General features: G+C 73.5%; 59 protein-coding genes and 1 riboswitch (1 of these 60 running past the window's edge). Of the genes, 22 read left to right on the forward strand and 37 right to left on the reverse strand.

All coding sequences use genetic code 11. From position 1 onward, the window contains the following. Positions 1-1,153: glutamyl-tRNA reductase (locus AC1DYZ_RS17965; protein ID WP_477066481.1), on the reverse strand; the 1,153-nt coding region annotated here is incomplete at its 3' end. Positions 1,154-1,198: 45 nt separating this feature from the next. On the opposite strand from AC1DYZ_RS17965, the gene hemE reads away from it, so the two are divergent. The 6 genes from hemE (at position 1,199) to hemL (ending at position 7,911) form a co-directional block, all read left to right on the forward strand. Next, positions 1,199-2,263 carry a uroporphyrinogen decarboxylase gene (gene hemE / locus AC1DYZ_RS17970; protein ID WP_477066482.1) on the forward strand — a complete coding sequence of 355 codons (1,065 nt, stop codon included), beginning with the start codon at positions 1,199-1,201 and terminating at the stop codon, positions 2,261-2,263. Next, positions 2,263-3,609 carry a protoporphyrinogen/coproporphyrinogen oxidase gene (locus tag AC1DYZ_RS17975; protein ID WP_477066483.1) on the forward strand — a complete coding sequence of 449 codons (1,347 nt, stop codon included), beginning with the start codon at positions 2,263-2,265 and terminating at the stop codon, positions 3,607-3,609. Before hemE ends, AC1DYZ_RS17975 begins: the two co-directional genes overlap by 1 nt. 174 nt (positions 3,610-3,783) lie before the next feature. Next, entirely contained in the window at positions 3,784-4,755 is a 972-nt protein-coding gene (hemC, locus tag AC1DYZ_RS17980) for a hydroxymethylbilane synthase (RefSeq protein ID WP_477066484.1), read from the forward strand. Continuing rightward, positions 4,752-5,582, forward strand: coding sequence for a uroporphyrinogen-III synthase (locus AC1DYZ_RS17985; RefSeq protein ID WP_477066485.1), 831 nt, complete (start codon positions 4,752-4,754; stop codon positions 5,580-5,582). The genes hemC and AC1DYZ_RS17985 overlap by 4 nt, the downstream gene beginning before the upstream one ends. Then, the gene (hemB, locus tag AC1DYZ_RS17990) at positions 5,582-6,571 is read left to right on the forward strand and encodes a porphobilinogen synthase (RefSeq protein WP_477066486.1); all 990 of its coding nucleotides are present in this window, start codon (positions 5,582-5,584) and stop codon (positions 6,569-6,571) included. The genes AC1DYZ_RS17985 and hemB overlap by 1 nt, the downstream gene beginning before the upstream one ends. After that, on the forward strand, positions 6,568-7,911 hold the full coding sequence (gene hemL / locus AC1DYZ_RS17995; RefSeq protein ID WP_477066487.1) for a glutamate-1-semialdehyde 2,1-aminomutase: 1,344 nt from the start codon (positions 6,568-6,570) through the stop codon (positions 7,909-7,911). Before hemB ends, hemL begins: the two co-directional genes overlap by 4 nt. A gap of 3 nt (positions 7,912-7,914) precedes the next feature. Here hemL and AC1DYZ_RS18000 read toward each other — a convergent pair whose 3' ends face one another. Continuing rightward, positions 7,915-8,373 carry an RrF2 family transcriptional regulator gene (locus AC1DYZ_RS18000; protein WP_477066488.1) on the reverse strand — a complete coding sequence of 153 codons (459 nt, stop codon included), beginning with the start codon at positions 8,371-8,373 and terminating at the stop codon, positions 7,915-7,917. Positions 8,374-8,465: 92 nt separating this feature from the next. Between AC1DYZ_RS18000 and AC1DYZ_RS18005 the strand changes: the two genes are divergently transcribed. Genes AC1DYZ_RS18005 through AC1DYZ_RS18015 form a run of 3 tightly spaced genes read left to right on the forward strand, consistent with a single transcriptional unit; the run spans position 8,466 to position 11,325 of the window. Continuing rightward, positions 8,466-8,747 (forward strand): metal-sensitive transcriptional regulator, encoded by a 282-nt coding sequence (locus tag AC1DYZ_RS18005; RefSeq protein ID WP_146927746.1) that lies wholly within the window; start codon positions 8,466-8,468, stop codon positions 8,745-8,747. 14 nt (positions 8,748-8,761) lie between these two features. After that, on the forward strand, positions 8,762-8,995 hold the full coding sequence (locus tag AC1DYZ_RS18010; RefSeq protein ID WP_477066489.1) for a heavy-metal-associated domain-containing protein: 234 nt from the start codon (positions 8,762-8,764) through the stop codon (positions 8,993-8,995). Between the two features lie 32 nt (positions 8,996-9,027). Next, on the forward strand, positions 9,028-11,325 hold the full coding sequence (locus AC1DYZ_RS18015) for a heavy metal translocating P-type ATPase (protein ID WP_477066539.1): 2,298 nt from the start codon (positions 9,028-9,030) through the stop codon (positions 11,323-11,325). A 4-nt stretch (positions 11,326-11,329) separates the two neighbouring features. Here the strand turns inward: AC1DYZ_RS18015 and AC1DYZ_RS18020 are convergent, their stop codons facing one another. From AC1DYZ_RS18020 to AC1DYZ_RS18035, 4 genes are read right to left on the reverse strand one after another with little or no spacing between them, the layout of a single operon-like run. Further along, entirely contained in the window at positions 11,330-12,106 is a 777-nt protein-coding gene (locus AC1DYZ_RS18020; RefSeq protein WP_477066490.1) for an ABC transporter permease, read from the reverse strand. Further along, positions 12,103-13,011, reverse strand: a complete 909-nt coding sequence (locus AC1DYZ_RS18025; protein ID WP_477066491.1) for an ABC transporter ATP-binding protein — start codon at positions 13,009-13,011, stop codon at positions 12,103-12,105. The genes AC1DYZ_RS18020 and AC1DYZ_RS18025 overlap by 4 nt, the downstream gene beginning before the upstream one ends. Next, complete coding sequence (locus AC1DYZ_RS18030) at positions 13,008-13,310, reverse strand: transcriptional regulator (RefSeq protein WP_477066492.1); 303 nt, start codon at positions 13,308-13,310, stop codon at positions 13,008-13,010. Before AC1DYZ_RS18030 ends, AC1DYZ_RS18025 begins: the two co-directional genes overlap by 4 nt. Next, a complete protein-coding gene (locus AC1DYZ_RS18035) occupies positions 13,303-13,944 on the reverse strand; it encodes a hypothetical protein (protein ID WP_477066493.1) in 642 nt (213 codons plus the stop codon). Before AC1DYZ_RS18035 ends, AC1DYZ_RS18030 begins: the two co-directional genes overlap by 8 nt. A gap of 155 nt (positions 13,945-14,099) precedes the next feature. Here AC1DYZ_RS18035 and AC1DYZ_RS18040 point away from each other — a divergent pair, with 155 nt between their 5' ends. After that, positions 14,100-14,981 carry a CPBP family intramembrane glutamic endopeptidase gene (locus AC1DYZ_RS18040; RefSeq protein WP_477066494.1) on the forward strand — a complete coding sequence of 294 codons (882 nt, stop codon included), beginning with the start codon at positions 14,100-14,102 and terminating at the stop codon, positions 14,979-14,981. On the opposite strand, the gene AC1DYZ_RS18045 is transcribed toward AC1DYZ_RS18040, so the two are convergent. Next, on the reverse strand, positions 14,974-15,582 hold the full coding sequence (locus AC1DYZ_RS18045) for an HdeD family acid-resistance protein (protein WP_477066495.1): 609 nt from the start codon (positions 15,580-15,582) through the stop codon (positions 14,974-14,976). The genes AC1DYZ_RS18040 and AC1DYZ_RS18045 overlap by 8 nt on opposite strands. Before the next feature lie 203 nt (positions 15,583-15,785). Between AC1DYZ_RS18045 and AC1DYZ_RS18050 the strand changes: the two genes are divergently transcribed. Continuing rightward, positions 15,786-18,344 carry a flippase-like domain-containing protein gene (locus AC1DYZ_RS18050; protein WP_477066496.1) on the forward strand — a complete coding sequence of 853 codons (2,559 nt, stop codon included), beginning with the start codon at positions 15,786-15,788 and terminating at the stop codon, positions 18,342-18,344. Between the two features lie 63 nt (positions 18,345-18,407). Here AC1DYZ_RS18050 and AC1DYZ_RS18055 read toward each other — a convergent pair whose 3' ends face one another. From AC1DYZ_RS18055 to AC1DYZ_RS18065, 3 genes are all read right to left on the reverse strand, one after another. Beyond that, entirely contained in the window at positions 18,408-18,788 is a 381-nt protein-coding gene (locus tag AC1DYZ_RS18055) for a hypothetical protein (RefSeq protein WP_477066497.1), read from the reverse strand. Between the two features lie 159 nt (positions 18,789-18,947). Then, a complete protein-coding gene (locus AC1DYZ_RS18060; RefSeq protein WP_477066498.1) occupies positions 18,948-19,103 on the reverse strand; it encodes a hypothetical protein in 156 nt (51 codons plus the stop codon). Positions 19,104-19,119: 16 nt separating this feature from the next. Next, positions 19,120-19,194: riboswitch (cyclic di-GMP riboswitch) on the reverse strand. A gap of 122 nt (positions 19,195-19,316) precedes the next feature. Continuing rightward, positions 19,317-21,185 carry a cytochrome c biogenesis protein DipZ gene (locus tag AC1DYZ_RS18065; protein WP_477066499.1) on the reverse strand — a complete coding sequence of 623 codons (1,869 nt, stop codon included), beginning with the start codon at positions 21,183-21,185 and terminating at the stop codon, positions 19,317-19,319. Positions 21,186-21,320: 135 nt separating this feature from the next. Here AC1DYZ_RS18065 and AC1DYZ_RS18070 point away from each other — a divergent pair, with 135 nt between their 5' ends. Further along, positions 21,321-22,001 (forward strand): fasciclin domain-containing protein, encoded by a 681-nt coding sequence (locus tag AC1DYZ_RS18070; protein ID WP_477066500.1) that lies wholly within the window; start codon positions 21,321-21,323, stop codon positions 21,999-22,001. A 269-nt stretch (positions 22,002-22,270) separates the two neighbouring features. Here the strand turns inward: AC1DYZ_RS18070 and AC1DYZ_RS18075 are convergent, their stop codons facing one another. The 14 genes from AC1DYZ_RS18075 to AC1DYZ_RS18140 form a co-directional block, all read right to left on the reverse strand. Beyond that, positions 22,271-23,035, reverse strand: a complete 765-nt coding sequence (locus tag AC1DYZ_RS18075) for an anti-sigma factor (protein ID WP_477066501.1) — start codon at positions 23,033-23,035, stop codon at positions 22,271-22,273. Beyond that, positions 23,032-23,607, reverse strand: a complete 576-nt coding sequence (gene sigK, locus AC1DYZ_RS18080) for an ECF RNA polymerase sigma factor SigK (RefSeq protein ID WP_477066502.1) — start codon at positions 23,605-23,607, stop codon at positions 23,032-23,034. The genes AC1DYZ_RS18075 and sigK overlap by 4 nt, the downstream gene beginning before the upstream one ends. Positions 23,608-23,803: 196 nt before the next feature. Then, positions 23,804-23,992 (reverse strand): hypothetical protein, encoded by a 189-nt coding sequence (locus AC1DYZ_RS18085; RefSeq protein ID WP_477066503.1) that lies wholly within the window; start codon positions 23,990-23,992, stop codon positions 23,804-23,806. A 1-nt stretch (position 23,993) separates the two neighbouring features. Next, complete coding sequence (locus AC1DYZ_RS18090; protein WP_477066504.1) at positions 23,994-24,653, reverse strand: ArsR/SmtB family transcription factor; 660 nt, start codon at positions 24,651-24,653, stop codon at positions 23,994-23,996. Positions 24,654-24,773: 120 nt separating this feature from the next. Further along, on the reverse strand, positions 24,774-24,944 hold the full coding sequence (locus AC1DYZ_RS18095) for a CsbD family protein (protein ID WP_477066505.1): 171 nt from the start codon (positions 24,942-24,944) through the stop codon (positions 24,774-24,776). 38 nt (positions 24,945-24,982) lie between these two features. Further along, positions 24,983-25,429: an SRPBCC family protein gene (locus AC1DYZ_RS18100; protein ID WP_477066506.1), complete on the reverse strand. Its 447-nt coding sequence runs from the start codon at positions 25,427-25,429 to the stop codon at positions 24,983-24,985. Further along, positions 25,422-26,012: a DinB family protein gene (locus AC1DYZ_RS18105; RefSeq protein WP_477066507.1), complete on the reverse strand. Its 591-nt coding sequence runs from the start codon at positions 26,010-26,012 to the stop codon at positions 25,422-25,424. Before AC1DYZ_RS18105 ends, AC1DYZ_RS18100 begins: the two co-directional genes overlap by 8 nt. 37 nt (positions 26,013-26,049) lie before the next feature. Continuing rightward, positions 26,050-26,646, reverse strand: coding sequence for a 1-acyl-sn-glycerol-3-phosphate acyltransferase (locus AC1DYZ_RS18110; RefSeq protein ID WP_477066508.1), 597 nt, complete (start codon positions 26,644-26,646; stop codon positions 26,050-26,052). A gap of 28 nt (positions 26,647-26,674) precedes the next feature. Next, positions 26,675-28,942, reverse strand: a complete 2,268-nt coding sequence (locus AC1DYZ_RS18115) for a SpoIIE family protein phosphatase (RefSeq protein WP_477066509.1) — start codon at positions 28,940-28,942, stop codon at positions 26,675-26,677. A gap of 77 nt (positions 28,943-29,019) precedes the next feature. Next, the gene (locus AC1DYZ_RS18120) at positions 29,020-30,180 is read right to left on the reverse strand and encodes an NAD(P)/FAD-dependent oxidoreductase (protein WP_477066510.1); all 1,161 of its coding nucleotides are present in this window, start codon (positions 30,178-30,180) and stop codon (positions 29,020-29,022) included. Next, positions 30,177-31,220 carry a semialdehyde dehydrogenase gene (locus AC1DYZ_RS18125; RefSeq protein ID WP_477066511.1) on the reverse strand — a complete coding sequence of 348 codons (1,044 nt, stop codon included), beginning with the start codon at positions 31,218-31,220 and terminating at the stop codon, positions 30,177-30,179. Before AC1DYZ_RS18125 ends, AC1DYZ_RS18120 begins: the two co-directional genes overlap by 4 nt. A 69-nt stretch (positions 31,221-31,289) precedes the next feature. Continuing rightward, positions 31,290-32,147: an NAD-dependent epimerase/dehydratase family protein gene (locus AC1DYZ_RS18130; protein ID WP_477066512.1), complete on the reverse strand. Its 858-nt coding sequence runs from the start codon at positions 32,145-32,147 to the stop codon at positions 31,290-31,292. A gap of 10 nt (positions 32,148-32,157) precedes the next feature. Further along, positions 32,158-33,129 carry an aldo/keto reductase gene (locus AC1DYZ_RS18135; RefSeq protein ID WP_477066513.1) on the reverse strand — a complete coding sequence of 324 codons (972 nt, stop codon included), beginning with the start codon at positions 33,127-33,129 and terminating at the stop codon, positions 32,158-32,160. Between the two features lie 55 nt (positions 33,130-33,184). After that, complete coding sequence (locus AC1DYZ_RS18140) at positions 33,185-34,711, reverse strand: outer membrane protein assembly factor BamB family protein (protein ID WP_477066514.1); 1,527 nt, start codon at positions 34,709-34,711, stop codon at positions 33,185-33,187. Positions 34,712-34,754: 43 nt separating this feature from the next. On the opposite strand from AC1DYZ_RS18140, the gene AC1DYZ_RS18145 reads away from it, so the two are divergent. Next, on the forward strand, positions 34,755-35,261 hold the full coding sequence (locus AC1DYZ_RS18145) for an AAA family ATPase (RefSeq protein WP_477066515.1): 507 nt from the start codon (positions 34,755-34,757) through the stop codon (positions 35,259-35,261). An 11-nt stretch (positions 35,262-35,272) separates the two neighbouring features. Here the strand turns inward: AC1DYZ_RS18145 and AC1DYZ_RS18150 are convergent, their stop codons facing one another. The 7 genes from AC1DYZ_RS18150 to AC1DYZ_RS18180 all read right to left on the reverse strand — a co-directional run bounded on the left by AC1DYZ_RS18150 (position 35,273) and on the right by AC1DYZ_RS18180 (position 43,247). Then, on the reverse strand, positions 35,273-36,766 hold the full coding sequence (locus AC1DYZ_RS18150; protein ID WP_477066516.1) for an outer membrane protein assembly factor BamB family protein: 1,494 nt from the start codon (positions 36,764-36,766) through the stop codon (positions 35,273-35,275). A 38-nt stretch (positions 36,767-36,804) separates the two neighbouring features. Next, positions 36,805-37,755, reverse strand: a complete 951-nt coding sequence (locus AC1DYZ_RS18155; protein WP_477066517.1) for an LLM class flavin-dependent oxidoreductase — start codon at positions 37,753-37,755, stop codon at positions 36,805-36,807. Beyond that, positions 37,755-38,315 (reverse strand): sugar O-acetyltransferase, encoded by a 561-nt coding sequence (locus tag AC1DYZ_RS18160; RefSeq protein WP_477066518.1) that lies wholly within the window; start codon positions 38,313-38,315, stop codon positions 37,755-37,757. Before AC1DYZ_RS18160 ends, AC1DYZ_RS18155 begins: the two co-directional genes overlap by 1 nt. Continuing rightward, positions 38,312-40,294: a penicillin-binding transpeptidase domain-containing protein gene (locus AC1DYZ_RS18165; RefSeq protein WP_477066519.1), complete on the reverse strand. Its 1,983-nt coding sequence runs from the start codon at positions 40,292-40,294 to the stop codon at positions 38,312-38,314. Before AC1DYZ_RS18165 ends, AC1DYZ_RS18160 begins: the two co-directional genes overlap by 4 nt. 101 nt (positions 40,295-40,395) lie before the next feature. Beyond that, positions 40,396-41,712, reverse strand: a complete 1,317-nt coding sequence (locus AC1DYZ_RS18170; RefSeq protein WP_477066520.1) for an FAD-binding oxidoreductase — start codon at positions 41,710-41,712, stop codon at positions 40,396-40,398. A gap of 99 nt (positions 41,713-41,811) precedes the next feature. Further along, on the reverse strand, positions 41,812-42,330 hold the full coding sequence (locus AC1DYZ_RS18175; protein WP_477066521.1) for a TetR/AcrR family transcriptional regulator: 519 nt from the start codon (positions 42,328-42,330) through the stop codon (positions 41,812-41,814). Then, the gene (locus AC1DYZ_RS18180) at positions 42,330-43,247 is read right to left on the reverse strand and encodes an SDR family oxidoreductase (protein WP_477066522.1); all 918 of its coding nucleotides are present in this window, start codon (positions 43,245-43,247) and stop codon (positions 42,330-42,332) included. The genes AC1DYZ_RS18175 and AC1DYZ_RS18180 overlap by 1 nt, the downstream gene beginning before the upstream one ends. 106 nt (positions 43,248-43,353) lie before the next feature. Here AC1DYZ_RS18180 and AC1DYZ_RS18185 point away from each other — a divergent pair, with 106 nt between their 5' ends. From AC1DYZ_RS18185 to AC1DYZ_RS18205, 5 genes are all read left to right on the forward strand, one after another. Continuing rightward, positions 43,354-44,193 carry an aldo/keto reductase gene (locus tag AC1DYZ_RS18185; protein WP_477066523.1) on the forward strand — a complete coding sequence of 280 codons (840 nt, stop codon included), beginning with the start codon at positions 43,354-43,356 and terminating at the stop codon, positions 44,191-44,193. Positions 44,194-44,285: 92 nt separating this feature from the next. After that, positions 44,286-44,630, forward strand: a complete 345-nt coding sequence (locus AC1DYZ_RS18190) for a YciI family protein (RefSeq protein WP_477066524.1) — start codon at positions 44,286-44,288, stop codon at positions 44,628-44,630. A gap of 13 nt (positions 44,631-44,643) precedes the next feature. Beyond that, entirely contained in the window at positions 44,644-45,867 is a 1,224-nt protein-coding gene (locus AC1DYZ_RS18195) for an RNA polymerase sigma factor (RefSeq protein ID WP_477066525.1), read from the forward strand. Between the two features lie 48 nt (positions 45,868-45,915). Further along, positions 45,916-46,233, forward strand: coding sequence for an ArsR/SmtB family transcription factor (locus AC1DYZ_RS18200; protein WP_477066526.1), 318 nt, complete (start codon positions 45,916-45,918; stop codon positions 46,231-46,233). After that, positions 46,230-46,745: an SRPBCC family protein gene (locus AC1DYZ_RS18205; protein WP_477066527.1), complete on the forward strand. Its 516-nt coding sequence runs from the start codon at positions 46,230-46,232 to the stop codon at positions 46,743-46,745. The genes AC1DYZ_RS18200 and AC1DYZ_RS18205 overlap by 4 nt, the downstream gene beginning before the upstream one ends. Here AC1DYZ_RS18205 and AC1DYZ_RS18210 read toward each other — a convergent pair. Beyond that, complete coding sequence (locus AC1DYZ_RS18210; RefSeq protein WP_477066528.1) at positions 46,708-47,349, reverse strand: GNAT family N-acetyltransferase; 642 nt, start codon at positions 47,347-47,349, stop codon at positions 46,708-46,710. The two genes, AC1DYZ_RS18205 and AC1DYZ_RS18210, sit on opposite strands and share 38 nt — an antisense overlap. 28 nt (positions 47,350-47,377) lie before the next feature. On the opposite strand from AC1DYZ_RS18210, the gene AC1DYZ_RS18215 reads away from it, so the two are divergent. Further along, positions 47,378-47,752, forward strand: a complete 375-nt coding sequence (locus AC1DYZ_RS18215) for a DUF5655 domain-containing protein (RefSeq protein WP_477066529.1) — start codon at positions 47,378-47,380, stop codon at positions 47,750-47,752. Positions 47,753-47,754: 2 nt separating this feature from the next. Here the strand turns inward: AC1DYZ_RS18215 and AC1DYZ_RS18220 are convergent, their stop codons facing one another. Beyond that, positions 47,755-48,990, reverse strand: a complete 1,236-nt coding sequence (locus AC1DYZ_RS18220) for an RNA polymerase sigma factor (RefSeq protein WP_477066530.1) — start codon at positions 48,988-48,990, stop codon at positions 47,755-47,757. A gap of 15 nt (positions 48,991-49,005) precedes the next feature. Further along, positions 49,006-49,434 (reverse strand): YciI family protein, encoded by a 429-nt coding sequence (locus AC1DYZ_RS18225; protein ID WP_477066531.1) that lies wholly within the window; start codon positions 49,432-49,434, stop codon positions 49,006-49,008. A 134-nt stretch (positions 49,435-49,568) separates the two neighbouring features. Between AC1DYZ_RS18225 and AC1DYZ_RS18230 the strand changes: the two genes are divergently transcribed. Continuing rightward, positions 49,569-50,213 carry a class I SAM-dependent methyltransferase gene (locus AC1DYZ_RS18230; protein ID WP_477066532.1) on the forward strand — a complete coding sequence of 215 codons (645 nt, stop codon included), beginning with the start codon at positions 49,569-49,571 and terminating at the stop codon, positions 50,211-50,213. Positions 50,214-50,260: 47 nt separating this feature from the next. On the opposite strand, the gene AC1DYZ_RS18235 is transcribed toward AC1DYZ_RS18230, so the two are convergent. Beyond that, the gene (locus AC1DYZ_RS18235) at positions 50,261-52,141 is read right to left on the reverse strand and encodes an adenylyl cyclase (protein WP_477066533.1); all 1,881 of its coding nucleotides are present in this window, start codon (positions 52,139-52,141) and stop codon (positions 50,261-50,263) included. 178 nt (positions 52,142-52,319) lie between these two features. Continuing rightward, the gene (locus AC1DYZ_RS18240) at positions 52,320-52,850 is read right to left on the reverse strand and encodes a hypothetical protein (protein WP_477066534.1); all 531 of its coding nucleotides are present in this window, start codon (positions 52,848-52,850) and stop codon (positions 52,320-52,322) included. A gap of 210 nt (positions 52,851-53,060) precedes the next feature. Here AC1DYZ_RS18240 and AC1DYZ_RS18245 point away from each other — a divergent pair, with 210 nt between their 5' ends. Continuing rightward, positions 53,061-53,471 (forward strand): DUF6855 family protein, encoded by a 411-nt coding sequence (locus AC1DYZ_RS18245; RefSeq protein WP_477066535.1) that lies wholly within the window; start codon positions 53,061-53,063, stop codon positions 53,469-53,471. 387 nt (positions 53,472-53,858) lie between these two features. Beyond that, on the forward strand, positions 53,859-54,425 hold the full coding sequence (locus tag AC1DYZ_RS18250; RefSeq protein WP_477066536.1) for an SRPBCC family protein: 567 nt from the start codon (positions 53,859-53,861) through the stop codon (positions 54,423-54,425). A 100-nt stretch (positions 54,426-54,525) separates the two neighbouring features. Here the strand turns inward: AC1DYZ_RS18250 and AC1DYZ_RS18255 are convergent, their stop codons facing one another. Next, positions 54,526-54,650, reverse strand: the end of a protein-coding gene (locus tag AC1DYZ_RS18255) for a DUF3224 domain-containing protein (RefSeq protein WP_477066537.1). The gene runs 289 nt beyond the window's last position; 125 of the gene's 414 nt are visible here — the last part of the coding sequence; its start codon lies off the right edge, out of view; the stop codon is at positions 54,526-54,528.

The following is a 54,650-nucleotide window of genomic DNA, read 5'->3' on the forward strand; positions in this document are numbered from 1 at the left end:
CCGTCGGGGCGTGCAGCGCGGCCCGGGTGCGGCGGCGCAGGGCTCGCTCGGCGCGCTCGTCGCGTTCGGTCAGTGCGCTGAGGCTCGCCTCCAGGCCAYCCAGCACGCGGGTGCGCTCGGCGACGACCGCGGGGTTCCAGTCGCGCACCCGGCGGTCCGCCTCGTAGGCCTCGGCGGCGGCCGTGACGACGTCGTGGGCGGCCTGCACGGCGGCGTGCTCGGCGGGGGCGTGCTCGGCGACGGTGTGCAGGCTCACCAGGCGGACGCCCGGCAGCGAGCGCACGCCGGGGTCCACGTCGTGCCGCAGGGCGAGGTCCACCACGGTGAGCGAGGTGGACGACGACGCGCGGGCCGCGGCGAGGGCGTCGACCCCCAGGACCGCACCGGCGGCGCCGCTGCAGGCGACCACCAGGTCGACGTCGGACACCTCGGCGGCGAGGTCGGCCGAGGACGGGAGGGCGCGGACTCCGCGGGCCGCGGCGAACGCCCCCGCGCGGCCGGAGGCGGAGAACACCCGGATGTCGCCGGCGCCGCGGGCCTTGAGCGCGGCCAGCGAGGCACCTGCGTAGGAGCCCGTGCCGATGAGCACGCACCGGACGGACGGCCAGTCGGGCAGGTCCCGCTCGGCGATGTCGAGCGCGACGCCGACGACCGAGCGGCCGGTGGCGCCGAGTCCCGTGCGGCTCTCGACCAGGCGCGAGACGCGGGAAGCCGCCTGGAACAGCGACTCGAGGCCGGACGTCGTGGTGCGGTCGCGGCGGGCGGTGGTCAGCGCGCGGCGGACCTGCCCGGCGATCTCGCGCTCTCCGACGACCATCGAGTCGAGGCCGCTGGCCACGGCGAAGAGGTGCTCGGCGGCGTCGGTGCCGGTGCGGACGCGCAGGTGGTTCTCGACCTGGTCCGCGGTGTAGCCCGAGCGGCCCGCGACCGCCTCGGCGGCCGCGGCACGGGCGGAGGGTGCGCGCTCGGCGTCATCGACCTCGAGGTACAGCTCGAACCGGTTGCACGTCGCCAGGACGACGGCACCGGAGACGAACCTGTGCACCGTCGAGCCCACGAGCTCGGACGCGACGGCCTGCACGTCCGACGAGAGACGTTCGAGCACATCGAGGTCGAGGTCGTGGTGACTGGCGGCGAGGGACAGCAGCACCACGTCCCGAGTTAATCATCTCGACAATTGTCCGGCACAATCGAGCACGTGAACCTTCCTTCCTCGCACCCCCTCGCCGACGGTCGCACGACGAATTCTTCGCTGGTGCGCGCCTATTCCGGCGAGCGGCCCGAGCGGCGGCCGGTGTGGTTCATGCGACAGGCCGGTCGGTCGCTGCCGGAGTACCGCGCGGCGCGCGGCGGCACCGCGATGCTCGACGCGTGCCTGGACCCGGCGCTCGCCAGCGAGATCACCCTGCAGCCGGTGCGCCGGCACGACGTCGACGCGGCGATCTTCTTCTCGGACATCGTGGTGCCCCTCAAGCTCGCGGGCGTCGACGTGGAGATCAAGCCCGGTGTCGGCCCCGTCATGGGCTCCGCGGTCCGGACCGCCGACGACGTCGCCCGGCTGCGCGACCTGGGCCCGCTGACGACCGAGGCGCTGCGGCCCGTCTCCGACGGCGTGGCGCTCACGGTCGACGCGCTGGGCGGGACGCCGCTCATCGGCTTCGCCGGCGCCCCCTTCACGCTCGCCGCGTACCTGGTCGAGGGCGGCCCGTCGCGCGACCACCTGGCCGCCCGCACGCTCATGCACGCCGACCCGGCGACGTGGGCGGCGCTGACGCAGTGGGCCGCGGACGTCACGGGCGCGTTCCTGCGCGCGCAGGTGCTGGCCGGCGCGAGCGCGACGCAGCTCTTCGACTCCTGGGCGGGCTCGCTGGGCCTGTCCGACTACACCGCGCACGTCGCCCCGGCGTCGGCCCGCGCGCTGAGCCACGTCGCCGACCTGGACGTGCGCAAGGTGCACTTCGGCACCGGCACGAGCGAGCTGTTGGGCGCCATGCGCGACGTCGGCGCGGACGTCATCGGCGTCGACTACCGGCTGCCGCTCGACGAGGCGAACCGCCGGCTCGGCGGCACCACGCCGCTGCAGGGCAACATCGACCCGGCCCTGCTCGCCGCCCCCTGGCCGGTGCTGGAGGCGCACGTCCGCGACGTCGTCGCGCGGGGCTCTGTGGCCCCCGGGCACGTGGTGAACCTGGGCCACGGCGTGCCTCCCGAGACCGACCCGACCGTGCTGACGCGCGTGGCCGAGCTGGTGCACCAGATCTGATGACCGCCTGGGACGCGATCGTCGTCGGCGGCGGGATCGCGGGCCTGGTCGCCGCGCGCGAGCTCGCCCACGAGGGGCTGCGGACGCTGGTCCTCGAGGAGCGCGACGTCGCCGGCGGMGCGGTCGCCGRGCACACCGTCGCGGGCCTGCGGCTGGACGCGGGCGCGGAGTCGTTCGCCACCCGCGGCGGCACGGTCGCCGCGCTGCTCGACGAGCTCGCGCTCACCGACCGCGTCCGGACGCCGGAGCCGCGCGGCTCGTGGGTCCACCTCCCGCACGGCGACGGTCCCCTGCCGCGCACCGGGCTGCTCGGCATCCCCGCGCACCCCTGGGCCGCCGACGTCCGCCGCACGCTGGGCCTGGTCGGCGCCGCCCGCGCCRGCCTCGACCTGGTGCTGCCGCCGAGCTCGGAGCCCACCCTCGGCGCCCTGGTCCGGCGCCGGATGGGCGCCCGGGTGCTGGACCGGCTGGTGCGGCCCGTCGTCGGCGGCGTGCACGCGGCCGATCCCGACGACCTCGCGGTCGGCGCCGTCGCACCGGGGCTCGTCGACGCCCTCGGCCGCGAGCGCGGGTCTCTCGCCCGCGCGGTCCGCTCGCTGCGGGCCTCGGCGCCGGCGGGCTCGGCCGTGCAGGGCCTCGACGGCGGCATGCACGTGCTGGTGGACGCGCTGGTCGCCGATCTCGAGGCCCACGGCGGCGAGGTCCGCACGGGTGCCGAGGTCCGGGCCGTGGCCGGCACATCCGAGGGCTGGACGGTCGGCGACGACACCGCGCCGCGGCTGGTCCTCGCGACCCCGGCGGCGGTCGCCCTCCTGCGCCCCGAGGGCGTCGGGACCCCCGATCCCGGCGCAGCGGTCACGCTGGTGACGCTCGTCCTCGACTCCCCCGAGCTCAACGCCGCCCCCCGCGGCACCGGCGTGCTCGTCGCCGCGGAGGCCACCGACGTCGCGGCGAAGGCGCTCACCCACGGCACCGCGAAGTGGGGTTGGCTGGCCGATGCCGCCGGCCCCGGACGGCACGTCGTCCGGCTCTCGTACGGACGCGCGGGCGACCGCGACGAGGCAAGACGACCGGAGCGGGACGATCAGCTCGTCGCCGCGGCCCTCGCCGACGCGTCCGTGCTGCTGGGCACGCCGCTGCGCGCCGAGCAGGTGGCCGGGCACGCGGTCTCCCGCTGGTCGCAGGCGCTCCCGCGGCCGAGCGCGGCGCACCAGGCCGTCGTGCGGGCGGTCCGCGACGCGGTCAGCGAGCGCGACGGGCTCGCCGTGTGCGGGGCCTGGGTGGCCGGCAACGGGCTCGCGTCCGTGGTCCCCGACGCGCGCGCCGCCGCGCGCTCGCTGCTCTAGGCAATTCGCCACGCATTTTCTGACAACGCGTCGGCAAGCGGTGCAAGAATGTCGCACGTCACATTTCCGGGCTCACCCCGCGGAAATGATCTGACAAGTTGTCACGACCCGTCACGGTATTCTCCGTTTTTCTCGCACTTCGACATCCCCCCTGCGGAGAGGGACACTGACCGCATGCCTCAGCACGTGCGGGTCGGGACGCGCGCGAGCGCGCTCGCGCTCACGCAGACCGGCCACGTGGTCGATGCCCTCGCCACCCTCGGGGGCGGCGACCTGACCCTCGAGACCGTCCACGTCCGGACCGACGGCGACCGCCTCACGGGGTCGCTGCAGAGCCTGGGCGGCACGGGCGTCTTCGTCACGGCGCTGCGTGACGCCCTGCTCGACGGCCGGTGCGACGTCGCCGTCCACTCCCTCAAGGACCTGCCGACGGGCGACGCCGCCGGGCTGCGGCTCGGCGCGGTGCCGCCGCGCGAGGACCCCGCCGACGCCCTGTGCGCCCGCGACGGGCTGACCCTGGACAAGCTCCCGACCGGCGCCGTCGTGGGCACCGGCTCCCCGCGGCGCGCGGCCCAGCTGCTCGCCGCCCGCCCCGACCTGGTCGTCGTCGACATCCGCGGCAACGTCGACACCCGCCTGGGCCGCGTGGCCGGCGCCCGAAGCGGCACGGGGGACCTCGACGCCGTCGTGCTGGCCCGCGCCGGCCTCGCCCGGCTCGGGCGGCTCGACGCGGTGACCGACGTGTTCGAGCCCGAGGTCATGGCCCCCGCCGCGGGTCAGGGCGCGCTCGCGATCGAGGTCCGGGCCGACCTGGCGGACGACGAGCCGCTCGCGCGGGCCCTCGCGGCGCTCGACCACCGGCCCACCCGGCTCGCCGTGCTGGCCGAGCGCGCCCTGCTCGAGCGCCTCGAGGCGGGGTGCKCGGCGCCGATCGGCGCGTGGGCGGCCCTCGCGGACGACGGCCGCACGCTGCGGCTCGACGCGGTGGTCGCCCGGCCGGACGGCGGCGCGACCGTGCGCCGGGGTCTCACCACCAACTTGAGCGGCAACAGCACCGACGACGCCCGCCAGCTCGGCGCCGAGCTGGCCGAGGTGCTGCTCGGGGCCGGGGCCGCGGACCTGGCCGGCCTGGGGGCCGACCGATGAGCACGGCGCCGACGCTCCCCCTGACGGGGTGGCGCGTGCTGGTCCCGCGACCCGCGGCCGGGCACAGCGCCGCCGTCGTCGCGCTGGCCGCGGCGGGTGCGGAGGCCGTCGTCGTACCCCTGATCGAGACCGTCCCGCCCGAGGACCCCACCGAGCTGGACGACGCCCTGCTCGCGCTCGAGTCCGGCTGGTACGGCTGGCTCGTCGTCACCAGCGCCGCGGCCGTGCCGGTGCTGGTCGACCGCGCGCAGGAGAGCGCCGGAAGCCTGGGCCAGCTGCTCGCCGACGGGGGCGTGCTCGTGGCCGCCGTCGGTCCCGGGACCGCGCGCGCCCTGCGCGAGGCGGGCGTCGAGCCGTCGCTGATCCCGCGGGGCTCGTCGACGTCCCGCGCGCTGGTCGACGCGTGGCCCGCGCCCTCCGCGCCGGCGCGCGTGCTGTTCCCCCGCGGCGACCTGGCCGCGCCCACGATCACCGACGGCCTGCGCGCCTGCGGGTGGGACGTCACCGACGTCGTCGCCTACCGGACCGTGCCGGCCGCGCCGCCGCCCGCGGACATCCGCGAGGGCTGGGCCGACGGCACCATCCACGCCGCGCTGCTCACGTCCGCCAGCACGGTCCGCGAGCTGGCGGCCCGGCTGGGTCCGCCGCCGGCGAGCACGCTGATGATCGGCATCGGCCCGTCGACCGCCGCCGAGGCCGCCCGCCTGGGCCTGCCGCTGGCCGGCATCGCCACCGAGCAGACGATGCTCGGCATGGTCGACGCGCTGACCCGAGCGGTCGCCACCGTGCTGCCGGCTCCGATCCCCAGCCCCGAGGAGGAGCTCTGATGACCGACGCCCGTCGGATCCGCCCGCGCCGCCTGCGCTCCACGCCCGCGCTGCGCCGCCTCACCGCGGAGACGCGCCTCGACGCCGCGCAGCTGGTGCTGCCCGTGTTCGTCAAGGAAGGGCTGACCGAGCCGCGCGAGATCAGCTCGATGCCGGGGGTGCACCAGCACACGCGCGACTCCCTGCGGAAGGCGGTCGCCGAGGCGGCCGGTGCGGGGCTCGGCGGCGTGATGCTGTTCGCGATCCCGACCGTCCGGGACGCCGTGGGCTCGCAGGCCACGGACCCCGACGGCATCCTCAACCTCGCGATCGCCGACACGGTCGCGGAGGTCGGCGACGCCCTCGTGGTCCAGGCCGACCTGTGCCTGGACGAGTTCACCGACCACGGCCACTGCGGGGTGCTCACGCCGTCGGGGGTGGTCGACAACGACGCGACCCTGGTCCGATACGCGGAGATGGCCCTCGCCCAGGCCGACGCGGGCGCCCACGTCGTCGGGCTGTCCGGGATGATKGACGGCCAGGTCGGGCACGTGCGCGACGCCCTGGACGCCGCGGGCCGCGACGACGTGGCCGTGCTGGGCTACGCCGCCAAGTACGCGTCCGCCTTCTACGGCCCGTTCCGTGACGCCGTCGAGTCGCAGCTCGACGGCGACCGCCGGACCTACCAGATGGACCCCGCCAACCGCCGCGAGGCCGTCCGCGAGGTCGAGATCGACCTCGCCGAGGGCGCCGACATCGTCATGGTGAAGCCCGCCCTGGCCTACCTCGACATCCTGTCCGACGTCGCCGCCATGTCCACGGTCCCGGTCGCCGCCTACCAGGTGTCCGGTGAGTACGCCATGATCGAGGCCGCCGCCGCGCGAGGCTGGATCGAGCGCAGACGGGCGATCCTGGAGTCCGTGCTCAGCATCCGCCGCGCCGGTGCCGATCACGTACTCACGTACTCTGCGACAGAGCTGGCCGGTTGGCTGGCAGAGGAGATCCGATGAGCGTCACCACCTCGGCAGCGACCGCGAGCGCGAACGCGTTCGAGCACGCGCAGGCCGTCATCCCCGGCGGCGTCAACTCGCCCGTCCGCGCCTTCGGCAACGTCGGTGGCACCCCGCGGTTCCTCGCGTCCGCCCAGGGCGCCTACGTCACCGACGTCGACGGCACCGAGTACGTCGACCTGGTCGGCTCGTGGGGCCCCGCCCTGCTGGGCCACGCCCACCCCGAGGTCGTCGAGGYCGTGCGCGAGGCGGCCGGGCGCGGCCTGAGCTTCGGCGCGCCGACCCTCACCGAGGTCGACCTCGTCGACGAGATCCGCTCGCGGGTCCCCCCGGCCGAGCGGGTGCGCCTGGTCTCCACGGGCACCGAGGCGACGATGACGGCGCTCCGCCTGGCGCGGGCGTACACGGGTCGCGACCTCGTCGTGAAGTTCGCCGGCTGCTACCACGGCCACGTCGACGCGCTGCTGGCCTCCGCCGGCTCCGGCGTCGCGACGCTCGGCCTGCCCGACTCCGCGGGCGTCTCCGCGGCCGTCGCGGCCGAGACGATCGTCGTGCCCTACAACGACCTCGCGGCGATCGAGGCCGCCTTCGCCGAGCACGGCGACCGCATCGCCGCCGTGATCACCGAGGCCGCGCCCGCCAACATGGGCGTCGTGCCGCCGCTGCCGGGCTTCAACGCCTCGCTGCGCCGCCTGACCCTGACGCACGGAGCGCTGCTCATCCAGGACGAGGTGCTCACGGGCTTCCGCGTCGGCTACTCCGGCTGGTGGGGTCTCGAAGGCCTGCGCGAGGGCTGGGCGGCCGACCTCTACACGTTCGGCAAGGTCATCGGCGGCGGCCTGCCCGTCGCCGCGGTCGGGGGGCGCCGCGACGTCATGGCGCTGCTGGCCCCGGTCGGTCCCGTCTACCAGGCGGGCACGCTGTCCGGGAACCCCGTCGCCACGGCCGCGGGCCTCACGACGCTGCGACTGGCCGACCTGGACGTCTACGCCCGCGTCGACGCGGTCTCCGCGCAGCTGCGCAGCGAGCTGGGCGCCGCCCTGTCCGCCGAGGGTCTGCCGCACGCCATCCAGTGGGCCGGCAACCTCTTCAGCACGTTCTTCGGTGCCGGCGCCGCCGCGCACGGCGCCCGCGACTACGACGCGGTCAAGGCCACCGAGTCGTGGCGGTACGCGCCCTTCTTCCACTCGCTGCTCGAGTCCGGGGTCTACGCGCCGCCGTCGCCGTTCGAGGCCTGGTTCGTCTCGGCCGCGCACGACGACGCCGCGGTGGACCGGATCGTCTCGGCCCTGCCGGCCGCCGTCCGCGCAGCCACGCAGGCCACAGCGCCCACGGACTGACCGCTACGGGTTGACCCAGGCGTCGTGCCGGGCGGCCAGCTCGTGGACGGTCGGCGGCAGGTCACCCGTCACCAGGCCGGCGAGCGTCACCTGGTCGAGCACGTCGCGGACGCTCACGCGCAGCGCCACCCACACCTCGAGCAGCGCCTGCGCTGAGCCCGCGTACTCGAGCTCGGTCGGCCGCTCGTCGCGGACCGTCACCAGCGGGCCGTCGACCGCACGGATGACGTCGGCCAGCGTGATCTCGTCGGCCGGCCGCGCCAGCCGGTAGCCGCCGGAGCGGCCGCGCACGCTGGAGACCACGCCGCCGCGGCGCAGGTCGCCCAGGATCCGCTCGAGGAACGCGACGGGAAGCTGCTGCCCGACCGCCAGGTCGTCGGCCCGCACCGGGTCGCCGTGCGGGGACGACGCCAGCTCGGCGCACGCCCGCACCGCATAGTCCGCCTTCGCCGAGACCCGCATGGCGTCGATTGTGCCCCGCGCCGCCGTCGAAAATACCCCCTAGGGGTATGATGTTGCGAAGATTGCACCCGCGACGCAGCCCAGGAGACCCCATGCACGGCTACACCGACGCCAAGGACGACTACCTCAAGCGCCTGCGCCGCGTCGAGGGGCAGGTCCGCGGCATCGCGCGGATGGTCGACGAGGACGTCTACTGCATCGACATCCTCACGCAGGTCGCCGCCGTCACGAAGGCACTGCAGGCCGTGAGCATCGGGCTGGTCGAGGACCACCTCGCCCACTGCGTCGTCGACGCCGCCCGCCAGTCCCCCGAGGAGGGCGCGGCGAAGGTCAAGGAAGCCGCCGACGCCATCGCCCGCCTCGTCCGTTCGTGAAGGAGAGTCCCCACATGAGCACCACCACCACCTTCGGCGTCGACGGCATGACCTGCGGCCACTGCGTCGCCGCGGTCACCTCCGAGCTGACCGCCCTGCCCGGCGTGCAGGACGTGACGGTCCAGCTGACGGTCGGCGGGTCGTCGACCGTGTCCGTCGTCTCCGAGGCCCCGCTGCCCGACGCCGCGGTGGCGGAGGCCGTCGTCGAGGCCGGTTACGCGATCACCCCGCGGAGGTCCTTGCTGTGACCTCACAGACCGTCGATCTCGCGATCGAGGGCATGACCTGCGCGTCCTGCGTCGCGCGCGTCGAGAGGAAGCTCAACCGGCTCCCCGGCGTCGAGGCGACCGTGAACCTGCCGCTGGAGTCGGCCCGCGTCACGATGACCGACGGGCAGCCCGCCGACACCGAGGCGCTCGTCGCCGCGGTGCGCTCCGCGGGGTACGACGCGAAGGTGGTGGGCGCCCGCCCGGACATGGAACCGTTCGAGCACGCGCTCTCGGGCCACACCATGGCCCCGGGTCACGACATGGACGCCGACGAGGACACGTCGGCCCCGACCGACGCCCGCGGCGCCGAGCTGCGCACGCGCCTGCGGGTCGCGGTCGTGCTCACCGTCCCCGTGCTGCTCCTCTCGATGATCCCCGCGCTCCAGTTCACCGGCTGGCAGTGGGTCGTCGCCGCCCTCGCCCTGCCGGTCGCCACGTGGGCCGCCTGGCCGTTCCACCGGGCCGCCTTCCGCGCGGCCCGGCACGGCGCCTCGACCATGGACACGCTCGTCTCGATCGGCATCATCGCGGCGACCGGCTGGTCGCTGTGGGCGCTCCTGTTCGGCGGCGCGGGCGAGCTCGGCCTGACGATGACGCCGTCACTGTGGCCGCGGGCCGAGACGGGCATGGACGTACCCGAGCTCTACTTCGAGGTCGCCGCCGTCGTCACCACGTTCCTGCTGGCGGGCCGCTACGCCGAGCACCGCTCCCGCCGCCGCGCCGGGGACGCCCTGCGCGCGCTGCTCGATCTCGGCGCCAAGGACGTCGCGCTGCTGGTCGACGGCAGGGAGCAGAGGGTCCCGGTCGAGCGGCTCGTGGTCGGCGACGAGTTCGCCGTCCGCCCCGGCGAGAAGGTCGCCACCGACGGCGTCGTGGTCCGCGGCACGTCCGCGCTCGACACCTCGCTGCTCACGGGCGAGCCGGTGCCGGTCGACGTCGGCCCGGGCGACGAGGTCACCGGCGCCACCCTCAACACCTCCGGCGCGCTCGTCGTGCGAGCCACGCGCGTCGGAGCGGAGACCCGGCTGGCGCAGATCGGTCGGCTCGTCGCGACCGCCCAGACCGGCAAGGCCCCCGTGCAGCGCCTGGCAGACCGCATCTCCGCCGTGTTCGTCCCCGTGGTCCTGGTGCTCGCCGTCGGCACGCTCGCCGCCTGGCTGCTCACCGGCTCGGGCGCGCAGGCCGCGTTCACCGCCGCTGTCGCCGTCCTGATCATCGCGTGCCCCTGCGCCCTCGGCCTGGCGACGCCCACCGCGCTGCTGGTCGGCACGGGTCGCGGAGCGCAGCTCGGCATCCTCATCAAGGGTCCCGAGGTCCTCGAGCAGACGCGCACCGTCGACACCGTCCTGCTGGACAAGACCGGGACCGTGACCGAGGGCCGGATGGCGCTCGTCGAGGTGCTCGGCGAGCCGGAGGTCCTGCGCTACGCCGCCGCGGTCGAGCAGCTGGCGGAGCACCCGATCGGCCGGGCCATCGCCGCGGCCGTGCTCACCACCGACGGCCCGACCGGCGCCGACGGCGTCGTCATCGGCGCCGACCAGGTGCACGACTTCCGCGCCGAGGCCGGCCACGGCGTCTCCGGCGTCGTCCGCACCGCCCACTCCGGTGTCGGCCTGGGCCGCCGCGTGCTCGTCGGCCGCCCGGCGTGGCTGCGGGCCCAGGGCATCGACCCGGCCGCGTTCGAAGGCCCGTTCGCTGCCGCCGAGGCCGACGGCGCCACCGCCGTCATGGTCGCGTGGGACGGCTCGCCGCGCGGCGTCCTCGTCCTGCGCGACCCGGTCAAGGCGACCTCCGCGCAGGCCGTCGCCCAGCTGCGGGGCCTGGGCCTGCGCCCGGTCCTGCTGACGGGTGACAACGCCGRCGCGGCCCGGGCAGCGGCACGCGCGGTCGGCATCGCCGACGCCGACGTCATCGCCCACGTCCTGCCCGCCGACAAGGTCGCGGTCGTGGCCCGTCTGCAGGAGCAGGGCGCCCGGGTCGCGATGGTCGGCGACGGGGTCAACGACGCCGCCGCCCTGGCCACCGCCGACCTGGGCCTGGCCATGGGCACCGGCACCGACGTGGCGATCGAGGCCGCCGACATCACGCTGGTCCGCGGCGACCTGCGCTCGGCAGGCGACGCGATCCGGCTGTCCCGTCGGACCCTGCGCGTGATCAAGCAGAACCTGTTCTGGGCGTTCGCCTACAACGTCGCCGCGATCCCGCTGGCCGCGTTCGGCCTGCTCAACCCGATGATCGCGGGCGCGGCCATGGCGTTCTCCTCCGTCCTCGTCGTCGGCAACTCGCTGCGCCTCCGCCGTTTCGTCTGAGGGCTCAGTGGAACCGCCGGCCCTCGTCGCGGCGGTACGCCGTCACCGCCATGGCCGCGAACAGCGCCGTCCACGCGAGGATCACCAGCACCGCGTAGCCGTACGCGGGGTAGCCGGTCACGGCCTGCACGGCCAGGTCGCGGGCGGCCCTCGACGGGAGCAGCTTCGAGATCGCGTCGAGCCACGGCGGGAACGCCTCGGGCGGCAGGAACAGGCCGCCGGCGAACGCGAGCGGGAACAGGGTCGCCTGCACGACGGCGATCGCGGCCTTCGAGCTCAGCCGGTACCCGATCGACAGCCCGAGCAGCAGGAACGGCACGGCCACGGCGGGCACCATGACGATCGCGGCGAGGGCCTGCGGCGGCGTGACGGTGGCCGCGGTCGCGACCGCACCGAGCAGCACCAGCGGGACCAGCGCCAGGTACGACCAGAGGACGCCGTTGAGCACGCGGCCGACCAGGCGCGGCCCCGCGCCGGCGGGCAGGGTGCGCAGGAACGGGTCGAACGGAAGCGCGCGGTCCTCGGAGACGCCGACCCCGAACGAGAACAGGCACGTCGACATCACGGCGAACACCCCGAGCTGGGCGATCGCGGCCGTGGCGATCCCCGGGTCGTCGGCCACCGCCCGCTGCGGGATCACGAAGAACAGCAGGGCGAGCGACGGGAACAGCAGGTTGCCGATGACGGCGATCGGTATCCGGATCGTCTCCAGGAACTGGAACCGGGCGTGCAGCACGGCCAGCGTCCAGAACGGCCGCGGGGTCAGCGTGGCGGTGCTCATCGGACGACCTCCTGCTCGTGGGACTCGTGCGTCAGCGCGAGGAAGGCCTCCTCCAGCGAGGCCCCGCGCATCTCGAGGTCGCGGAACGGCACCTCCTCGACGACGAGCGCACGGACCAGCCGGTCCGCGTCGTTCGCGAGGACGGTCCATCGCCCGTCGGGACCCTGCTGGGCGCTGGCCGCCCCCGGGAGCAGCGCAAGGTCGATCGTCGACGACGCCGGCAGCGACAGGATCACGCGGCGCAGGGCCACGAGGCCGAGCACCGACGCGAGGCTGTCGTCGGCGAGCACCCGCCCCCCGCCGATGACCACGACGCGCTCGGCCAGCGCCTCGATCTCCTCGAGGTAGTGGCTGGTCAGCAGCACGGTCGCACCGTCGGCGTGGTAGTCGCGCAGCGCCTGCCAGAGGATGTGCCGCGCCTCGACGTCGAGCCCGGTGGTCGGCTCGTCCAGCAGGACCAGCCGAGGCCTGCCGACCAGCGCGAGGGCGACCGCCAGGCGCCGCTTCTGCCCGCCGGACAGCCCGCCCGTCTGCCGACCGACCAGCTCCTCGAGGCCGAACCGCGCGAGCACCTCGGCGCGCGTCATGGGCGCCGGGTAGTGCTTCGCGACGAGGTCGACCACCTCGCCGACGGTCAGCGTCGGCGGCAGACCGGTCTCCTGCGGCGTGGTCCCGAGCCCGATCCGCGACGACGCCCGGCGGGGATCGCCCCCGAACAGCCGGACGTCGCCGGAGTCCTGCTTCCGGAGCCCACTGACCAGGCTGAGCAGCGTCGTCTTGCCGGCGCCGTTGGGGCCGAGGAGCCCGACCAGCTCGCCCTCGCCGACCGTCAGCGACACGTCGTCCAGCGCTACGACCGCGCCGAACGTGCGGGTCACCCCGACCAGCTCCACGACGGCGCTCACGAGGCACCGTCCAGCAGCGCCCGCAGCGAGCGCGTGTACCGCTCGAACGCCGACCGCCCGGTCAGCGTGAGCGCCACGTAGGTGGCCGGTGTCCGGCCCTCGTGCGTCTTGGTGATCGTCACGTAGTCCGCCTCCTCCAGTCGGCGTAGGTGGGTCGAGAGGTTGCCCGCCGTCATGTCCAGCAGCTTCTGCAGGCGCGGGAACGCGATGCGGTCGTGGGAGCCCAGCGACGCCAGCGTCGCGACCACGCGGAGGCGGGCCTGCGCGTGGATGACCGGGTCCAGCTCGACGTCAGCCACGGTTGCGCGCTGCCTCGGCCGCCGCCGCGACGAGCATCCCGCCGCCGCCCGCCAGCGCCATGAGCAGGTAGGACCCGGGCAGCCCGGCGAGCGTCGCCGCCGCACCGACGAGCGCGATCCAGCCGCCGAGCACGTACATCGCGGTCGACCGCCAGAGGATCCCGCCCGCGAGATACAGCAGGCCCACCACCAGGGCGGCGATCGCGTTGGCCGCGAGCGCGATGACCTCACCGGACGCCCCCGCCTGTCCCAGCCCGCCGACGATCATGCTCTGCGCCAGGAACCCGATCGCCCACGCCCACCCGAGCATCGCGCCCTGCCGCGCACTCGAGCCGGCGATGCCGCGCGTCCGGCGGGTGATGTGGACGATCGTCACGACGAGCGCGAGCACGCCGCCGCCGACCGCGATCACGCCCGCCGCCACCGACGGGGTGTCGTCGTCGCGGGCCGTCCACCACATCGCCCCGTACCCGACCAGCCAGACCGCGCCCCACACCCCGAACAGCAGCGCGCTCGACGGCCGCACGTCCGCGGCCCGTGCCCGCTGCGCGGCGATGATCGCGAGCGCGTCGGCGACCTCGGGCGCGGCGTCGGCCTCTGTCGCCGCCGGCTCGTCGGGCTGATCGTCGCGCATCGTCGCTCCTCAACTTTGTACAACAAAGTAGTTTGCGTCGAATGTCCTGACAACCCTTTTCCCGAGGATCGCGCGCTCGGCTCCGTCGAGCCCGGTCGGGCCCGTGCCCAGGCGGCGTCCAGGTGGCGTCCAGGGATGCGGCCTACGCTGCGGCCATGACAGCGCCGACGCCGACGCCCGACGAGGCGAGCCCCGAGGGTCCCTCGCGCAGCGACGTCGACGTCGTCGCGCGCACCAGCGACGGCMGCATCCCCCGGACCGCGCCGCCGCCGAGCGATCGCGCCTACCGCCGCCGGCTCACCACCGAGATCTGGATCGTACTGGGCCTGTCGCTCGGCAGGTCCGGGCTGTACGCGGTGGTCAACATCATCGACCGGCTCACCGCCGGGCCGCCCCTGGGCGACCAGTCGACGACGCTCAACCCGAGCCGGTCGCCGCGCCCGTGGCTCGACCTGACGTACCAGCTGCTGCAGATCGGGTTCGCGCTGGTCCCGGTCGCGCTGGCCCTGTATCTGCTGTCGGCCAACGGGAAGTCGGCGATCCGCCGGATCGGGCTCGACCTCACGCGGCCGTGGCGGGACCTCGGCGTCGGCGTGGGGCTCGCGGCCCTGATCGGGATCCCGGGGCTCGGGCTGTACGCCGTCGCCCGCGTGCTCGGCCTGGCGGTCCAGGTGCAGGCGTCGGCCCTGAACGCCGCCTGGTGGACCATCCCCGTGCTGCTCCTCGCCGCGCTGCAGAACGCGCTGCTCGAGGAGGTCATCGTCGTCGGCTACCTCATGGAGCGGCTGCGCGAGCTGCGCTGGAGCGCACCGATGATCGTCGTCACCAGCGCGCTCCTGCGCGGCTCGTACCACCTCTACCAGGGCTGGGGCGCGTTCGTCGGGAACGCGATCATGGGCCTGGTGTTCGCCGAGTACTACCGGCGCAGGCGCCGGGTGATGCCTCTCGTCGTGGCGCACACGATCATGGACATGGTCGTGTTCGTCGGCTACGCGCTGGTCCCCGCGGCCTGGATCGCGGCCCTGGGGCTCAACTAGCCGGGGGCTGGGCCGTGGCCCTGCCCTTGTCCAGGCTCTCGGCCAGCTGCTTCGTCGCGAACCCGCTCACCACGAGCACGACGCCGCCGACGAACGCGAACAGGCCCAGCAGCACGACGATGACGCTCACCGACGTCTGCGGGTTCATGATCAGCAGCAGCCCGAACAGGAACGAGACCAGCCCGAACGTCAGCACCCAGTACCAGCCGATGTCCCGGGACCGGTAGAGCACCACCGCGGCGATGATGCCGAGCACGCCGAGCACCAGCACCCAGAGTGCGATCAGGTAGAAGATCACCTGCGCCGTCGGGCCGGTCCAGACGACGGCGATGATGCCGAACGCGATCCCGACCAGGCCCGAGACCAGCCACCAGCCCGCGCCCGGCTCCTTGCGGTTGCCCAGCCACTGCGCGATGGCGATGAGTCCGTCGATGATGGCGAACACCCCGAACACCCACACGAGCGCCTTCACGGTGCCGAGCGGCTGAATCAGCATGAACAGTCCGAGGATCAGCAGCACCACGCCACGCAGGACCGGCAGCCACCAGATGCGGCGGAGCGCGGTGGAGTCAGCGGCGGCGGCGGTCAGGTCGTCGGGCATCGGGGCCTCCACAGGATGTTCAGCACGAAGGACGAGATCGAGGGGGCACCCCTCTTCGCGGTCACGCTAGTGGACCGATCCCGACAGAGCACCCGAACGGCGCGCAACCGACCATCCAGGTCACGGGCCGCCGTGACGAGCCCGACAGCGCGGTGGGCACGCCCTGCCGGGCGCGGGCGGCGTGGCTGCCTAGACTCGCCCGTATGTCCGCGACGCCCGCCAGTCGCGCGGATGTCGACGCGGCCACGGCAGCCGACGACACCGCGCCCAACGGAACCGCCGCGCCCGCGTCACAGACGTCCACCGACGGCACCGACGGCACCGCAGGTGTCGACATCGTCGACGTCCCCGCCGTCCGCGTGCACCACCCGAGCGACCTGCTCGGCACCATCCTGTCCGCGCTGGGCGTCGCGCTCGTCCTGGTCCTGGCGACGTACGCGCACAACACCACGTCCGGGGTGGCCGAGGACGTCCAGGGCTTCGCGACGCTGCTCAACCGGATCCTCTTCGTGCCCCGCCGCACCCTCGAGGTCTTCGTCGTCCTCGCGGTCCCCCTGGCCGTCATCACCGAGCTCGCGTTCCGCCGCCTCGGTCGCCAGCTGCTCGAGGGCCTGATCGCGGCCCTCGCCGCGCTGATGCTCAACGAGGCCGTGCTCTGGGCCATCCGCACGTTCGGGTCTGACGAGCTGATCATCGGGATGTCGATCCGGGCGAACGGCGAGTGGGTGGTGACGCTCCCGGGGTACGTCGCGCTCCTCGTCGGCCTGCTCACCGTGGTCGGTCCGCGCGGACGTCGCAAGACCGTCAAGTGGTCGTGGAACCTGCTGTGGGTCGCGATCGGCGTCCTGCTCATCACGGCCGGCGTGTCGCTGCCCGGGCTGGTCGTCTCGTTCCTCCTCGGCCGCATCACGGGCCTGGGGGTCCGGTACCTGTCCGGTGTGCAGTCCGAGCGCGCCTACGGCGCGAGCCTCGTCGCCGGGGTCCGACGGGCGGGTTTCGACCCTGTCCGGCTGCTGCGGGTGGCCGACGAGACCACCGAGGACGCCCCCGCCGGCGAACCCGCGCTCGACGGCGACCCGGCGGCCCGGGCGCTGACGCGATCGACCGCCCACCGCCTGTACGAGCTCACCACGGCCGGCGGCGACGAGCTCGACCTGGTCGTCATCGACGGCGACCGCCAGGTGGTCGGCATGCTCACCCGCCTGTGGCGGTCGCTGCGGATGCGCGGCATCGAGGGCCGGTCCGTGGTGTCGCTGCGCCAGGCCGCCGAGCGCACGGCCCTGTTGGCGTACGCCGCGCGGGCCGCCGGGGTCCGCACTCCGAAGCTGCTGAGCATCGCCGAGGCGGACGACTCGATGCTGCTGGTCCAGGAGCGGCCCGGGCGCGCGGTGCCGCTGGGCGACCTCGACCCCACAGAGCTCACCGACGACCTGCTGCAGGAGATCTGGGCACAGCTGCAGCTCGCGCACGACGCCGGCATCGCCCACCGGTCGCTGACCAGCGACGTCCTGCTGGTCGAGACGGTGGTCGGTCGCCCCGTGGTCTGGGTGACCAGCTGGGAGCAGGGCGACGTCGCGTCCTCCCAGCTGGCCCGCCGCATGGACGTCACCCAGCTGGTCGCGCTTCTCGCCCTGCGCGTCGGCGCGACCCGGGCCCTCGACTCGGCCGTGGCCGTGCTCTCCGAGGACCTCATCGCCGAGATCGGCCCGCTGCTGCAGACCATCACGCTGCCACGGCTCACCCGCAACGAGATGCGCGCCGACAAGAAGGTGCTCGCCGAGCTGCGGTCGGCGCTCGTCGCGCACCTGCCCGACGCCGACGTGGAGCCGCAGCAGCTGGTGCGGTTCGGCGCGCGCACGGTGCTGACCATCGTCGTGCCGATCGCGGCCATCGTCTTCGTCATCACCAGCATCAACATCAACGAGATCACCTCGGCGCTCGCGGCCGGCGACTGGCGGTGGACCGTCGTCGCGTTCCTGCTCGGCCTGCTCACGCTGCTGGGCGCGGCCCTTGCGTTCGTCGCGTTCTCGCCGGTCAAGCTCCCCCTCTGGCACGCCACGCTCGTGCAGACGGCGGCGACCTTCGTCGGCCTCGCCGCCCCCGCCGGCATCGGCCCGGCCGCCCTGAACCTGCGGATGCTCCAGAAGCGCGGTGTCTCGACGACGCTCTCCGCGGCGACCGTCGCCCTGGTCCAGGTCAGCCAGTTCGTGGTGACGCTCGGGCTGCTGCTGGTGCTGACCATCGTGTCCGGCAACTCGGAGTCCACGCTGCCGATCTCGCCCGTCGTCCTGCTCGTGCTCGGCATCCTCGCGGCGCTCGTCGCCTCCGGGCTCCTGGTGCCCAAGGTGCGCCAGTGGGTGCTGGCCAAGACGATGCCCACCCTGCGTCAGACCTGGCCGCGCCTCATCGAGGTGGTGGGGCAGCCGTGGCGCCTGGCGCTCGCCCTCGGCGGCAACCTGCTGATGACGCTCGGCTTCATCTTCGCGTTCGACGCCAGCCTGGCGGCGTTCGGGCAGGAGGCCACCCTGATCCAGGTGGCCCTGGTCTACCTGGCGGGCAACACCGCGGGCGCGCTGGTGCCGACCCCCGGAGGCATCGGCACCATCGAGCTGGCGCTGGCCACCACGCTCACCGGCGCCACCGGGATCAACGCCGGTATCGCCACGTCGATCGCCGTGCTGTTCCGCGTGGCCACCTACTGGCTGCGGATCCCGCTCGGCTGGGCGGCGATGCGCTACCTCCAGAGGACCGGGGAGCTGTAGCGCTCCGGACATGCCTCCGGGCCGGCACCCGTGGGGGTACCGGCCCGGAGGATCGAGCTCAGATCAGGCGAGTGCCTTCGCCTTGAGCTGCGCGTACTCGTTCGCATCGATCGTTCCGGCGTCCAGGAGGGCCTTCGCCTCGGCGATGTGCTCCGCCGGCGACTTCCCGGCCGCCACTTCCCGGATGTACGTGTCGGTGTCCGACTTGGCCTGCTGGACCGCCTGCACCTGACGCTCCGCCATGCCCCTGCCGCGGGCGATCACGTAGATCAACGCCACCAGGAACGGGATGAAGATCAGCCCGATGATCCAGAGGGCCTTCCACCACCCGCTGAGCTCGTGGTCGCGGAAGAGGTCTCCGATGATCTGGAAGAGGATGACCAGGTAGGCGAAGAACAGGAACCACCAGATCAGCAGCCAGAACCACTGTGCAAAGCTGTTCATGCGACCTTCTCTCAAATGCGGCCGCCCCGAGTGGCAAGCCCGTGTGGTGAGGCTAACGGACAACCAGCGCAATCGGCACCAAGGTCCCACGGCGCTGACCTGCGATATCGCAAAGCCCCCCGGACCGTGTGGTCGTCGGGGGGCTCTGCGTTCGTTCTCTCAGGCCGCGGCGTTCTCGCGCTGCGCCGGCACGAGCTCGATCATGCTGCGACGAGCAGCGAGCCCCGCCCACGCCTGAACGCGCGGAGCCGGGAACGCCGGGGTGAGGTTGAGGGAGGTGTCGGACGGGTCGACCGAATACCCACGCTGGTCCATGACGGTGTCCTGTCTGTTCGGTAGCCCGGCTGACCCTGTAGGTCCCGTGGCTTTGCGTCCCCTCCTTGCAGAGGGTTTGCCGTTTTCGCTGACAAGTCAGACATTAGAGCAACATGAGAGGCCGTGGAAGCGCGTCACCCCACCAAAATCGGACATACGTCCATTTCACCCAGTTGGCCGTATCTGACGGCGCAGCGATGCTCACCTGCTTGCTCACCCGAACGTGAACGAGAAGGCCTGGACGCCCTCGGACACCGACAGCTCGACCGTGCCCTGCTCGACCGCCGTCCCGCCGACCAGGGCATACGCCTTCGGCGAGCCGTCCACCGCGACGTCGACCCGGTCGACGACCGTGCCCGACGCGTTGCGCACCGTCGCGGTCACCGTGCCCGTGCCGCCGAGCACCGCCTGCACCACCTTGGCGTGGTACCGCAGCCGCAGGGCCGCGTCCGGGCCTGCGGTGGCGCCCTGGTAGTCGGTCGTCCACGTCCCGCCGAAGGCCACGGTGTCGGCCGCCTGGTCCTGTGGGAACGCATAGGTGGACGCGCCTTCTCGATAGTCACCGGCGACGTTCGCGTGCTTGCTCACCGACAGGAACGTCTCAGGGGTGACATCGCCCTCGGGCGTCGTGTCGTCGACCTGCGTCCGCGCAGGGAGGGTGACGCCCGGGTCCGCCGCCGTCAGCAGCTTCCGGATCAGCGTCTCGGTCTGCGCGTAGCCGCCCTCACCCTGCGAGACCTGGCGGATCTGCCCGTCGGCGTCGATGAGGTAGTGCGCGGGCCAGAACCGGTTCCGGTACGCCGTCCACGTCGCGTACGAGTTGTCCTGCGCGACCGGGTACGTGATCCCGAGCCGCTGGGCGCCGTCCTCGACGTTGCGGGTCTCGCGCTCGAACGCGTACTCCGGCGTGTGCACGCCGATGACCACGAGCCCGTCGTCCCGGTAGGCGTCGTCCCAGGCGGTGACGTGCGGGACGGAGCGCTGGCAGTTGATGCAGGAGTAGGCCCAGAAATCGAGCAGCACGACTTTGCCGCGCAGGTCCGCGAGATCGACCGGCGACCCGTCCGTGGTGTTCAGCCACGTCTCGATGCCCCGGATCGCCGGCGCCGGGCCGCAGTCCTCGAGCGTCGTGGAGTTGTTGGTGCACTCGGCCAGCCGCTTGTTCTCGTCGGTCACCAGACCGCCCAGGTCGAGCTGCTCGCGGACGGTTTCGTTGGCGGCGACCTTCGACTGCAGGGTGTCCGTGTAGCCGGGCAGCGCGCGCTGGATCGCGTCGGTGAGGTTGAACGCCAAGGCGAGGGCCAGCGCGATCATCAGGACGCCGCCCGCGGCGCGGATCCCGCGCTGGTGCGTGCGGAAGGCGGCGATCCGCTCGGCCACCTTGCGGCCCGCGAGCGCGAGCACCAGCAGGGGGATGGCCGCGCCGAGCGCGAAGCTCACCGTGAGAACGATCGTGCTCACGCCGACGGCGCCCGTCGCGCCCGCCACCGTGATCGCCGCGAGCACCGGACCCGCGCACGGCACGTAGACGGCGCCGAGGCCGAGCCCCAGCACGAACCCGCCGCGCCCCGCGCCCGGCGCTCGCTTCGGCGTCAGCCGCTGGAACGGCCGCTCCAGCACCTCCTCGAACCTGGGCACCAGCAACCCCACACCGAGCAGCGCCAGCACCGCGATGCCCGCCCAGCGCAGCAGGTCCTGCGGCAGCCCGAGCACGTTGAGCAGCACCGTGCCGACGAGCGTGACCAGCGTGAAGCTGGTGACGAGGCCCAGGATCACCAAGTACGGGCGGCGGGCGGACGCGCGGTCGCGGGCGCCGTCGGCGGTCGGCGCCGGCAGCGTCGCGACACCACCCGGTGTCCAGGTCGTCGCGCCGGACAGGAACGACGGCTGCGCCATCGCCCCCACGGAGCCGGCGGCTCCCTTCGTCGCAGGACCCGAGGCCACCTTGACGGTCGGTCGATCCCGGGCGCCCTGGACGCCGCCCGCGAAGAACACGACGGGCAGCACGGGCAGGATGCACGGCGAGATGCCGGTGATGAGGCCACCGACGAGCCCGATGAGCGCGAGCGTGAGCAGGTCCATGGCCGGGGTTCGCCGCGGTGACCTCCGCGGATGGGTGCGGACTGCTACCCATCCGCTGCCCCGACCGCCCCGAACCACCCCCGAGAGACGACCGGGCGGGTACCCCACCCGGACCACGTTCAAGGGAGAGTCACCATGCGCACCACCCACCGCACACGCATCGCCGCCGTCCTGCTGGCCGGCGTCACGGGCCTCGCCCTCACTGCCTGCAGCTCGGGCTCGAGCGACGACACGGCAGGCTCCGAGCCATCGGCGGCCATGGAGACGCCCATGGACACCCCGTCCGCGATGCCGAGCGAGGACGCGATGACGGCCGACCCGGCCGCCGACCTCGTCGGCCCCGGCTGTGCCGACTACGCCGCCGCCGTCCCCGACGGCCCCGGCTCCGTGACCGGCATGTCGACCGACCCGGTCGCCGTGGCCGCGTCGAACAACCCGCTGCTCACCACGCTCGTCGCGGCGGTCTCCGGCCAGCTCAACCCGGACGTCAACCTGGTCGACACCCTCAACGGCAGCGAGTTCACGGTCTTCGCGCCGGTCGACGACGCCTTCGCCAAGATCGACCCCGCCACCATCGAGTCGCTCAAGACCGACGGCGCCACGCTGACCACGATCCTCACGTACCACGTGGTGCCCGGGCAGCTGTCGCCCGACATGGTGGTCGGCACGCAGACCACGGTCGAGGGCGGGACCGTCGACGTCACCGGCTCCGGCGACGACCTCATGGTCAACGGCGCCAAGGTCATCTGCGGCGGCGTCCACACCGCCAACGCCACCGTCTACCTCATCGACTCGGTGCTCATGCCGACGATGTGACGACCCGGCGGACCGGTCGCTCCGGCGGCCGGTCCGTCTGCGCTCCCGGCCAGCCCTGATCGGCCGACGGAGCAGCGGAGCCCCCTCGCAGGGTACGGCGAGGGGGCTCCGTCACGTCGTCCCCCAGCCCGCCGCCCACCGGCCCGAGCCCGGGGGGAAGGCGTCGAGCGCGYGGGTCGTAGGCGAGCTCGCCGGTACTGACCGGCGAGGTCGGCGCGGAGTCACGAGTTCGCGGGCCCTCAGGCGGCGCGGCCGGTGGTCGGTCCCGCTCAGGTGGCGGAGAGGACGACCAGCGGGGTGGTCGTCGGCTGCGTGGAGCCGCCCGCCGGCTCGACGGTGATCGCCAAGGCGGAGCCCGCGGTGAAGTCGTCGGCCAGCTGGCGGACCGAGCCGGAGTCGTCGGCGAGGACGCCGGCGGAGGCCGCCTGGTCGCCCGAGACCACCCAGAGCTGGTAGACGTGGTCGTCGCCGGGGTCGGGCAGGCCGGCGGCACTGAACAGCGCGGCGTCGTCGGTGAGGATCGCCGTCGCCGTGCCCCCGCCCGTCACGTTGCCGTGCACGACGACCGCCGACGGGTCGGTGAGCAGGTCCGCGAGCGCCTGCTGCTGCTGCTCGACGTCGTGTGCGCGCTGCGCCTGCTGGAGGGCGAGCGCAGTGGGCACGGCGGCGCCGACGACGAACGCGGCCGCGACCGCGAGCCAGCGCGTGCGCGACGGGCGTCGGCGGCGGTCGGCCAGATCGGTGACGCCCGTCGGCGTCCGGACGTCATCGGCYGGCAGGGCGTGGCGAGGKCCGACCTGCGGGGTCCCGGCMGCCGCGGCKAGCACCGAGGCGCGCAGCGCGKCGGGCGGCTCGCCGGCGACGGCGTCGCCCAAGGCGGCCGCCACGKCGGCGAGCTGGGCCAGCTCGGCGGCGGCGGACGGGTCGGTAGCCACCAGCTCCTCGACGAGCACGCGCTCGTCGGGGTCGACGGCGTCGAGCGCGTACGCGCCGAGGAGCGCGCGGACGTCGTCGTCGGGGGACGGCGTGGTCATGCGATCACCCCCAAGCAGTCGCGCAGGCGCAGTAGGCCGTCGCGGATCCGCGACTTCACGGTCGGCAGCGGCGAGGCGAGCTGGTCGGCCACCTCACGGTAGGTCCGGCCGCCGTAGTAGGCGAGGACCACCGCCTGCTTCTRGGTGGGGGTCAGGGAGCCGAGGCAGTCGCGGACMCGGACCTGCTCGAGGGCGGCCTCGACCTCGTCGGCCACCACGTCGAACTCCCGCTCGGTGCTCTCGTCGAGCACGCGCTGGTCACGGTCCCGCTGGGCCTGGACGGCGCGGACGCGGTCGATGGCGCGCCGGTGGGCCAGCGTCAGGGCCCAGGTGCGCGCGGACCCGCGGCCAGCGTCGAACCGGGCGGCGGTGCGCCATACCTCGACCCAGACCTCCTGCGCGACCTCGGCGGCGTGGTCCGGGTCGCGCAGCACACCGAGGCAGGTGCCGAAGACGCCGCGGCCGAGGAGGTCATAGAGCTGCGCGAACGCGGAGTCGTCGCCCTGCGCGACCTCGCCCAGGAGCGACTCGGCGGAGCGGGGCGCGTCGGCCTCGTCCGGTCGTCGCTCCACGCGGGCCAGTGTGCCCCACCGGGCCGCCGCCCGCCGCTCGGCGGGCACGCGTCGGGTCGGCGCGGGGTGCCTGGGCAGGCGCGCCGGGGGCGTCGACAGCAGTACCGGGGACATCGGGTCCGTCGTCCGTCGTGGGGATGGGGCACCCAGGGTTCGACGCCGCCGCCCGAGCGGATGGCTCGGGCGGCGGACCGGATCAGCGGCGCAGCGCGGCAGCGGCGTCCAGGTGCGTGTCGCGGCGTAGCTCGTGCTGGCGGCGCTCGGCGTGCTGCCAGGCCTCGACCGGTGCGACCACCGGGCGGACGAAGCGGGCGCGGGACGAGCGGAGAACGAGTCKGGGGATCGGGATGCGCACGGTGCGCACGTCGTACGTCAGCGCGACCATGTCACGCCTCCTCGGATGCGATGGGAGTGCTCGGGTGGGGGGCACCGTCGGGCGCCTCCGGACCTGGTGCGGGATCGACCCGGAGGTCGGGGTGGCTCGTCGCGAACCAGCGCATGAGGCGAGCGCCGGCGGGCCGGGCCGCGGGGTCGCGGACGCGGTCGATGTAGGGCATGAGCAGGGCGCTGACGGCGCCGAGCAGCTCCTCGGTCTCGTCGGGCGTGGCCCAGAACGTGTCCTTGGTCAGGGACGTCGGCAGCGGGGTGCCGGTCAGCTCGTCGGCACGGTCGGCGCGCTCGCGCAGGAAGTTCACGAAGCTTGCGGCCTCCTGGCTGACGGTCAGCTCCGCCAGCTCGACGACGGCCCGCACCGACCCCGGGACGGACTCGTCGGGCACGACGTAGTTGCGGTCGGCGCTCGGCCGCCACGGGCGCTCGCGGCCCCGCGGCTCGGCGGGCTCGATGAACCCGTAGCGGGCCAGGAGGCGCAGGTGGAACGAGCAGTTGGCCACCGACTCACCCGTGTGCTTGGCGCACTGCGTGGCGGTCGCCTCGCCGACGTCGTCCAGGTACTCGAGCAGCGCCAGCCGCAGCGGGTGTGCGAGGGCACGGATGCGCTCGGGGTCGCTGCGGCCGGTTCGGCTGGTGTCGTCGTGCGGGCTCATGGCTCGACTGTAGGACTCGCAACGACCGTTGCGCAAGGGTTGTTGCGAAAGAGATGTTGTGAACGACGAAGGCCCCCACCGCCATGGTGGGGGCCCTCGTGTCGTGCGGCTGGAGCTAGATCACTTGAACGCGTCCTTCACGTTCTCGCCGGCCTGCTTGATGTTCGCGCTGGCCTGATCTGCCTTGCCCTCTGCTTCGAGACGCTCGTCGTCAGAAACCTTGCCGGCCGTTTCCTTGACCTTGCCCTTGGTTTCCTCTGCAGCGTTGCTGATCTTGTCGTCGAGACCCATCAGAATCACTCTCCTCTCGGGTTGGCAACGCCTCGACGTTATGACGAGGTGCCGCGCTTCGCATCCGGAGCGACCGCGTCCCGGAGCGCGCCGAGCACCTGCTCCCAGTTCGCCGTCGCGTGCGCCGCCTCCTCCGCCGAGCCGTTGCCGTCCTGCTCGAGCGTCACCGTGGTCGACCCGTCGTCCTCGCCGAAGGTGAAGGTCAGGTGGTGGTAGTTCTCGGGAACGTCAGGCTGCCCGCTCAGTGGCGAGTAGTGGGTGTACCGCAGCCGCCTGGGTCGGTCGACCTCKAGGATCTCGCCGTGGTCCTGGAACGGCTTGCCGTCCCACTCGCCGTCGAACGTGATCGGCACGCCGACCACGTACGTGCTGGTCACGCGCGCGCCCATCATCCAGGTGGCCTCGGGGTCAACCAGCGTGTCCCAGACGGTCTCGGCACCGGCCGGGATCTCGACGGACGCGCGGGCGATGTGGTTCTCAGACATGAGCGCCTCCCTGGACGCGGTAGAGGTCGGTGAGCGTGAAGATCTCCGACCCGTGGTGGATGATCTCGCGGTTGACGTGCTGGACCAGGTGCGCGAACGGCGCCTGCGCGTCGATCTCGGTGGCCTGGCTGAACCCGACCGTGAAGATGTCGTCGTCCGACATCTCCGCGATGCCGGTGCGCCACCGGTCCGCGATGCGCGTGAGCTCCGCGACCGCCGGGCCGACCTCGCCCGAGTAGGTCAGGGTGGGCCGGCGGGCCTGGTGGTCCCCGAACGTCCAGTCCCACCGCTCGGTGAGCACCTCGGTCAGGTGCGCGACGAGCCACGCGATGGTCCGGGGTCCGGGGAAGTCCCCCGACGGCGGCCACTCGACCACCCACTCACCGGCGCCGAACGTCCGCGGCGCGGTCGAGTCGGCCCGGCGCCGGACGCTCAGCGCGCCGGGCCCGGGCTCCCAGACGAACTCGTCCTGCGTCACGGTCTCGAGCCGACGCCCGAGCTCCCACCACGAGAACTCGAACTGCCCCCGCACCACGGCCTTCGGCGTCGGGATGCTCAGGATCGACCAGTCGAAATCGTCCATCTTCCGACCGTAGCGACGACCTCCGACTGCCGCCCGGTCAGGCGGCCGGACGCTCCGCCTCGGGCGGCGTCTCCTCGCGCAGCCGCGGCTCCGTGCGGCGGGACGGAGCGAAGCCGGACTTGTCGGCATAGAACGCGCGGACGACGTCCATGTCGGCGGCGACGTCGCCGGTCAGGCGGAACGTCGGCCCCAGGCCCGTCGTCATCGTCGTGCGGTCGACGTAGCCCAGCGTCACCGGCAGGTCCGTGGCCCGCGCGATGCGGTAGAAGCCCGACTTCCAGCCCGCGCCGCTGCGGGTGCCCTCGGGCGTCACCACCAGGTAGAAGCGGTCGCCGCCCTGGATGCGCGCGACGATCTCGTCGACGAGGCCGGCCGGGTCGCGACGGTCGACGGGGATGCCGCCGAGCGCCCGCATCACCGGGCCGGMGGGGCCCTTGAAGAGCTGGTGCTTGCCGAGCCAGCGGATCTTCAGACCCGCCTCGCCCGAGATGGCGAGCATGAGGATGAAGTCCCAGTTCGACGTGTGCGGGGCGCCGATGAGCAGTCCGGCCCCGTCCACGGGCACGCGCTCCGTCCGCAGGGTCCAGCGGCTCAGGCGCCAGTAGGCGCGGGCCAGGGTGCGTCGGAAGTTCACGCCAGGACGGTACCCCGTCGGCGCATCGCTAGCCGCGACGGCGCAGCAGCAGCAGGGTCACGTCGTCGATCGAGTCGGGGTCGTGGCACTCCCGCAGCACCTCGTCGATGTCGATGGGCCGGTCGGGCTGGTCGGACCGGTCGACCACCCGCCGCAGCCGCTGCAGCCCGTCGCGCAGCGATGTCTGCCGCGAGTCCACGACGCCGTCGCTGTAGAGCACGAGCCCGGCCCCGGGCCTCAGGTGCAGCGTGCCCGTCGGCACCACGCCGGAGCCGACCCCCAGCGGCCGGTCCACCGGCAGGTCGAGCAGGACGGCAGCGCCGTCGGTCCGCAGGTGCAGCGGCCGCGGGTGCCCGGCGGCCGACAGCGTCACCTCGCCGGTGACCGTGTCCACCAGCGCGACGATGACGGTCGCCATCTCCGACGGCATCGTCCAGCGCACGACGTGGTCGAGCGCCGCGACCGTGGTGGACGTGGAGTCTCCGCGCAGCAGATAGGCGCGCAGGGCGTTGCGGATCTGGCCCATCGCGGCGGCGGCGGACAGCCCGTGGCCGGCGACGTCGCCGACGACGACCGCCAGCAGCCCGTCGGGCAGCAGCAGGGCGTCGTACYAGTCGCCGCCGACCCGACCCCCGGCGGCGGGCTCGTAGCGCGCCTCGACGGTCCAGCCGTCGGGCGACGGCAGCGACGAGGGCAGCAGGCTGCGCTGCACGGTCTCGGCCGCGCGGACCTGCAGGCGGGCGCGCTCGAGCAGCACCTCGACCAGGTGGCCGCGCAGCTCCTCGGCCGAGCGCACCTCGCGGTCCGACCACGGCTCGCAGCGCCCGCGCACCGTCTCCCGCCACAGCGCGAACGACTTGCGGGGGCTGAGCCGGACGTCGTCGCCCTCGCCGCGCGCGATCTCCTTGTTGTGCGGGTCGCCGCCCCAGTCCACGTTGTGCACGGCCTCGTGCCGCAGCCAGACGAGCGCCTGACCGTCGGGCAGGCGCAGCGCGAGGAGCCCGGCCACGTCCGGCAGCGTCGCCGCGAGCTCCGGCTCCTCGGACCCGAGTGCTCCGCGGACCACGACCTCCGCCGGCTGCTCGGCGACCCATGCCAGCAGCCGCGTGAGATCGGCCGGCACGCGCCCGACCGAGTCGACGACCCCGTCGGCCGAGACGAGGGCACCCTGCGCGGGCACCAGGTCGAGCAGCGCCGTCCCGGTGACCAGCGCCGTGGCGAGGGCGCGGTCCTCGTCCCGGCTGGCGGCGAGCACCCGTGCCTGCGTGCGGCCCGCGCGGATCCGCCCCTCGAGCTCGTCCTCCTCGACGCGCGCGACCAGGCGCAGCGAGAGGGTCGAGCCGAGGAACTCCGCCGCCGCGCGCACGCCGTACGGGGGCTCGTGGGGGCCGGAGTAGTGGTGGCACGCGATGAGTCCCCACAACCGGCCGTCGCGCAGCAGCGAGATCGACATCGACGCGGCGACGCCCATGTTCCGCTGGTACTCGAGGTGGATCGGGGACACGCTGCGCAGGATCGAGTGCGTGAGGTCCAACGGCTCGCCCGAGTGCTCGTCGAGCCCCGGCACGATCCGCGCCGGGGCGTAGTCGACGTCCGAGATCAGCCGCACCCAGTTCTTCTCGTAGAGCGCCCTGGCCTGCGGCGGGATGTCGCTCGCGGGGTAGTGCAGCCCGAGGAACGCGTTGAGATCGGGACGCATGGCCTCCGCGACGACCTCGCCGTTGTACTCCTCATCGAAGCGGTAGATCATCACGCGGTCGAACCCGGTGAGCGCCCGCACCTCGCGCGCGGTGATGTCGTACAGCTGCGCGAGCTCGTGCGCGTGGTTCAGCTGCTCGACCGCTCCCCGCACGGCCTGGTACGTGTTCGGGAACGAGAACGGTCGCGGGCCCGAGGCCGGCTCCAGCTCGACGACCAGCAGGGTGTCGTCGTCGACCACGACGCGGTGCAGCACCGCGTCGAGCTCCAGGTCGCCGTCGGGCGTGGCGGCCGTGACCAGGATCGGGTTGCGCGCCCGCAGGTTGCCCCACGTGCGCACGTGCAGCTCGAGGACGTCGGCGCCCTGCGGCCCCAGCACGTCCGCGAGCGTCCGGCCCAGCGCCTCGTCGACGGCGTGCCCGAGCACCGACCCGATGTTCTCCGAGGCGTGGCGCACGACGAGGTCCGGCTCCGTCACCGCGAGCAGCACGCCGCGCGGCTGGATGCTGCCGGGGACGTGGATGGGCTCGCGCGCGCAGTTGTCGAGGTCCACGGGCTCACCGCTGGCCAGGAAGGTCGTGCCGTCCGTCTCCGCCATCCCACCTCCGCCTCGTCGCGAGATCGCTGTCGCGACCACACTCGCACGATTCGAGGACTCGGTGGGAGCCCCCCGGATCAGCGTGGAGCGAGGACCTCCTGCGGCGCCGGGGTGCGACGGGACCGTCGGACCAGCTCCCCGGGGACCCGTACGGCGCGCGCCCGCGACGGCATGAACCGCACGAAGAACCCCACCCGCATCAGCCACGCGACCCAGCCGGTGAGCGGGATCCCGTAGAGGTCCGCGACGCCCCGGCCGACCCCGAACGAGGCCGCCTGGCCCAGCCCGAGGTAGCGGAAGCGCAGGCCGGGCCGACCCGTCAGCGCCCGGGCCACGTTCCGACCGACGTGGTCGCCGCCCTTGATCGCCCAGAGCGCGTTCGCGGTGACCGGCACGCCGGTACGCGGGTGCGCGACGCAGGCCGCGTCGCCCGCGGACCACACGTCGGGCGCGACGAGCAGCTCGCGCGTGGTGACCAGCCGGCCGCGGTCGTCGCGGGGAAGGGTCTCGAGGCCCGGCAGGGCGACCGCGCGCTGACCGGTGGTCGCCAGGACCGCGCGGGTGCCGACGACGGACCCGTCCGAGAGCGTCACCGACTCGTCGTCGGCCGCGACCACCCGCCGGCCCGTGCGGACGTCGACGCCGAGGCGCTCCAGCTCCGCGACGCAGCGGCCCGCGAGCCGCGGCGACAGGGCGGGCGCGACGCGATCGGCCGACTGGACGAGCACCACGTCCGGGGTGCGGGCCGCGAGCGCGGCGGCGAGCTCGACGCCCGCGAGCCCTCCCCCAACCACCACCACCGGACCGTCGACCACGCGCACGTGCTGGAGCAGGTCCGCCAGGTCACCGGGGCCGCGCAGGGTGAGGGCCCGGCCGTCAAGGCCATCGAGGGGCTCCCGCGCACCGGTGCCGACGACGAGCGCGTCGTAACCCATCCGGTGCTCGGCGTCGCCGGCCGTGTAGTGCACCCGGCGGGCCGCGAGGTCGACCCGGGTGACGCGGGCGTGCACCACGCGGGCGCGCGGCATGGCCTCGGTCAGCGGCGTCTGCGTGAGCTCGAGGGGCAGGAGGCCGGCGACGACCTCGCCGGTGAACCCGTGGAAGTTGTGCACGGTGTCGGCGCTGAGCACGACGATCTCGACCTCGCCGCGGTTCAGCTCGCCGCGCAGCCGGCGAGCCAGGGCGCCGTAGGCGTGCAGGGTGACGTACCCGCCGCCGAGCAGGACGACGCGCTTCACAGCGACGCGCCGGCGCCGACGGGAACGGGCCGACCGAAGCTCGCGGGCAGCGCCGCGCCGAACCCGTGGTGCGCGAACCGCAGGGCCAGGCCGCGCACGTGCTCCACCTGGTCGAGCGTGGGCACGCCGATCGAGAAGTGGCCGGTGTGACCGGCCAGCCCGAGCAGGAACGTCTCCGCGAAGCACGCGTACGCCTGCCCGCGCGGCAGCCCGATGTCGGCGCCCTTCAGAGTCATGCCGGGGATCGAGACGACGCCCCCGTCGACCACGGTGACGTCGGGCCGGGCCACGGCGAGGCCGGGCGAGGTGTTGCGGGGCTGGGTCGCGTCGAGCACGAGCGCACCCGGGGCCAGGTGCTCCGCGCCCAGCAGCGCCTCGCTCGACGCCGTGAGCAGCACCACGGCGTCACAGCCGCGCACGTCGTGGATGTTCGTCGACGTGCTCGTCGGCACCCGTGAGCCCACCTCCGCCGCGAGCGCCGCCAACCGCGCCGCGCCGCGCGCCACCAGCAGCAGCGAGTCCACCGACCTGGCCCGGGCGAGCAGCCGGACGAGCGTGGTGCCGACGGACCCCGTCGCCCCGACGATCGCCACGCGCCGCTCCGCGGCGTCGGCGAGCAGGTCGAGCAGCTGGTCCTCGACGATGGCCGCCGTGTACGCGTTGCCGTTGGTGACGCCGATGTCCGTGCGGCCCCGCAGCGTCACGCCGCCGGCCGTGACGGTCGCCGTCAGCGCCCCGAGCCCCACCACCCCCGCGCCCATCCGCGCGGCGTGGTCGATCGCCTGCCCGACGCGCGCCGCGCCCTCGTGCCGGTGCGTCAGCAGGTGCGTCGCACCGAACGGCACGAGCACCACGTGGCCCACGGGCTGGTGGTCGAGGTCGACGCGCGAGATCGCGGCCGGCCGCAGCGGCAGCTTGCGGACCGCGACGTCGACGAGCCCCTCCGGCACGCGGCCGAGCGGGCGCCAGATGCGGGCGAGGTCGTCGGCGATCCGAGCCCGCGGGTGGACGAGGAAGGCGAACGGTGCGGCGGTGCTCATCAGGGCTCCCTGGCTCGTGGTCTGCCCGGAAAGGGCGCCGCGGGAGCGGGCTGATACGTGCGGTGGGGTCTACACCTCGTCGCGCCAGCTGTGCTGCGGGTCGTAGCCGAGGAGCCGACGGGCCTTGTCGATGGACAGGAGCGTCTCGCGGCCCTCGATCGTCCTGGCGACCGGAACGTCCGGGAAGTACTCGGCGACGAGCTCGGCCGACGGCCGCTCCAGGACGGTGTCGGGCGAGGCCACGATGAACGCCTCGAAGCCAGTGAGATCGCTCTGGAGCGCGAGCCGGACCGCGAGCGCGCCGTCGCGGGCGTCGATGTAGCCCCACAGGTTCCAGATCCGGCTGCGGGGGTCGTCGGCGAAGCCCGGGAACGCGGCGTAGTCGGCGACCTCCATGACGTTGGAGAACCGCAGCCCGATGAGCTTGAGCTCGGGGTCCCAGCGCGTGAAGTGCCGCGCCATCTCCTCCTCGACCGCCTTKCCCAGCGAGTACGTGCTCTCCGGGCGGACCGCGTACTCCTCGTCGACCGGGACGTACGGCGGCGGCGTCTCGAACGGCAGGCCGAGCACGGTCTCGCTCGACGCCCACACGACGTTCTTGATGCCCGCCCGACGCGCGGCGCTGAACACGTGGTGGGTGGACACGACGTTGTTGGCGAACGTGGCGCCGCTCGGGCGCAGGCCCGGCGCGGGGATCGCCGCGAGGTGGACCACCGCGTCGACGCCGTCGTACCGGTCGTCGATGCCCGTCAGCGCCTCGGTCACCTGACCCAGGTCGGTGAGGTCGACGCGGCTGAACACCGCCCGCTGGCCGGCCGGCGGGAGGGCCGTGTCGACGTTGACCACGTCGTACCCGTGCTCGGCGAGGTCCTCCACGACCGCGCGACCGAGCTTGCCTGACCCACCGGTGACCACGACGTGACTCATGGTCCCGACGCTATCCCGCGTCGACCCATACCTGCTCGGGCGGGAGCAGCGCCTCGAGCGCCGGCCAGATCGCGTCCGGCAGCGGCTCCGAGGCGAGGTCGAGCGTGCGGGCGACCCGGCCGGGACGGCTCATGCCGACGATGGTCGACGCGATCCGCGGGTCCCGCAGCGAGAACTGCAGCGCCGCGGTGCCGAGGTCGGTGTGGAAGTCGGAGCACACCCGCCGCATCGCCTCGACGGCAGCCAGCGTCTCGGGTGGCGCCGGTCGGTAGCCGTACGTGGTCGGCCCCCCGGCCTGGAACGCCAGGATCCCGCCGCCGTAGATCGCCGCGTTGAGGATGCCCATCCCCTGCCGGACGGCCTCGTCGAGCAGCGGGCCGGCGCTGCGGTCGACCAGCGTCCAGCGGTTGTGCACCAGCAGGACGTCGAACACGCCGAGGTCCAGGTACTTCGCGATCTCCTGCACACGCCCGCCGGCCAGGCCGATCGCGCCGACCTCCCCGGCCTCCTTGAGCTGGACGAGGGCCTCGACCGGTCCGCCCGGCGCGGACATCTCCGCGAAGTCGAACGACTCGGGGTCGTGCAGGTGGACCAGGGGCAGCTTGTCGATGCCGAGGCGCTCGCGGCTCTCGGCCACCGACGCCCGGACGCGGTCGGCGGAGTAGTCCCTGCCCGCGGGGTCGACCTTGGTGGCGACGACGACGTCCTCTGGCACGCCCCCGGCCTCCGCGAGCGCCGCGCCGATGCGCCGCTCGCTCTCGCCGTCGCTGTACGCGTTCGAGGTGTCGATGAACCGGATCGGGCTGTCGAGGGCCGCCAGGACCGTCGCGACGCCGTCGTCGGCGGGGACGTCGCGGCCGAACAGGGCGGGCATGCTGCCGAGCGGACCGCCGCCGAGGCAGACGGCGGAGACGCGCAGCCCCGTGGGGCCGAGGTCGCGGATCCACCCAGGCTGACCGGGTGCGTAGTCGGGCTGCTTCATCCCGCCATCCCACCACGGCGCGGCCCGGGATGTCGGACCGTTCGACCCCGGTCCGTCAGCCGTCGCTCGTGAAGGCGACCAGTCCGCCGCTGCCGACGCCGAACAGCCGGTGGTCGACCACGGCCAAGCGCTGGACGGCGACCGGGATCGGCGCCTCCCAGTCCCGTCGGCCGTCGCGCAGGTCGTAGGACGCGACGACGCGGCCGGCGTCCGGGACTGACTCCAGCACGAGCAGGTGGCGGCCGTCGGTGACCAAGCTCAGGCCGTAGGGGAGCGTCGACAGCTGCCACAGCGGGCTTCCGGTGGCGGCGTCGAGGACCGTCAGGCCGTCGTCGGCCAGGCGGGCGACCGTGCCGTCCGCGACGACGAGGGCCAGCGTCGACCTCGGCGGCGAGGTCGCCCGCCAGCGCTGCATCCCCGTGGTCAGGTCGAGCGCGTCGAGCCGCTCGTCCGCCTGCACGAGCAGCGTGTCGGGCACGGTCCCGTCGTCGGTACCGACCCAGGCGAGGTACGACCGCCCCAGGTCGACGACGCGGCCCGTGTCCAGGTCGCGGACCTGCGTGACCAGGTCGCCATCGAGCGTCAAGCCGTGGCCGTTCCCTCGCCAGACGACCTCGCCGTCGAGCTCGTCGGCCACCGTCCCGTCGCCCGTGACCAGCGTGGTGGTCCCCAGCCACGCGACGGCGATCTCGTCGTCGAACGTCCGCACCACCGCGTAGGTCGACCCGGACCCGCCGGTCGGGCGGGGGACGTCCACGCTCCACCGTTGCGCGCCGGTGGACGGGTCGAGCCGCACGAGCGTCGCCGGGCCGTCCCCGGACTCCGGCGTCTCCGCGACGACCACGTCGCTGCCGACCGCGACGAAGGAGGCCCCGTCGGCGACCGGTCGGTCGAGCACCCTCTGGCCGGTGGCCGCCTCGAACGCACGCAGCCGGACGGCCGCGGGCTGGACCAGCGTGGTCGACGCGTCGACGTCCGTCGGCCGCCGCGGGTCGTCGGGGTCGCCGATCTGCCACCAGTCGGGCACCAGACACACGACGACGCCGCGCCCGGGCTCGGTCGTGGGCGCCGCGCAGGACGTCGGGTCGTCCGTGACGCGATTGTCGGGGTCCCCCAGGTCCGGGGCGGTCGAGAGCGCGGTGGCCCAGCGGTCGTCCCCGCTCGTCGCATCGAGGGCCCGCAGCGAGTTCCACGAGTCGCGCGTGTGCTCCCACAGGACCAGCACGTCGTCCCGGACCCACGCCCGTTCGGGGCCCGTGAGCGCGGCGGTGACCGATGCCGACGGGAGCGTCCACGCGACCCGCGGCGCGACGGGCATCGGTGCGAGGACCCCCGGCAGCAGGGCGAGTGCCTCGGTCCGCGCTCGGTCTGCCCGCACGGACAGCGTGACGGGAACGGCGACCGCGACCGCGGTGGCGACGACGGCCGCGGCCGCCACCAGCCGGTGCCGACGGACCCAGCCGAGCCCTCCCCGCGCACCGCGGGCGACGGCGCCGCGCGCACGGGCAACCTCGTCGACGGACGCCGAGGCGTCGTCGGGCTCGAGGAGCTCCACCTCCCCCATCCGGCCGTGCCGGGCCATAGGGACGACGGTACTCGGGGTCCCCGATGGCACGATCGTCGCCATGGACGTCGTGGCGCTCTCGGGAACGGTCGGCGTGGGCAAGACCACGGTGGCGGCGGCCCTCCGGCGAACCCTGCTGTCGCGGGGGAGGGAGGCGATGGAGCTCGACGTCGACGAGCTGGCCCACCGGACCCCGGCCCCGGCCGACGACCCCTTCAACGAGCGCGCGGTCCTCGCCCACCTCCGGGCGATGCGCGAGCACTGGCGGGAGGCCGAGATCGAGGTCCTGATCCTCCCGCGCGTCCTCGAGTACCCCTCGCAGCGCGACGACTACGCGGAGGCCCTCGGCACTCCGGTCCGCGTCGTGCGCCTCGACGCCCCGGCGGCCACCCGCCGAGACCGCCTGCTCGCCCGCCACGCGGCCGGCCCCGAACGCGACTGGCACCTCGCCCGCACCGACCCGCTCGCGGCCCTGCTGGAGGCCGTCGACGTCGACCTCGTCGTGGTCAACGACGGCCGCGCGCCGTGGGAGGTCGCCGAACAGATCGCGGACCGGCTCGGGTACTAGGGCACCGGTCCCTACCCGCCCGACGTGAAGGCGACGATCCCGGCGGAGCTCACGCCGAACAGCCGGTGATCGACGACCGCGATCGCCTCGAGACCCGAGGGTGCCTCCACAGTCCAGGCGCGCCGGCCGTCGCGCAGGTCGTAGGCGACCAGGGTGGTCCGGACCGGGTCGCCGCCGAGGACGATCAGATGGCGACCGTCGGTGACCAGGTTCTGGCTACCCTGCCCGTCCGTCCGGACGTGCCACGCCCGGACTCCGCTGCGCAGGTAGCGGACCTCGAGTGTGCCGTCGACGAGCGACGCGAGCCGGCCGTCGGCGATCAGCATCGTCGACCTCGCGTTCGACGTCGGCGTGGAGCCGGTCCACGCCGTTCCGCTCGTGACGTCGATGGCGCGCAGACCGTCGTCGTTCTGGAGCACCAGCAGGTCGGGCTCCGAGCCGTCGTCCGGGGTGATCCACGGGAAGGAGGACTCCGCGGTCTCGAGGCGCCGGCCGGTGTCGAGGTCGAGCAGCGCGGAGGAGTCGGCACCGGACGCCAGGTTGTGCCCGCGCTGTCGCCGAACCTGGTCGGTGTCGTAGTCCACCGACGCCGTCCCGTCGGCCGTGAACAGGTGCGTCTCACCGAGCCACCCGACGGCGATCCGGGCGCCGAACAGCTGGACGGCCGCGAACGCCGTCCCGATGGAGCCGGGATCGCGCAGGATGGTGGCTCTCCAGCGTTCCGCCCCCGTGGTCGGATCGAGGCGCGACAGGCTCGACCTGTCCGCCACCAACGACGCCGTCTGGGCGATCACGACGTCACCGCCGAGGGCCACGACCGAGGTGTGGTCGGCCACCTGTTCGTCCCGCACGACCGCGCCGGTCGCGACATCGAAGGTCCGCAGGCGCAGGGCCGTCGGCACCACCAGCGTGGCGTTCCCGTCCCCGCCCGTGCCGAGCATCCACGCGTCCGGCACCAGGCAGACGACGACGGTGTCGCCCGGCGCCGAGCAGGTCGTCGGGTCGTCGACGGAGAGGTACGGCGGATCACCCAGGTTCGGGGCCGTCGTGAGCGACGCCCTCCAGAGCTCGACCCCAGTGTCGGCGTCGACCGCTCGCAGCGACTGGCGCAGGTCGGCCGACTGGTCCCACAGGATGAGGACGCCGTCGCGGATCCACGCTCGGTCGGGGATACCCAGCACGTAGTCACCCGGCGCAGATCGCGACGCCCACGCCACCGAGGGCGGGCCCTGCATGGGCGCGACCACCGTGGGCAGGGCCGCGAGAGCCGTGGCGCGCTCTCGCCCGGCGTGTGCCGAGCTGGCGACGGGAACCGCGGTCGCGACGACGAGCGCGGCGACGATCGCTCCGGCGAGGACCCGATGGTGCCGGACCCACTCGAGACCGTCGCGAGCCGTGTCGCGGACGGCGGAGCGGGCTCGGTCGACCTCGTCGACGGTCACGGTCGCGGCTGGGTCGCCGGGCTCGACGAGCTCGACCTGCGCCATGTCGCCGCGGTGCGCCATGCTCGGACGCTACCCGCAGCGGGCATCGGCGGCGGCGATCACAGCACCCGCGCGAGGTCCTCCAGCGCCGCCATCGGGTCCGCGCCCACCGGGATCAGCACGGTCGTCGTGACGCCCGCGTCGTGCAGCTCGCCGATCCGCTTCCTCGCCCCGTCCACGGTCCCGACGACCGCGAGCTGGTCGACCCACTCGTCAGGCAGCGCGGCCGCGAAGGCGGGGCGGTCGGTCGCCGCGGCGCGCAGGGCGCGGAACTCGTCGGCGAACGGCAGCGGGGCGATGTGCACGTCCCAGTCGGGCTCCCCGATCCACTCCAGCGCGGGCCGGACGGCGTCGCGCGCGGTGGCTGCGGAGTCGTCGACAGCCGCGACGCAGTACGCCACGATCCGGTGCTCGCGCGTCGGGGCGATGTGCCGGAGCGCCTCGGCCACGTACTCGGGGGTGACCGGCTCGGCCAGGATCGTGCCGTCCGCCGACCGGCCCGCGAGCGCGAGCGACTTCGGGCCGCGCACACCTGCCAGGACCCGGGGCACAGTGTTCGGCGCCGCGCTCAGCTCGACGCCGTCGAGGTTCACGTACCGCCCGTGCGCGTCGAGCGAGCCTCCGCGCAGCACGGCGCGCACGGCGTCGAGGTGCTCGCCGAGCATGGTCAGCGGGCTCTGGGGCCAGGCGTTCACCTGCCGCATCCAGCCGGGCATCCCGTGCCCGATGCCGACGTCGACCCGGCCGGGGAAGAGGTCCGCCAGCGTCGCGGCCTCCATCGCCGTGAACGCCGCGTTGCGCACCGCGGCGGGCAGGATGCCGATGCCCACCCGGATGCGCTCGGTCATCGCGAGCGCCGCCGCGGCCTGCGCGACGCCCCCACGGAAGAAGCAGTCCTCGACCACCCAGAGCTCGTCGAACCCGAGCGCCTCCGCGCGCTGCGCGAACGGCCGGAACTGCCCCGCGGGCAGGTCCCGCGGGAGCATGACGCCGACGGCACGCTCGGTCATCAGATCTCCTTGATCACCCGCGCGGGGTTGCCCACCGCGACGACGTTGGCGGGCAGGTCCTTGGTCACGACGGCGCCCGCACCGACCACCGTGTTGTCGCCGATGGTCACACCCGGGCAGACGATGACCCCGCCGCCCAGCCAGACGTTGTTGCCGATGGTGATCGGCTTGGCGGCCTCGAGCTTCGCGCGCCGCGGTTCCGGGTCGACCGGGTGGATCGGGGTCAGCAGCTGGACGTTCGGGCCGATCTTGGTGTCGTCGCCGATGCGGATGTGCGCGACGTCGAGCGCGACCAGCCCGAAGTTCACGAACGACCGCGCGCCGAGATGCAGGTGCACGCCGAGGTCCACGTACAGCGGCGGCCGGATCCAGGAGCCCTCGCCCAGCGAGCCGAGCAGCTCGCGCAGGCGGTCGCCCGCATCCGCGTCACCGCTGCGGACGGCCTCCGCAAACCGCTCGGCGCGTGCCTGCGCCGCGCTCGTGAGGGCGCTGATCTCGGCGTCGGCCTCGTACCAGTCGCCGGCGACCATCCGTTCGTACTGCGTGCGGGAGTCCGTCATGACCCCTGGGCCGCCCGGAGGAACTGCTCGAGCAGCGGCCCGGCGGTGGTCGACCCGTAGTCGCCCACGTCGACGAACACCGCCGCGGCCAGGTCGCCCTGGATCGCGATCATCCACACGTGGTTCTGCAGGTTCCCGGCGTCGCCGAACTGCGCGGTGCCGGTCTTGGCCGCCACCTCGGCGCCGGGCACGTCCTGCAGGAACGTGGCGCCGCCCTCGGTGACCACGCCACGCATGAGCTCGTGCAGCGTGGTCGCCTCGGCGGCCGTCAGCGGCTTGATGGGCCGAGGGGTCTCGGTCGGGGGCGCTGCCGTCGACGTCGACTCGGTCGGCTCGGGTGTCGCAGCGCCCTCGACCGGAACCACGAGCCGGGGGACGACGGTGGCACCGTGCGCGACCGACGCGGCGACCGTCGCCATGCCGAGCGGGGACGCGAGCACGCGACCCTGCCCGATCATCGAGGCGGCGTGGTCGGTGCCGTCCGAGTCGCCCGGGACGTCGCCGAGGAAGGCGGGGAACCCGAGCGTCGCGTGCGGGTCGAGGCCGAGCGAGCCGGCGGCGTCGATGAGAGCGTCCTGGTCGGCCGAGTCGCGCGCCGAGATGAACGCCGTGTTGCACGAGTTGGCGAAGGCGGTCCGCAGCGCGATGGTGCCCAGCTTGTCCGTCGGGTACTCGGGGAAGTTGGTGAAGTTCCGGCCGTCGACCGAGACCGTCTCGGGGCACGTCACGTCGCTGTCGGGGGTCAGCCCGGATCGCAGCAGGGCCAAGGCCGAGGCCACCTTGAACGTGGAGCCGGGCGCGAACTGGCCCAGCGTGGCGGTGGACATCCCCTCGCCGCCGGCGCCGCTGGCCGCGGCGAGCACGTCACCGGTCGACGGGCGGATCGCGACGATCGCGCTGGCCGGCCCGACGTTCGCGAGCACGTCCTCGGCCGCGTTCTGCAGCGGGACGTCGAGCGTGGTGGTCAGCGGCGTGCCGGGCGTGGGCGCGACGTCGTAGAGCTGCCGCGGCGAGCTCCCGTCGGCCTGCGCGGCCGTGATGGTCAGGCCCGGCAACCCGCGCAGCTGCGCGTCGTACTGCCGCTGGAGGCCGGACAGGCCCGCCAGGTCGCCCGCCGCCACGGCGCCGTCCGACTTCTCGACGATCTCCGCCGTCGCCTCGCCGACCGACCCGAGGATCGGCCGGGCGAACCGCCGGCTGGGCGCCAGCGGCAGCGTCCCGACGACGTCGTTGACCCCCTCCATGCTGGACAGGTGGCCGACGTCGTACGCGGGATCACCGTCGCGGACCGTGATCGCCTCGACGAACGCCTTCTCACCGGCCGCCGCCACCTTCGCCGCGTAGGCGTCCTGGTCGGCACCGAGCGCCCAGGCGAGCGCCCGGGCCGCGGTGTCCTGGTTCTCGGGTGCCACACGGGTCTTGTCGATCCCTAGGCGGTGCACCGTGCGCGGCTCGACGATGACGGCACCGTCGGCCCCGAGGACGTTCGCGCGATCGGCGCGCGTGCGCTTCACGGAGAGCACCTCGCCCGCCGTGAGGTCCGGCGCCAGGAGCGTCGGCGCCCACGCGGCGTGCCAGACGTCCTCGTCGTCGCGGGTCAGGCGCGCGTGCGTCTCGTACGTCCAGTCGGCGTCGCTCTGGTCGACGTCCCACGTGAAGCCGAGCGTGGCCGTCGCGGTGTCCTCGTCCTTCTCGTCCACCGTGGCGGCGACGACCTTGACCTGGGGCTCCCACGGCGCCAGACCCTCGTACGCGGCCGCGCGCGCCGACGTCGCGGCCGTGACGTCGTCCTGTCCGCCGGTGAACGGCGCCTGGGAGAAGTCGCCCGACGCCAGAGCGGCGGCGAGGGCCTTCGTGGCGCTCTCCGGGCCGGGCGGCTCGGCCGAGCACGCCGTCAGCMCCGCGGCCACGAGCAGCAGCGCCGCCCCGCCGCCCGCCAGCCGGCGCCAGGCCACCGTCCGTTCACCTGCGAACGTCATGCTGTCCTCTCGTTCTGCTCCATCAACGCCCCGAGAGCGTGTCATCACCAGGTACCTCGCCGTGGGCGAACCGTAGAGCCTTCACGACTCCTCCCCAGCCGTCAGCCGAAGACGCCCGCGGGGTCGTACGCCTGCCGCACCCGGGCCAGCCGCTCGGTGGTCGCACCCTCCCACACCGGGGTGCCCGCGCCGGCGAAGTTCGGGTTCAGCTCGGCCGCCGTCCAGGGCCGCACCGCCTCCGCGACCGCGTCCGCCGCCGTCGGCATGGAGGTCGCGAACTGGGTCGGGTCGACCCCGACCAGGGCGAGGGTGAACGCCGCCCCGCGACCCGCGACGGCGGAGCCGCCCGGGACGTCCACCGCCATGGGCCCCGCGACGTGCCGCAGCTCGGCGGCGATGAACGGGTGCTCCGCGCCGGGCCCGACGAGCCCGAGCCACGCCGTGGCCAGGTCGTCGTCGGCGTGGGTCAGCATGATGCCGCGGACCCAGCTGGGCCCCGGCTCGGTGGGGTCGTTGTGGATCTCCGCGACGCGCGACACGGGCAGCACGCCGACGGTGTCCGCCAGGGTCGGGGCGAGCGCGCGCAGGGGTGCGGCGAGGGCCTCGCCGGTCGCCTCGTCGCCGGGCCGGGCGAACCGGAGCACCAGCACGGTCTTGCCCCGCAGGAACGGGGGCACGGCGTCGAACGGCGGGAAGCCGATGATCGCCGCGCTCGTGGTCGTGCCCGGGTCCGCGGTCGCCGTCCACGCCAACCAGCCGCGCAGGGCGACCTCGATGTGCTCGGCGTCGAAGAACAAGGAACCGGCGTACAGCGACGGCATCGCGACGAGCCCCAGCCGGAGCTGCGTCACCACGCCGAGCCCGTGCTGGCCGCCGCGGAGCGCCCAGAACAGGTCGGAGTGCTCGTCGGCCGACGCCTCGACCACCTCGCCCGCCCCGGTGACGACCGTGAGCGACTCGATCCGGTCGGCGCTGAAGCCGTGGCTGCGCGCGAACGGTCCGAGGCCGCCGCCGAGCAGGTAGCCGACCACGCCGACGCCGGTGGACGACCCGGCGATCGGCGCGAGCCCGTGGGCGTCCGCGACGGGGATGACGTCGGTCCAGCGCGAGCCGGCGCCGATGGTCGCGACCCTCGTCGTCGGGTCCACCGTCACGCCGCTGAGCCGATGCGTCGTGAGCAGGACCCCGGAGGTCACCGGCGTCCTCGCCCCGTGACCGGTGGCCAGGACGGCGACGCGGACGCCCTGGTCGGCAGCCCAGCGGACCGTCTCGACCACGTCCTGCGTGCTGGAGGCCCCGACCGCCACGTCCGGGGAATGGACCACGGCGCGGTTGTGCGCGGCGACCTCGTCGGCGAAGCCGGCGTCGTCCGGGAGCAGCACGGGTCCGATGACTCGGGAGGCGAGCGGATGGGACATGCCAACAGCTCCTTGCAGATCGGGGTCAGAGGCAGGCTGCCACGAGCACTACCGCGGGAGCACGACCTTTCCACGGACCACCGACAGGCCGTCGAGGGGTCAGCCGACGAGCAGGCCGACCGCCCGGCGCACGTCCGCCCGCACGTGCTCCGGGTCGCCCGACGCCCCCAGCGTCACCCCGTGCACCAGCCCCAGCACCTGTCCGAGCAACCGGTCCGCCGCCCAGGTGTCGTCATCGCGCGCCTCCCGCAGCGCCGCCACCTTCCGCTCGTGCGACGCCACCGACTGCGGCAGCCGGGCGAGCACACCGGGCCGCTCGAGGTTGTGCCAGAGCAGCAGCCGCACCAGGGACGGGTGTGCGAGGTTGAAGTCGAGCACCCGCACGGCGTAGCCGGGCAGGTCCGCGGCGTCGAACGGCACGGCGTCGAGCAGCTGCTCGATCCGGTCCTCGACCACCCGGTCGAACAGCTCGTCCTTGCTGCCGAAGTAGGCGTAGATCCGCTGCTTGTTCGCGCCCGCCCGCTCCGCGATCCGGTCCACGCGCGCCCCGGCCAGCCCGCGCTCGGCGAACTCGTCGGCCGCCGCGTCGAGGATCCGGCGCKGGGTGTCCGCGGCCATCACGCCGGCAGGGCCGTCCCCGTGAGGTCCTCGGAGACCGCCCACAGGCGTGCCGCGGTGTCCTCGTCGCGCATCCGGCGGTTGAGCTTGGCGGGACCGGTGGGGCCGACCAGCCCGAAGCGACCCGACGGGCCGTAGTAGCCGCCCTCGGCCGCGAGCGGGTCGGCGGCCGCGAACAGCATCGGCTCGGCGCCCTCGGGCGGCAGCTGGGACGGGACGAAGGGCAGGCTGCCGATGGGCGACCGGTGGATCGTGTCGCGGCCGAGCGACGCGCCGGCGGTCTGCAGGTTGGTCTGCGTGAAGCCAGGGTGCGCGGCGTTGCTCATCAGCGGCCATCCACGCTGCGCGGAGACCCGCGCCAGGTGCCGGGCCAGCAGGAGGTCGGCCAGCTTGGACTGCGCGTACGACCGGGTCGGGCTGTACCGGCGCCGCGTCCACTGCAGGTCGTCGAACCGGATGCGGCCCACGTTCGCCACGCCGCTGCTCATCGTCGTGACGCGGGGTGCCGGCGACGCGAGCAGCAGCGGGAGCAGCTGGTTGGTCAGCGCGAACGGGCCGAGGTAGTTGCTGCCCATCTGCAGCTCGAAGCCGTCCTCGGTCTCGAACCGCCTGGTCGGGGCCATCACGCCGGCGTTGTTGACCAGGGTGTCGAGGTGCGGGAGGTCGCGGCCCAGGGCGTCGGCGAACGCCTGCACCGATGCCAGCGACGCGAGGTCGACGATCCGCACCTGGGCCGACGCGTCCGGGTGGGCCGCCAGGATCTCCGCGAGTGCCTTCTCGCCCTTCTCGGCGTTGCGGACGGCGAGCACCACGTGGGCGCCCGCGGCGGCCAGCCGCTCGGCGGCCTCCCGGCCGGTGCCGCTGTTGGCGCCGGTGACGACGACGGTGCGTCCGGTCTGGTCGGGCACTGCGTACATCTGAGGCTCCTCGCCAAGAACAACCAACTAGTTAGTTGGCAACCTGTCACGCATCCCCGCCCCCGTCAAGAGGCAGCCGCGACCCTGAGAGGGTCGAATAGGAGGCATGAACACCACCGTTCCGACCATCCGCCTGAACAACGGCGTCGAGATCCCGCAGCTGGGCTTCGGCGTCTTCCAGATCGACCCGGCCGAGACCAAGGACGCGGTCCTGCAGGCCTTCGAGGTGGGCTACCGCCACATCGACACGGCGCAGATGTACAAGAACGAGCAGGGCGTCGGCGAGGCCGTCGCCGCGTCCGGCCTGTCCCGCGACGAGGTCTTCATCACCAGCAAGCTCAACAACGACGCGCACGACCCCGAGGACGCCGCGATCGCGTTCGACCTGACGCTCGACACGCTCGGCCTCGACCACGTCGACCTGTTCCTCATCCACTGGCCGATCGCCATGGTCAGCGACTTCGTCGAGACCTGGAAGGCGATGGAGGACTTCTACCGGTCCGGCCGCGCCAAGGCGATCGGTGTCTCCAACTTCCAGCCGCACCACCTGCGTCGCCTCAACGCCGAGACCACGATCACGCCGGCCGTCAACCAGGTCGAGGTGCACCCCTACCTGACGCAGGAGGAGGTGCGGGCGTTCGACACCGAGCACGGCATCGCTACCGAGGCGTGGAGCCCGATCGCGCAGGGCAAGGTGCTCGACGACCCGATCATCGTGCGCATCGCCGAGTCGCTGGGGAAGACTCCCGCGCAGGTCACGCTGCGCTGGCACCTGCAGCGCGGCGACATCGTGTTCCCCAAGTCGGTGACCCGCAGCCGCATCGAGGAGAACTTCGCGCTCTTCGACTTCGAGCTGAGCGACGTCGACCTGGCGGACATCTCCAGCCTCAACCGGGACGAGCGCACAGGCCCGAACCCGGACACGTTCGACTACGTGCCTCGGTAGATTTCGAGGACCCTGTCGATCCGGCTGCTCACCGTTCGTACAGACGGTGAGCAGCCGGACCGACGCCGGCGCCGAGCACTGAGGAGGACGCCATGAGCCACTACCTGCTGAGCGTGATGGAGCCCGCCGGGCCGATGCCCGACCCCGAGTTCCTCGAGCCGATCTTCAAGGCCGTCGGGGCCGTCGACCAGGCCATGAGGGACGCCGGCATCTGGGTCTACGCGGGCGGCCTGCACGACCCCAGCACCGCGACGGTCCTGCGCGCGAAGGACGGCGACGTCGTGACCACGGACGGCCCGTTCGTCGAGGCCAAGGAGCACCTGGGCGGCTTCACGATCGTCGACGTCGACGACCTCGACGCGGCGCTCGACTGGGGCCGCCAGCTCGCGGTCGCGACGACGCTGCCCATCGAGGTTCGGCCGTTCCGCTACCAGTGACGGATTTCGACCAGTGACGGCTTTCGACGAGGACGCCGTCGCCGGCGTGTTCCGCGCCGAGCACGGCCGCGCCGTCGCCGTCCTGACCCGGACCTTCGGCGACCTCGACGTCGCCGAGGAGGCCGTGCAGGAGGCATTCGTCGCGGCCGTGCAGCACTGGCCCGTCGACGGGCTCCCGCCGAGCCCAGCCGGCTGGATCATCACCACGGCCAAGCGCAAGGCCATCGATCGGCTGCGGCGGGAGGCCTCGCGCGACGACCGGCACGCGCAGGCCGCGCTCCTGCACGAGCGCGAGGAACCCGTGGAGGTGGGGCCCGTGCGCGACGACCGGCTCCGCCTGGTGTTCACGTGCTGCCACCCGGCCCTGTCGGTCGAGGCCCAGGTGGCGCTCACGCTGCGGCTGCTGGGCGGCCTGACCACCGAGGAGATCGCGCGGGCGTTCCTGGTGCCGGAGCCGACGATGGCGCAGCGGCTGGTGCGCGCCAAAGGCAAGATCCGCGACGCCCGGATCCCGTACCGGATCCCCCGCGACGCCGACCTGCCCGACCGCCTGCGTGCCGTGCTGGCCGTGGTCTACCTCGTGTTCACCACGGGCTCCGCCGCCCTCGTGCGCGAGGACCTCTGCGCCGAGGCGATCCGGCTGGGCCGCGTGCTGGTCGAGCTCATGCCCGACGAGCCCGAGGCCCTCGGCCTGCTGGCGCTGATGCTGCTGACCGACGCCCGCCGCGACGCCCGGGTCTCGACCGACGGGTCTCTCGTCCTGCTGAGGGACCAGGACCGCTCACGATGGGACGCCGGGGAGCTGGAGGAGGGCCGCGACCTCGTGCGCCGCTGCCTTCGTCGCGACCACCTCGGTCCCTACCAGCTGCAGGCCGCGATGCAGGCCGTGCACAGCGAGCCGGCCGGCACCGACTGGCGGCAGATCGTCATCCTCTACGACCAGCTCATGTCGATCGCGCCGAGCCCCGTCGTCGCGCTGAACCGCGCGGTCGCGGTCGCCGAGCTGGACGGGCCGGCCGCGGGGCTGGCGCTCGTCGACGGCCTGCCGCTGGACCACTTCTACCTCTTCCACGCGGTCCGCGCGGACCTCTTGAGACGCCTGGACCGGCCCTCCGAAGCAGCGGACGCGTACGACCGCGCATCCGCGCGCACGTCGAACGACGCCGAGCGCGCGTTCCTGGCGCGCGCCCGGGACGCTCTCGGCGCGGCCGGGAGTCCATCACCGCGCTCCCCGTGACCTTCCGTAGCCTTGCGGTTACGTAACAAGGTCGGTACGTTCGGCCCTGTGGATGCCGTCCTACAAGCCGTCGCCGACCCGAGCCGCCGCACCGTGCTCGAGATCCTCCGCCGACATCCGGCAACGGCCGGAGAGCTGGCGGCGGCGCTGCCCATCGCGCGGCCGGGGGTGTCCAGGCACCTCCGCGTGCTGCGCGAGGCCGGACTCGTCGAGGTCCGGCAGGAGTCGCAGCGCCGGATCTACACCCTGCGCCCCGAGCCGCTGGTCGAGGTGGACCAGTGGTTGGAGGGGTACCGCGCGCTCTGGCAGAACCGGCTCGACGCGCTGCACACCGAGATCGCCCGGGGAAAGAAGGCAGCACCGTGAAGCTCATCGCCACCTTGCACGCGCTCGACGAAGCGCACGGCGCGGTCCGGGTCGAAGACGTCTTCGACACCGACATCGACGACCTGTGGGAGGCATGCACCGCACCCGAACGGCTCGCGCGCTGGATCGCCGAGGTGTCCGGCGACCTGGGTGTCGGCGGCGAGTTCCGCGCCCGCTTCACCAGCGGCTGGGAAGGCACGGGCCGCGTCGAGGTGTGCGAGCCACCGCGGCGACTGGTGGTGCGGACCAGGGAGCAGGACGACGAGGAGGACACCCTCGTCGAGGCGACGCTGACCTCTGTGGGCGACAAGACGATCCTGGTGGTCGAGGAACGCGGACTGCCCGTCGACGACCTCGCGGCCTACGGCGCCGGATGGCAGGTGCACCTCGAGGACCTCTCCGCCGACCTCGCGGGCCGTGGCCGCGGGGACCTCAAGACCCGCTGGGACGAGCTGGTGCCCGCCTATCGGCAGCTCACCCCAGCCGGGCCACCAGCCCCGCGCGCACCGTGAACCACTCCGCGGCGACGATCGAGAAGTAGGCGGTGTCCCGCGGGGTGCCGTCGGTCGCGACCGTGTGCACGCGTCGCACGCCCTCGAACCGGCCGCCGATCCGCTCGATCGCCTTGCGCGACGCGGCGTTGCGGGCGTCGGTCTTCAGGGTCACCCGCAGCGAGCGCCACGTCTCGAACGCGTGCGTGAGCAGGAGCAGCTTGGCCTCGGTGTTGATCGCCGTCCGCTGCGCCGACGCCGCGTACCAGGTGCTCCCGATCTCGGCGACGGACGGCGGGTTGTCGTCGCTGGGCACTCCGCCGACGCCGATCCCGGGCGGCCACGGAGCAGGGTCCTGGAACACCTCGAGGTCGAGGAAGCGCGTGCTCCCGACGAGCACGTCGTCGGCCAGCCGCCGTACCGCGAACGGCACCGCGCGCCCGGAGGCCGCGTGCTCGAGCGCCGCGTCGACGTACGCCGCCGTGTCGGACTGCCCCTCGGGCACCCACGTGAACCCGTAGCTCCCGCGCTCCTCGGCGGCGGCGGCCGCGAGACCGTCGACGTGCGCGTGATCCAGCGGTTCGAGCCGGACGTGCCGACCGGTGAGCGTGAAGGGCTCGATCATGCGGCTCATCCTGGCGCAGGATGGGTCCATGGACGAGCGGGTCTGGACCGTGGACGACCACCTGAAGGACGCCGACCCGGCGCACGTCGAGCTGTGGCGGGCGTTCGCCGCGCTGGTCGAGTCCACGGGACCGGTCACCTACGCCGTGTCCAAGACCACGATCACCTTCAAGGGTCCGCGCCGCGGTTTCGCCGGCGCGCGCCCCACCCGACAGGGCGTCGACGGCTACCTCGACACGATGCGGCCGCTGGACGGGGACCCTCGGATCCTCCGCTCGGCGCCGTACCTCAAGCGCCTGCACGTCAACCACTTCCGGATCCGCACGCTCGCCGACCTCGACGACACGTTCGCCGGCTGGGTGCGGGAGGCGTCCGCCGTGGGGGCAGGCGCCCATCTGTCCTGACGTCAGCCGCTCCCTGCGACGGTTGCCGAACGGGCCATGAGCAGGTTGCGTTCTCGCCTCGTGGGGGCCAGGGCCGCGGCGCGCTCGAGCTCGTCCGCGGCCTCCTCGGTGCGCCCGAGCCGGATGAGCACGTCCGCGCGGACGGCGCCGTAGAGGTGGTAGCGGGCGAGCCGCGGGTCGTCGCGGATGGCGTCGAGGGCCACCATCGCCGCCTCCGGTCCGTCGGCGTACATCACCGCGACCGCGCGGTTGAGCTCGACCACCGGCGACGGCGTCAGCTGTGCGAGGGCGTCGTACAGCGCGGCGATCGCCTCCCAGTCGGTGTCCTGGAACGTCCGGGCACGGCTGTGGCACGCGGCGATCGCCGCCTGGACCGTGTACGCCCCGAGTGGCCGCCCCAGGGTCGTCGCGCGGTCCAGCGACCGGAGCCCGTGCTCGATCAGGGCACTGTCCCACCGCGTGCGGTCCTGGTCGGGCAGCAGCACCCCGTCGCCGCGCGCGTCGAAGCGCGAGGCCTGCAGCTCCATGAGGGCGACGAGGCCGTGCACCTCCGGCTCCCGCGGCAGCAGCCCCGCGAGCACGCGGCCCAGCCGCATCGCCTCGTCGGCCAGGTCTCGACGCACCCACCGTTCGCCGCTGGTCGCGGCGTGCCCCTCGGTGAAGATCAGGTAGACCACCTCGAGCACGGAGCCGAGCCGAGCGGGCATCTGGTCGGCCTGCGGCACCTCGAACGGGACGTGCGCCTCCGCCAGCGTGCGCTTGGCGCGAGAGATGCGCTGGCCGATCGTCGGCGACGGCACCAGGTAGGCGCGGGCGATCTCGTCCGTGGTCAGGCCGCCGAACAACCGCAGGGTCAGGGCGATCCGCGACTCACGCGGCAGCACCGGGTGGCACGTGAGGAAGACGAGGGACAGCAGGTCGTCGCGGATCGGCTCGTCGACGATCCGGTCCGCCGCCGCCTCGTCGGTGAGCTCGTGCGCGAGGACCGCGTACTTGGCGTCCCGGTTCTGCTCGCGCCGGATCAGGTCGATGCCCCGGTGCCGCGCGGTCACCATCAGCCACGCGCCGGGCTGGTTCGGGACCCCGGTCGTCGGCCACTGCTCGAGCGCCGCGACGAACGCGTCCTGTGCGAGCTCCTCGGCCAGCCCCACGTCCCGGACCAGGCGGGTGAGCGAGGCGATGAGCCGTGGGGACTCGATCCGCCAGATGACCTCGACGGTGCGTCGCGCGTCGGTCATCGCCCCGCTCCCTCGTCAGGCTTGCGACGTCTTCAGGCGGTCGACGATCGCCTGCTCCCGCTCGAGCACCTCGGGCGAGACCACCTTGGCGAAGTCCTCCATCTCGAAGAACGGCCGGATCTCGAGCACGGAGACCATGCCCTCGGTGGTCGGACACCGCTTGGCCCACTCGACGGCCTCGTCGAGCGAGCTGACCTGCCAGATCCAGTAGCCCGCGACGATCTCCTTGGCCTCGGCGAACGGCCCGTCGACCACCGACGTCTCGTGCCCGTCGAAGACGAGCTTCACGCCGGCGCTGCTCGGCTGGAGACCCTCGCCGCCGAGCATGATCCCGGCGTTCACCAGCTCCTCGTTGTAGACGTTCATCACCCGGAACATCTCGTCGGTGGGCGCGACCTTGCCCTCGTCCGCGCCGGAACCCTTGATCATGACCAGGACCTTCATGGCTGTCTCCTTCGACTCGAGTGCCCGCTCGACGCTAGTGCCGAGCCGGGGCCTTCACCAGGTCGTCGAACGGGCACCGGCTGCTTCGACACGGAGCGCCGACGAGTTTCGCGGCACCGTCCTACGGTGGACGGATGACCGCACCCGACGAGCTCTCCGGCATCGCGCGGTTCTGGGACGACGCCGCCGCCGCGTTCGACGACGAGCCCGACCACGGCCTGCGTGACGCCGGGACCCGCGCGGCCTGGGCGTCGCGGGTGGCGGGGTGGCTGCCCGCCGGTCCGTGGGACGTGCTCGACCTCGGCTGCGGCACGGGGTCGCTGGCCGCGCTCCTCGCCCAGGCGGGTCACCGGGTGACGGGCGTCGATGTCGCCCCGCTCATGATCGAGCGCGCCCGGGCCAAGCTGGCCGCCGCCGGGTTGCCGGCGACGTTCGTCGTCGGCGACGCTGCCCACCCGCCCGGCGACGAGGTCGACGTCGTGCTCGCGCGCCACCTGCTCTGGACCCTGCCGGACCCGCGGGCGGCACTCGCCCGATGGGTGTCCCTCGTCCGTCCCGGCGGGGCGCTTGTCCTGATCGAGGGCCGCTGGTCGACGGGTTCCTCGTACACCGCCGACGCGCCGGCCCTCCCCTGGGACGGTGGCGTCACCGCGGCCGAGCTGGTCGACGCCGTCCGCCCGCTCGTCGCCGGGCTGCGGGTCGAGCCACTGAGCGACGACGACGCCCTGTGGGGCGGACCGGTCACGGACGAGCGGTACGCGCTGGTCGCGAAGGTCTGAGACGCGACGAGGGGCCCGACCGTCGGCCGGGCCCCTCGTCTGTCAGCTCACGGCGCCGGGTACTCCAGCACCACGCTCGGACCCTGGAAGGCCGGCGTCACGGGGTCGCCCGTGTCGTTGACCACGTGGTCGATCGTGCCGGCCTTGTTGAGCGAGACGGTCAGGATGTTGTGCAGCTTCACGCCCGGCGTGACCGGCACCTCGTACGCCCGGGTGGCGTGCAGGGTCGGGTTCACGTTGGTGTAGATGTAGCTGCCCATGCCCCAGGCCTCGTGGGTCGTGACCTTGTCGCCCACCTTGTAGGCGGCCCAGCCGTCGACCCCGTCGTGCTGCCAGGACGCCTGGTCGGGCGCGTCGTACGGCAGCTCGTTCTGGAACATGATCGTCTTGCCGCGCTCGCCGTTCCAGATCACGTTGTACTTCTGGAAGTGCTCGGAGAACAGGCCGGTCGCGGTGACGTCGTTGCCGTTGACCAGCACCCCGGTGTCGGCCGTGTTGATCGTCCAGCCGACGCCCGTGCCGTGGTCGGCCCGCCAGGCCCAGGTGTGGTCGATGATCGTCTGGTTCGTGTTGACCACCAGGCTGTTGGTCGCCCTGCCCACGTGCTCGCCGCCGATGCGGAAGAACACGTCCTGCACGGCCGTCGGGGTGTTCGCGCTGCTCAACCGGGGCTTCTTGAGCTTGCCGTCCAGCGTCGAGAGCTTGGTGCCCAGCTGCAGGAGCGCCGGCGAGTTCGTCGGCCCCGCGTCGAACATCAAACCCGCGATGTCGATGCCGGGCACGTCGAGCGTCTGCATGGCCACGACGCCGTTGTCGGGGACGATCGTCGCCAGGCCCAGCCCGAGCACGACCGCGTTGGGCCAGAGCACGTTGAGGGTCTTGTCGACGTGGTAGACGCCCGGCGTGAACAGCACGTTCTTGCCGACGGCCAGCGCCGTGTTGATCGTCGACGCGCTGTCACCGGGCTTCGCGACGAAGAAGCTGTTCAGCGGCAGCGACCTGCCCGGCGTGCTTCCGCCGGCCCACGTCGTGCCCGTGGTGTTCGTCTGCGCCGACGGGACGAAGACCTTGTACTTCCCCTTGGCGTCGACGTACAGGTACGGCTTCTCGCGTGAAGCCGGGTTGGTGTCCAGCGTCGTGTACTTGTTGGCCACGAAGTCCGTCGCGGGCGCGCCCTGCACCCCGGCGAACACCTGGTTCCACACGCTGTTGGTCCAGGTGGCCACCGAGCTGTTCCGGACCAGGAACTGCTGCTGGCTGCCGTTGATCACCAGGGGCAGCGCCGAGTCGGCGATGAAGCCGCCCGAGGCGTACTGCGGCCCGGCGGTGCAGTAGTCCATGAGGCTCACGTTGGCGCCCGTCACGCTCACGCGCCGCATCGGCGCCGCCTGGGAGACCGCCCAGAAGTTCGCGCCCGCTCGGCAGCCGTCCGCGTTGCCGGCCTGGAACTGGATGCTCAGGTTGGACAGCGAGCGCCAGAAGTTCACCAGGGCGGTGCAATCGGGGGCACCCTCGGGCGTCGTGAAGCACTGGTTGTAGACCTCGATCGCGCCGTTGATGACGACGTCGCCGGGGTTCTGGCCCAGGCCCGCGACCTCGGTGAAGTAGCCGACCTGGAAGCGCAGGGGCTGCTCGGCGGTGCCGTAGGTGCCGGGCTTGAACAGGAGCGCGTAGCGGCCGTCGCCGAACTGCGCCGGGACCTGCTGCGCCGCGATCGCGTCGACCTTCGCCTGGATCTCGGCGATCGGCTGGCTGGGGTCGAACACGATGACGTTCGGGCCCAGGTCGACGGCGGGCGGCGACGCCTGCGCCGGGGCCGCGAGCAGCGGCACGAGCGCGAGGCTCAGGCCGGCGACGACGGCCGCGGCCGCTCGCCTGCGGCGGGGAGCCGCCTGATTCGGACCATGCTGACGCCTACGAAGGAGCATGAGGGAGGACCTTTCTCCGCACAGGGCACGCCGCAGGGACGGGCCCTCGCGCGCGAGGAGGCACCGTCGTTGGCGCCGTGCACCGGACTTTTTGTTGCCGGCCAGGACAAAACGTACAGGTCTAGTGACTCGTGTCAACCCTGACAGGGCTGTAAGTCTTTTCCCGTTATTCCCGGTTTCAGCTCCGCACGGGCGTCGCGGCGAGCCGTCCGATCCACGCGGGCGTCAGCTCACCCCGACCGCGGTCCGTCACCACGCGCAGCCGCGCGGCCGCCACGTCCGACCGGTGCACCGCGAGCGCGGGGCTCGCCGCGGACGGCCGGACCGGACCGGAGCCGTCCGCCGCCACGAACTCGGCGTAGTCAGCGGCCCCCCCATCCTCCAGCGCCTGCAGCACGTCGAGCGACAGCCCCGCGAGGAACGCGTCGTCGTCGGCACTGGCCAGCGGCGACGACGCCAGCAGCGCGAGCGCCTCGAGGCCGACGGACCGCTTCGTGTCGTCGTCGTCGAACGCGAGATCGACGGCCCACTGCACGCGGGCCCACCACTGCGCCCGCGCGTCCGCGCCGGTGCGCTGCCGGACCGTGAGGATGCCGACGATGAGGGCGCCGATCGCGCCGATCGCGGCCACCAGCGGGCCCAGGGTCGCGACGACCACGTACCAGGGCTCCTCCGTCGTCACGCTCATCAGCCCTGCGACCACCGTCATCCCCCGCATCCGTCGTCGGCACCGCTGGCGACAGTAGCGGGAGGGACCGACGACCGCCCGGGTCGGTCGAACGTCGCGGCGAGCTCTCCGACGCTGTGCTCGCCGGTGAGCAGCGCATCCAGAACGTCCTACCGGTCGACTCTGGGCTGTTCGTCGGTGCCCGACCGGTCGATAGTGGTCGTGGGGTTCGCGAGCTCGAAGGAGAGACCGATGGCCGGCACCGGCACCAAGGACGACCCGTGGCAGCTCACGACCGCGCCGGGCTCGTCGGCCTACACGATGTACCGGGACGAGTCCGCCGACCCCCCGGCGCTCGTCTGCCAGGTCGGGTCGACCACCTTGAAGTACCACCTGCGCGCGGTCGACGATCTGCACGCCTGGCTCGTCGAGCAGGGCGACTGGGTGCCGCTCGGTGCGGCCGACGAGCAGAAGCCCGCCGCCGCCGGGAGCGTCGAGGCCTGGGGTCGCGACGAGGGCAACCCGGTCGGCGGCTGGTACGGGCTACGCAAGGGCTACCGCGGACGGTTCGGCATGTACCTGCCGCCGCTGCTCGAGGCGCTCGGGCTCGTCGAGCTCACCCACGACGCCCGCAACAACCGGGTCCGCGCGATCCGCGACTGAGGTCCGCTCAGGAGCCGACGGGCGCGCCTGCGCGTGCTCGTCGTCCAGCCGGGCTCCGCGGACGGCCGAGGCGGCCGTGACCGCGGACGTCAGGACGAGCGCGACACCGGCGACGAGCACGGCTGCGCCGTAGCCCAGCGCGTCGTCCAGCAGACCGCGTCACCGAGCAGACCGCGTCACCGAGCAGACCGCGTCACCGAGCAGACCGCGTCTCCCAGCAGACCGCGTCTCCCAGCAGACCGCCCAGCGGTGCCGCGACCACGATCATCGCCCGGTTCACCAAGCGCGTCGTCGCGGTCGTCCGCCCGCCACTGAGCGTCCGCTGAGAGGTCGGAGCGCCGAGGCCGTCGTGCCGCCTAGCGTGAGGGAACCGACGACAGGGAACTCATGAGCATCGCGACGGCCTGGGGCGTGACCCACGACGAACGGCAGCGCGAGTATCCGTGCGACCTCCTGATGCCCTCGCCGGCCGGCCGTCTGCTGCGGGCCGTCGACGCCGCGGCCCCCACCGACGTCGTGTTCCGATGGCTCTGCCAGTTCCGCGCCGCTCCGTACAGCTACGACTGGATCGACAACGGCGGCCGACGCAGCCCGCGGGTGCCGTTGCCGTGGTGCTGGGACCTCCAGGCCGGACAGACGTTCTCCCGCATCTTCACGCTCGACTCGTTCGTGACCGACCAGCACCTCACGGTCCGCATGATGCCGGGGACCGGCACGCGATTGTTCGGCGACGTCGCCATCACCTACGCCGTCGTGCCGGTGGCTCCAGCGCGCTCCCGGATCGTGGCGGTGATCCGCTTCGGCCGGCCGTCCACCCGGGCGGGCGCCGTCCGAACGTGGCTGCTGACGTGGGGCGACCTCGTCATGATGCGCAAGCAGCTCCGCACCTTCGCGGCCCTCGCCGAGGCCGAGCACACCGCCATGTCCCTGGATCGACCGCGTCCGGGCACGTAGCCGGACCACGGCGACGCGGACCTCTGTGCGGGATGACGCCCAACCACCTGCGGGCGAGCCGGGGGCCTGTGGTCGATCATCCCAGCCGGGCTGAGGCCAATCACTCCCCGCCGAGCGTGTACTCGAGCCGCAACCAGTGCGTGCCGTCCGGTTCGACGCCCATCACACCCATGCCCGCGATCTCCGCCAGCTCGCCGGTGCCGCTCGAGGGCACGACGACCAGGT

It is taken from the genome of Cellulomonas sp. P1_C4 (genome assembly GCF_056406355.1).

Bases quoted from the DNA above. Each gene is read 5' to 3' on its own strand.
- AC1DYZ_RS17985 (WP_477066485.1), top strand. From the start codon at position 4,752: ATGAGCACGGCGCCGACGCTCCCCCTGACGGGGTGGCGCGTGCTGGTC.
- AC1DYZ_RS18000 (WP_477066488.1), bottom strand. From the start codon at position 8,373: ATGCGGGTCTCGGCGAAGGCGGACTATGCGGTGCGGGCGTGCGCCGAG.
- AC1DYZ_RS18005 (WP_146927746.1), top strand. From the start codon at position 8,466: ATGCACGGCTACACCGACGCCAAGGACGACTACCTCAAGCGCCTGCGC.
- AC1DYZ_RS18010 (WP_477066489.1), top strand. From the start codon at position 8,762: ATGAGCACCACCACCACCTTCGGCGTCGACGGCATGACCTGCGGCCAC.
- AC1DYZ_RS18020 (WP_477066490.1), bottom strand. From the start codon at position 12,106: ATGAGCACCGCCACGCTGACCCCGCGGCCGTTCTGGACGCTGGCCGTG.
- AC1DYZ_RS18035 (WP_477066493.1), bottom strand. From the start codon at position 13,944: ATGCGCGACGATCAGCCCGACGAGCCGGCGGCGACAGAGGCCGACGCC.
- AC1DYZ_RS18045 (WP_477066495.1), bottom strand. From the start codon at position 15,582: ATGCCCGACGACCTGACCGCCGCCGCCGCTGACTCCACCGCGCTCCGC.
- AC1DYZ_RS18050 (WP_477066496.1), top strand. From the start codon at position 15,786: ATGTCCGCGACGCCCGCCAGTCGCGCGGATGTCGACGCGGCCACGGCA.
- AC1DYZ_RS18055 (WP_477066497.1), bottom strand. From the start codon at position 18,788: ATGAACAGCTTTGCACAGTGGTTCTGGCTGCTGATCTGGTGGTTCCTG.
- AC1DYZ_RS18060 (WP_477066498.1), bottom strand. From the start codon at position 19,103: ATGGACCAGCGTGGGTATTCGGTCGACCCGTCCGACACCTCCCTCAAC.
- AC1DYZ_RS18065 (WP_477066499.1), bottom strand. From the start codon at position 21,185: ATGGACCTGCTCACGCTCGCGCTCATCGGGCTCGTCGGTGGCCTCATC.
- AC1DYZ_RS18070 (WP_477066500.1), top strand. From the start codon at position 21,321: ATGCGCACCACCCACCGCACACGCATCGCCGCCGTCCTGCTGGCCGGC.
- AC1DYZ_RS18090 (WP_477066504.1), bottom strand. From the start codon at position 24,653: ATGAGCCCGCACGACGACACCAGCCGAACCGGCCGCAGCGACCCCGAG.
- AC1DYZ_RS18095 (WP_477066505.1), bottom strand. From the start codon at position 24,944: ATGGGTCTCGACGACAAGATCAGCAACGCTGCAGAGGAAACCAAGGGC.
- AC1DYZ_RS18105 (WP_477066507.1), bottom strand. From the start codon at position 26,012: ATGGACGATTTCGACTGGTCGATCCTGAGCATCCCGACGCCGAAGGCC.
- AC1DYZ_RS18125 (WP_477066511.1), bottom strand. From the start codon at position 31,220: ATGAGCACCGCCGCACCGTTCGCCTTCCTCGTCCACCCGCGGGCTCGG.
- AC1DYZ_RS18135 (WP_477066513.1), bottom strand. From the start codon at position 33,129: ATGAAGCAGCCCGACTACGCACCCGGTCAGCCTGGGTGGATCCGCGAC.
- AC1DYZ_RS18140 (WP_477066514.1), bottom strand. From the start codon at position 34,711: ATGGCCCGGCACGGCCGGATGGGGGAGGTGGAGCTCCTCGAGCCCGAC.
- AC1DYZ_RS18145 (WP_477066515.1), top strand. From the start codon at position 34,755: ATGGACGTCGTGGCGCTCTCGGGAACGGTCGGCGTGGGCAAGACCACG.
- AC1DYZ_RS18150 (WP_477066516.1), bottom strand. From the start codon at position 36,766: ATGGCGCACCGCGGCGACATGGCGCAGGTCGAGCTCGTCGAGCCCGGC.
- AC1DYZ_RS18155 (WP_477066517.1), bottom strand. From the start codon at position 37,755: ATGACCGAGCGTGCCGTCGGCGTCATGCTCCCGCGGGACCTGCCCGCG.
- AC1DYZ_RS18160 (WP_477066518.1), bottom strand. From the start codon at position 38,315: ATGACGGACTCCCGCACGCAGTACGAACGGATGGTCGCCGGCGACTGG.
- AC1DYZ_RS18170 (WP_477066520.1), bottom strand. From the start codon at position 41,712: ATGTCCCATCCGCTCGCCTCCCGAGTCATCGGACCCGTGCTGCTCCCG.
- AC1DYZ_RS18180 (WP_477066522.1), bottom strand. From the start codon at position 43,247: ATGTACGCAGTGCCCGACCAGACCGGACGCACCGTCGTCGTCACCGGC.
- AC1DYZ_RS18185 (WP_477066523.1), top strand. From the start codon at position 43,354: ATGAACACCACCGTTCCGACCATCCGCCTGAACAACGGCGTCGAGATC.
- AC1DYZ_RS18190 (WP_477066524.1), top strand. From the start codon at position 44,286: ATGAGCCACTACCTGCTGAGCGTGATGGAGCCCGCCGGGCCGATGCCC.
- AC1DYZ_RS18210 (WP_477066528.1), bottom strand. From the start codon at position 47,349: ATGATCGAGCCCTTCACGCTCACCGGTCGGCACGTCCGGCTCGAACCG.
- AC1DYZ_RS18215 (WP_477066529.1), top strand. From the start codon at position 47,378: ATGGACGAGCGGGTCTGGACCGTGGACGACCACCTGAAGGACGCCGAC.
- AC1DYZ_RS18220 (WP_477066530.1), bottom strand. From the start codon at position 48,990: ATGACCGACGCGCGACGCACCGTCGAGGTCATCTGGCGGATCGAGTCC.
- AC1DYZ_RS18225 (WP_477066531.1), bottom strand. From the start codon at position 49,434: ATGAAGGTCCTGGTCATGATCAAGGGTTCCGGCGCGGACGAGGGCAAG.
- AC1DYZ_RS18230 (WP_477066532.1), top strand. From the start codon at position 49,569: ATGACCGCACCCGACGAGCTCTCCGGCATCGCGCGGTTCTGGGACGAC.
- AC1DYZ_RS18235 (WP_477066533.1), bottom strand. From the start codon at position 52,141: ATGCTCCTTCGTAGGCGTCAGCATGGTCCGAATCAGGCGGCTCCCCGC.
- AC1DYZ_RS18240 (WP_477066534.1), bottom strand. From the start codon at position 52,850: ATGACGGTGGTCGCAGGGCTGATGAGCGTGACGACGGAGGAGCCCTGG.
- AC1DYZ_RS18245 (WP_477066535.1), top strand. From the start codon at position 53,061: ATGGCCGGCACCGGCACCAAGGACGACCCGTGGCAGCTCACGACCGCG.
- AC1DYZ_RS18250 (WP_477066536.1), top strand. From the start codon at position 53,859: ATGAGCATCGCGACGGCCTGGGGCGTGACCCACGACGAACGGCAGCGC.